The sequence below is a fragment of the Limnohabitans sp. genome, assembly GCF_031539175.1.
In the GTDB taxonomy this organism is placed as follows: Bacteria; Pseudomonadota; Gammaproteobacteria; order Burkholderiales; family Burkholderiaceae_C; genus Limnohabitans.
In genome coordinates this window covers 1-57,671 of record NZ_JAVKLQ010000054.1, presented here as the reverse complement: position 1 = coordinate 57,671, position 57,671 = coordinate 1, and the positions used below count along the sequence as shown (strand labels likewise).

Below are 57,671 nucleotides of genomic sequence, written 5' to 3'. Positions count from 1 at the left end.
GTGGTTGGCAAACGCTGCACGCTGAGCCACGCATCAGCGATGCCGATTTGCGCGCCAGTATGGAGGCCGCAGGCCGTCAAGCGGCACACACGTTGGACAAACATTTGGCGGCGCTGGCCACCATTGCCTCGGCCGCTCCTTTGCTGGGCTTGCTGGGAACGGTGGTGGGCATGATCGATATTTTTGGTTCGCAATCAGCCCAAGGCGCGGCGGCCAACCCTATGCAGCTGGCGCACGGTATTTCGATGGCGCTGTACAACACGGCGTTTGGCTTGATCGTGGCCATCCCCGCTCTGATGTTTTGGCGCTACTTGCGTGCCCGCGTGGATGCCTATGTGCTGGGCCTTGAGTTGGATGCGGATCGTTTTCTGCGCCATTTGTTGATTTTGCGCAGCAAATTGCGTTGAGCGACGGCCATGAAGTTTCACCGTGCACACAGCCCCGAACCTGAGATCAACCTGATCCCGTTCATTGACGTGTTGTTGGTGGTGTTGATCTTTTTGATGCTGTCAACCACCTACAGCAAGTTCACAGAAATTCAAATGAATTTGCCGGTGGCAGACACCGCGCAGCAACAGCAACACCCCCGCGAAGTGCGGGTGTCGATCTCTAGCGACGGGCGCTTTAGCGTGAACCGCCAAGCCTTGAATGGCCGCGACGTGGCCAGTTTGACCCGCGCCATGGTCAGTGCCTCGCAAAGTGTTGAAAACCCCATGGTGGTGATCAGTGCCGATGCGCAAGCCTCGCACCAGTCGGTCATGATGGTGATGGAAGCTGCTCGACGCAGCAACTTGAACCAGCTGACGTTCTCCGCTCAATCGTCTTCGGCCAAAGCTGAATGAACGCTGTGCGCCATGCATTGATGCAGGCGTGGGTGGGCCAGCGAGCGCAAGACCACGTGCTCGCCGCTTGTCTTTGGCCCATCAGCGCTGTGTTTGGCGCGCTGGTGTGGCTCAGACGCACCCTGTACCGACTTGGTGTTTTGAAGCAACGCGTGTTGCCCGTGCCGGTATTGGTCGTGGGCAACGTGCTGGTCGGCGGTGTGGGCAAAACCCCCATCGTGATGGCCTTGGTGCAGCACCTGACCCAACAAGGCTGGCGTGTGGGCGTGTTGTCGCGGGGCTATGGACGCTTGCCCAACTCGGACAAAAAACAACCCGACATTCGCCCCGTGCTGGCAAACAGCACCGCTGAAGACGTGGGCGACGAGCCCTTGCTGATCGCCCGAAGTTGCCATGTGCCGGTTTGGGTGGGTTCAGACCGTGCCAGCGCGGGCTTGGCCTTGTTAAAACAGCACCCAGACGTGCAAGTGTTGGTCTGCGACGACGGCTTACAGCATTGGCCTTTGGCCCGCGACATTGAACTCTGTGTGTTTGACGAGCGCGGGGTGGGCAACGGCCACTTATTGCCCGCAGGGCCTTTGCGCGAGCCTTGGCCACGCAGTGCTTGGCGCCACCCCACCACAGGCAACGAAGTGCCAACATGGGTGGTGCAAACGGCAGGGCAAACCGTGCCCGGGGCCTTTGCCGTACAACGCACCTTGGCGTCATTTGCACGTCAAGCCGACGGCACCCAACGCAACTTGCAAAGTTGGGGCAACACGCCTGTGCAAGCGCTGGCGGGCATTGCCAAACCCGAGGTGTTTTTCGACATGCTGCGCGCCCACGGGGTGCAGCTGGCGCACACCCAAGCCCTGCCCGACCACGCCGATGTGCGCGGCCTCACCCTCAACCCCGCGTGGGGTGATGTGTTGTGTACCGAAAAAGACGCCGTCAAACTCTGGGCCCAGCACCCGCAGGCGTGGGCGGTGCCGCTGTTGACCGAATTGCCTGAGCTGCTGCTGCACGCCATTGACCTCGCACTCAAGGCCGCACAGCGGCCAAAGTTATCATCACCCCATGGACACTAAATTGCTTGAACTCTTGGTCTGCCCTGTCACCAAAGGACCGCTCGAATTTGACCGCGAGCGTCAAGAACTGATCTCACGCAGCGCGCGTTTGGCTTACCCCGTGCGTGACGGCATTCCGGTTTTGTTGGAAAACGAGGCCCGCACACTGACGGATGAAGAATTGGGGCTTTGATGTCGTTTTGTGTCTTGATTCCAGCCCGCATGGCCTCTTCGCGCTTGCCCGACAAGCCCTTGGCCGACTTAGGCGGCGTGCCCATGGTGGTCCGCGTGGCACAACGTGCGCTGCTGTCGAGCGCCTCGCGGGTGGTGGTGGCTGCAGACGACGTGCGCATCGTGCAAGCCTGCCAAGCCCATCACATCGAAGCCGTGTTGACCCGCACCGATCACCCCTCGGGCAGCGACCGTTTGGCCGAAGCCTGCGACTTGCTGGGCCTGAGCGACACCGACGTGGTGGTGAACGTGCAAGGCGATGAGCCCTTGATCGACCCCGCCTCCATCGACGCCGCCGCCCACTTGCTGCAAGAACGTGACGACTGCAGCATGAGCACGCTGGCCCACGCCATCGACAACGTGACCGACTTTGCCAACCCCAACGTGGTGAAAGTGGTGCTCGACGCCCGCAACACCGCACTGTATTTCAGCCGCGCACCGATAGCGTGGTGGCGCGATGGCGGCATCACCGCCCTGCCGGACCCCGCACCGCTGCGTCATGTGGGCTTGTATGGCTACCGCGTCGGTTTTCTGCGTGAGTTCCCCAAATTGGCAATTTCCCCGCTCGAAGTGACCGAATCGCTGGAGCAATTGCGCGCCATGTGGCACGGGCATCGCATTGCGGTGCACATCAGCGCGCACTCGCCAGGTCCCGGTGTTGACACACCCGAAGACTTGGCGCGGGTTCGTGCCCACTTTGGGGCGCACGCGTAAGCATTTCGAAGGGGAGCGCATGCTATCCTCGACTTCAAAATATCAACACTAATTCATCATTAGGACAAAGCATGAGACTGATTCTGTTGGGCGCACCTGGTGCCGGTAAAGGCACACAGGCCACCTTCATTTGCCAAAAATACGGCATTCCCCAGATTTCCACAGGCGACATGCTGCGCGCGGCCGTCAAAGCTGGCACCCCTCTGGGCATCGAAGCCAAAAAAGTGATGGATGCGGGTGGTTTGGTCAGCGATGACCTGATCATCAACTTGGTCAAAGAACGCATCGCCCAAGCCGATTGCGCGCAAGGCTTTTTGTTCGACGGTTTCCCCCGCACCATCCCTCAAGCCGACGCCATGAAAGCGGCTGGCGTGAAGTTGGACTTCGTGCTTGAAATCGATGTGCCTTTTGACGCCATCATCGAACGCATGAGCGGTCGCCGCGCCCACGTGGCCAGCGGTCGCACCTACCACGTCAAATTCAACCCACCGAAAGTCGAAGGCATGGACGACGTGACCGGTGAAGCCTTGGTACAACGCGCCGACGACCAAGAAGAAACCGTCAAAAAGCGCCTGCAGGTCTACAGCGACCAAACCCGCCCCTTGGTAGACTACTACTCCAACTGGGCCAAGGCCGACGCCGCCTCTGCCCCCAAGTACCGCGCTATTCAAGGCACAGGCAGCGTGGAAGACATCACCGCACGTGCGTTTGCCGCACTGGCGAACTGATTTTTTCAGTTCTCTCAACAAAAAAGCCCCGCAGCTGCGGGGCTTTTTTATTGGTGAACCGTCTCTATGAAAGACTTGAGGTCATCAAAGTCAGCATCAAGCTGATCCGCGCCTTGTAAACACTCAGCCCAAGCGGCGCAGTTTGCAGATCAGCGGATTGCCCGACGATTTGCCCTTCACCGCAACGCGTGGTCAGGCGCACAGCCACACCTTGAGCTTGCGCTTGAATCAGTGCCGCCAACAAGCTGTGATGCACGGTGCCGTTGCCCGTGCCGGCCAACACAATGCCTTGCACACCCGCCGCCACCAACGCGTGTACTTGGCGAGGATCGGCATTCGTGTGGCTGTGCAGCACGGCCACCCAAGGCCATTGGGCCACAGGACGGTCGAACGCCTGTTGGGCATTGGCATGCACCATGGGCCAACCGCCGAGATCGGCCCAACGTACGCGCCCTTGCTCAACCCACCCGCGCGGACCCGCGTCGCCAGAGCTGAACGCATCAAGCCGGTAGGGATGCACTTTTTGGACATCGCGCGCGCCGTGAATGCGACCGGCGCACACAGCCAACACACCATGCACCATGGCGTCACGCGCCACAGTGATGGCATCCAATAAGTTTTGCGGTCCGTCAGGCATCAGCGCAGTGGCTGGGCGCATGGCGCAGGTCAGCACCACCGGCTTGGTCGGCCCCAACATCATTTGTAAAAACCACGCGGTTTCTTCTAGCGTGTCAGTGCCGTGGGTGATGACGATGCCACGGACATCCGACTGAGACAACCAGTGCGCGCAGCGCTGGGCCAGCGTTTGCCACGTGGCGTGGTCCATGTCTTTGCTGTCGAGCTGGACGACTTGCTCGCACACCAAAGCATCGCCTTGCAAAGCGTCACTCAGAGCTGGAATGGCGTCGAGCAACTGCTGCACATTGAGCTGACCCGCGGTGTAACCGGTGTGGTCACTGGCATGGGTCGCCGTGCCCGCGATGGTTCCGCCTGTGGCTAAAACAACAACTTTTTGATTTTTTTTTGCATACATGTGTCGTAGAACTCAAAAACTGGTTAAAAATACAGGTGCTGGATGTCTGAACAGTTTAACCAGTTAACCCCCATTGTGCAGGAGCCGCAACGATGATCGAGATGCCAAAACTTACGCCACGTCAGCAGCAGATTCTGGAGCTGATTCAATCGGCCATCGCGAACACAGGCTCGCCCCCGACCCGCGCCGAAATTGCCAATGAGCTGGGCTTCAAATCGGCCAACGCGGCTGAAGAGCATTTGCAAGCCTTGGCTCGCAAAGGCGCGATCGAATTGGTCAGCGGCACCTCACGCGGCATCCGGCTCAAAGGCAACAACCTGCGCGCCATGCAAGACAACATGGCCAACACGATCAGCCAAAGCATCTCCGGATTTTCGCTGCCCTTGGTAGGCCGCGTGGCAGCAGGCTCGCCCATCTTGGCGCAAGAGCATGTGGACCAAACTTATTACGTGGAAAGCAGCCTGTTTCAACGCAAACCTGACTACTTGCTGCGTGTACGCGGCATGTCCATGCGTGACGCCGGCATCATGGACGGCGATTTGCTTGCCGTGCAATCGACCCGCGATGCTAAGAACGGCCAAATTGTGGTGGCCCGTTTGGGCGATGACGTGACCGTCAAACGCTACCGCCGCACTCCTGACCGCATTGAGTTACTGCCCGAAAACCCAGATTTCAAGACCATCGTGGTCGAACCCGGTGAGCCCTTTGAAATCGAAGGCCTCGCTGTGGGCCTGATTCGCAACACCATGTTGATGTAAAGAAAGTACGACCATGAACCTCGCAATTTTTGGCGCTTACCGCCTCTTGAATCCGCTGCAAAACGTTGTCCGTGGCTTTCTGCCCGCCCAAGCGTTGCAAAGCACCGCCGCTCGCCACCTGCCTTTGCGCGTCGCACGCGTGATGGATGCCCAACAAAACCGCCACAGCGCAGGTCGCATGGTGATTTCAGGCCGCATGGCGGATGTGTGCGCCGAGCTCGACCGTTTGGCCGAGTTGGAGAGCCGCCACTGATTCAGTGGCAGCTGGCTGACCTTAAGCGTTGGGGCCGAGCAAAAAGTCACCTTTGCCCACGTCTACGCCGTTGTGACGCAAGATGGCATAGGCCGTGGTGACGTGGAAAAACACATTCGGCATGGCCCAATGTTTGAGGTAATCCTCGCCCAACATGGTGCGCGTTTTGTCTTTGCCCACGGGGAAGGTAATGCTCTTGGCTTCGGTGCCATCCAAAGCCGAAGCGGGCACCGTTTGGAGCCATTCCAAGGTTTTTTGAATTCGGCCCATCAAATCTGCCAAGGTGGTTTCGGTGTCGTCAAACTTTGGCGCTTCTAGGCCAGACAGCCGTGCCACGCACAGTTTGGCAGCATCGCAGGCAATCAGAACTTGGCGTGTGAACGGCAGCATGTCGGGCGCCAAGCGGTATTGCGCCAACACCAATGAATCAAATTTTTTAGCATCCGCATGGGCTTGGCCTTTGGCCAGCAAGTGACTCAAGTTCGTGAGCGCGGTTTGAAAGACGGGCAAGCTTGCCGATGACATCGAGATGGACATAAATTACTCCGGAATTAAAAATCCCAAGATAGGGACAAGGCACAATTGGGGGATGAACATTGTCATCCTAGACGACTACCAAGATGTCGTACGCAAGCTGCCTTGCGCCTCCAAATTAGAAGCTTACCCAGCCAAGGTTTACACCAACACCATCAAAGGTGTGGGCCAATTGTCTGTTCGCCTGAAAGACGCCGAAATTTTGGTGTTGATCCGCGAACGCACGCAGGTCACCCGCCAGCTGATTGAAAAGCTGCCCAAGCTCAAAATGATTTCGCAGACTGGCAAAGTCGGCGGCCACATCGACATGACGGCCTGTACCGAGCGCGGCATTGTGGTGGCCGAAGGCACGGGCTCACCAACGGCACCCGCCGAATTGACGTGGGCGCTGATCATGGCGGCCATGCGCCGCATTCCGCAATACATCACGCATTTGAAACACGGAGCTTGGCAACAAGCGGGCTTGAAAGCGGGCTCCATGCCCACCAACTTTGGCTTGGGCCAAGTGTTGCGCGGCAAGACCTTGGGCATTTGGGGCTACGGCAAGATCGGCCAATTACTGGCAGGGTATGGCAAAGCCTTTGGCATGCGCGTTTTGTTGTGGGGCAGCGAAGCCTCTCGCGAATTGGGCGCCAAAGATGGCTTGAACATTGCCGAGTCGCGCGAAGCCTTCTTTGAAGAAGCCGACATCATCAGCTTGCATTTGCGTCTGAACGACGCCACCCGTGGCATCGTCACCTTGGCCGACTTGAACCGCATGAAACCCACCTCGTTGCTGGTGAACACCTCACGCGCTGAGTTGATTGAGCCTGACGCCTTGTTGGCAGGTCTCAACCGCGGCCGCCCCGGCATGGCCGCGATTGACGTGTTTGAAAGCGAACCCATTTTGCAAGGCCATGCCTTGCTGCGCTTGGAAAACTGCATCTGCACGCCGCACATTGGCTACGTCGAGCAAGACAGCTACGAGTTGTACTTTGGCACCGCGTTTGACAATGTGGTGAACTTCATCAAAGGCACCCCCACCAACATCGTGAACCCTGGCGCGCTTCAGGTTCGTCGATAAGCCCTCTCATGAAAGTCTGTTGATGCACCGTGCTTCACCCGCCGTGTTGTGGTGCTTCCTGTTTGGCAACTTTGTCATCGGCTTCGGCGTGTTGATGGTGCCGGGCTCGCTCAACGACATCAGCCACGATCTTCAGGTGTCGGTGGCGCAAGCGGGCTTTTTGATCACCGCGGGTTCGGTGTTGATGTGCTTGAGCGCTCCCGTGTTTGCCACCGTTTTGGCCAAACACGATCGCCGCAAACTGTTGACATGGGTCATGCTGTGGTACGGCGCCACGCATGCCCTGACCTTGGTCATGCCCGGGTTCAACGAAATTCTTTGGGTTCGCGTTCTGGCGATGGTGGCACCCGCCATCTTCACCCCGCAAGCGGCGGCCTGCATTGGGCAACTGACTGCGCCTGAACGACGCGGACGCGCCATCACTTTTGTCTTTTTAGGCTGGTCCGTGGCCTCCGTGGTGGGCATGCCCATCGCAGCATGGATGGGCGAGGTGTACGGCTGGCGCGTGGTGTTTGGCATGCTGTCGGCGTTGTCGCTGCTAAGCGCCGCTTGGGTGTGGCGCGTGGTGCCCAATGGGTTGCAACCGCCGGTCATGTCGCTGGCCGCTTGGCGACAAACTTTCCTCTCCAAGCCCTTGATGTTCACCGTCTTTGTGACGGTGATCAGCGCCTCAGGCCAATTTGTGCTGACCGCTTACTTTGCTCCCTACTTCAAACAAACGTTGGCCACCTCACCCACTGACTTGAGCCTGTTGTTTGGTTGGTTCGGTGCCTGCGGTTTGCTGGGCAACATGCTGTTGTCGCGCAAAGTAGACCGCGTAGGCGCCGCCAAAGCGGTGAATTTTTGCTTGCTCTTGATGTCCTTCAGCTTGTTGCTGTGGCCACTGGGGAGCAACTTGTGGTTGGCCGCCTTGATCTTGACGCCTTGGGGGTTGGGCATGTTTGCCGCCAATTCCGCACAGCAAGCACGACTGATTCAAATCGCCCCTGCACTGGCCTCCGGCTCAGTGGCGCTGAACACCTCAGCCATTTACCTCGGCCAAGCCATTGGCTCGGCGGGCGGCGCATGGCTCATCACCCACGACGGCATGGCCCAGTTGCATTGGTTTGGCTGGATCGGCGTCTTGCTCGCCTTGTTGATGAGCCTGCTGGCGGCACGCGCCGCACGCAGAGCCCATCGCACGCACTTAGCCGCCTGAAGACAACTTGGCGTAACGCGCTGCCATCAAGGCCGAACCTTCTTTGCGGTCGGCATTGACTTTTTGCACAGACGCCCGTTCGGCCATTTGCTTGCCGTACTCTTTGACGGGCAAGCCTGCCAACAGGTCTTCACCCAACACCAATTTGCTGGCCATGCTGGCCAAAGGCAAATGCACGATGGCCGAGCAATCGGCCAACGTGAAGGTATCGCCCGCCACGTAAGGCGAGAACTTGGCCAACTTGGTAAAGCCTTCCACGCCTTTGGTGAGTTGCTTGCGCACGCGCTCTTGCGTCGCTTCGCTGACCTTGCCGCCAAAGAAAGCCTGTGGGTACAACTCACGCGCCACCAACTCAATGTGCAGCTCTAAATACGTGATCAGCTCGCGCACCTTGGCTGCCGCCATCGGACCGGCAGGCAGCAAAGAGTGTTGGGGGTAAGCCTGCTCAATGTATTCGGCACACACGGCAGACTCGGTGATGCAGCCTTGCGGTGTCTCTAAAAAGGGCACCTTTCCCATGGGAGAACGCAGCAAAGTGGCTGGGTCGATGGGGTTCACCCAAACCAAGTCCTCTTCAAACGCAACGCCCTTCTCCAGCAATTGAATTTTGAGTTTGTTGTAGTAGTTGCTGACCGAAAAGCCGCAGAGTTTGAGAGTCATGAAAGCGCTCCAAAATGAATAAGTTCAAATTATTCTTGCATAGCCACCAAGGGGAAACGCTTAGCCTTAACCCTTGGTGTGTCGCGCAGGCGCAGCTCAAAAACAGCATGGTGCTCAGTCATAATATTTGGATGAATTCCATTTACAAAACCGTAGGGGTTGTGGGTGCTGGCGCCATGGGCCGAGGCATTGCACAAATCGCCGCCCAAGCAGGCAGCACCGTCAAACTGTTCGACACGCAGGCCGCGGCTGTGGCACAAGCCACGCAAGCCATTGGCGCCCAGTGGGACAAACTGGCTGAGAAAAACCGCATCACACCCGAGCAAGCCGCGCAATACAAAGCGCAACTTCAAGGCGCCTCCGCTTTGAGCGATTTGGCCGATTGCGACTTGGTGGTGGAAGCCATCGTCGAGCGCTTGGACATCAAAAAATCGTTCTTTGCCGAACTCGAAGTCTTGGTGCAACCCACCGCGGTGCTGGTGACCAACACCTCTTCGCTGTCCGTCACGGCCATTGCGGCGGCTCTCAAGCGGCCTGAGCAATTTGCGGGCTACCACTTCTTCAACCCCGTGCCACTCATGAAAGTGGTCGAGGTGATTGCAGGCCTCAAAACCAAACCCAGCATTTGCCAAGACTTGGCCGCCTACGCCAAGCAAATGGGCCACACGCCCGTGCAAGCGCAAGACACCCCAGGCTTCATCGTCAACCACGCCGGGCGTGGCTACGGCACCGAAGCGCTGCGCATCGTGTCCGAGGGCATTGCCGACTTCGCCACGATTGACCGCATTTTGAAAGACCAAGTGGGCTTCAAATTAGGCCCCTTCGAGTTGATGGACTTAACCGCGCTGGACGTGTCACACCCCGTGATGGAGTCGATCTACCAACAGTATTACGACGAACCCCGTTACCGCCCCAGCGTGATCACCGCCCAACGTTTGGCGGGCGGTGTTGTGGGCAAAAAAGTCGGCGAAGGCTTTTACAAATACATCGATGGCGTGGCGCAAATCGCGCCCGAGCCTGCAGTGCCTGTGGTGGCAGAGATGCCACCGGTTTGGGTGTCCAGCCGTGCGGTGCGTCGCTCTGAATTGCTGCAGTTGCTCAAAGACTTGGGCGCCAAGATCGAAACCGGCGCCTCGCCTTCCGCGCAAGCCCTGTCCATCGTGGCGCCTTTGGGTTTTGATGTGACCACCGTCGCCATCATTGAGCGCCTCGACCCCGCACGCACCATCGGCATTGACATGCTGATCGATGACAAGCTCACCAAACGCCGCGTGCTCGCCACCAACCCCGCCACACGCAGCGACATGCGCGATGCCGCACACGCCCTCTTCGCACGCGATGGCAAAGCGGTCAGCGTGATTCGCGACAGCGGCGGTTTTGTGACGCAACGCGTGGTGGCCACCATCGTGAACATTGCTTGCGACATTTGCCAACAAGGCATTTGCAGCCCCCAAGACTTAGAGACGGCAGTCACTCTGGGCCTAGGCTACCCCATGGGCCCGTTGATGATGGGCGACAAGTTTGGCCCGACCGAAATCTTGGAAGTGCTGTTCAACGTGCAAACGGTTTACGGTGATCCACGTTATCGCCCCAGCCCATGGCTGCGCCGCCGTGGCGCGATTGGCCTGAGCCTGACCCACGTTGAGAGCTAAATGACCGCCCAACTCAAAAGTACCAGCCAAGGTCAAACCATGATCTTGACGCTGTCCGATCCCGCCATGCGCAACGCACTCGGTCCTGACATGTATGCCGCAGGCATTGAGGCGCTGAATGTGGCGGAGACCAACCCCGAAATTCGCAGCGTCATCATCACCGGTGAAGGCAGCCACTTTTGTGCGGGTGGTAATTTGCAACGCTTGCAAGGCAACCGCGAGAAACCTCGCGAGGCACAAGCCCAAAGCATCGAAGGCTTGCACAGCTGGATGGAAGCCATCCGCACCTGCCCCAAGCCCGTGATTGCAGCGGTCGAAGGTGCGGCTGCAGGCGCAGGTTTTTCGCTGGCTTTGATGTGCGACATGATGGTGGCGGCACGTGACAGTATTTTTGTCATGGCCTACAGCAGCATCGCGCTCTCGCCCGATGGCGGCGGGAGTTGGAGCTTGAGCCACGGGCTACCGCGTCAACTGGCCTCCGAGTTGTTGTTGCTTGGCGAACGCATCGGTGCTGAGCGTTTGCATACGCTGGGTTTGGTCAACCGCATCAGCGAAACTGGCCACGCCTTGACGGACGCCTTGCAATTGGCCGATCGCATCAATGCACGCGCGCCCAATGCCATGAGCAGCATCAAAGAATTGATCAACGATGCAGGCACACACAATCTCACCACGCACTTGGCACAAGAGCGCGATCACTTTGTGAACAACTTGCATCACGACAACGCAGGCATTGGCATTGCTGCATTTCTCAACAAAGAAAAGCCCGTCTACAAATAAACGCAAGCCCCGCCGCACGCGCAACAGCATGCGGGTCACACGGGCGACTAATTTTCACTTTCAGGTCACACAAAAGACAGGCTATGGACGATCCAATTCTTAATATCGAAGAACGCGAAGCCATCAACTCAGGTCGATGGTTTTCATCTCTCTCACCTTCACTACGACACGACATTCTTCGATGCGCTTATGTCAAACGATGCAAAGACGGCGACTTGATCGCGGCGCGTGGCGACGCGCCCGAGGAATGGATGGCGTGCGCCAAGGGCGCGGTGCGTGTGAGCTCGACATCGCTGTCGGGCAAGCAAATCACGTTCACGTATGTGGAGCCTGGCATTTGGTTTGGCGACGTGGCGATCTTGGACGGGGACCGTCGCACACACGATGTGTACGCACACGGCGACACCAGCATCTTGTGCGTGGCCAAAGCAGACTTTCAAAAAATTCTCAGCCAGCATGTGGAGTTCTACGAAGCCATGCTGCGCTTGCAAGCGCGTCGCATTCGCCAGCTCTTTGGTTTGGTGGAAGACCTCAACACCCTGCCCTTGCGTTCACGCTTGGCCAAACAGCTGCTGCATTTGGCACGCAGCTATGGGGTGCAGAGTTTGACGCACGGCGAAGAGATTCGCATTGGTTTGCATTTGGCGCAAGAAGAGTTGGCGCAACTTTTGGGGGCCTCACGCCAACGCGTGAACCAAGAGCTCAAAGCCATGGAGCGCGAGGAAGCTATTCGCATCGAGCCAGGTGGCTTGGTGATTCGCAACCGAGAAGCTTTGCTGCAGATCAGCGAAGCCGATCACTAACAGGAGCCCACGCATGAGCCGGGACGATAACTTTGTTGGAACCCGGCCCGTGAGTGAGGCGCACAGCGTCAACACTGCGGTGCTCGATGACTGGCTGTGCGCGCACATGCCAGGCTTCAAGGGGCCCTTGACGCTTGAGATGTTCAAAGGTGGGCAATCCAACCCCACCTACAAATTGGTGACACCCACCAAGAGCTACGTGATGCGCGCCAAACCTGGCCCCGTCGCCAAATTGCTGCCCTCAGCCCACGCTGTGGAGCGAGAGTTTGCGGTGATGAAAGGCTTGTACGGCACCGACGTTCCTGTGGCACAAATGCATGTGCTGTGCGAAGACGAGTCGGTCATTGGCCGCGCCTTCTACGTGATGGAATTTGTCGAAGGCCGTGTGCTGTGGGAGCAATCGCTGCCCCACATGAACAACGCTGAACGCGGTGCCATTTACGACGAAATGAACCGCGTCATCGCCGCCTTGCACACGGTGCCATTTGCGGAACGTGGCCTCGCCAATTACGGCAAAGCGGGCAATTACTTCGAGCGCCAAATTGGCCGCTGGAGCAAACAATACGTCGCCTCGGTCACCCAGCCCATTCCCGAGATGGACCACCTGATGGCATGGCTACCCGCCAACATGCCCGCCAGCGCTTTGGATGCCAGCAAGGTCAGCATCGTGCATGGCGATTACCGCCTCGACAACTTGATGTTCCATCCCACCGAGCCCCGCGTGTTGGCCGTGCTGGATTGGGAGCTGTCCACGATTGGCCACCCACTGGCAGACTTCAGCTACCACTGCATGGCGTGGCACATTCCGCCAGGCACGTTCCGTGGATTGGGTGGCGTTGACGTGGCGTCTCTGGGCATTCCCACCGAGTCCGACTACATCCATCGCTATTGCGACCGCACGGGACTGGCCACACCCAGCGATCTCAAAACCGACTGGAATTTTTACTTGGCCTACAACATGTTCCGCATCGCGGCCATCTTGCAGGGCATTGCCAAACGCGTCGAGGCCGGAACGGCTTCAAGCGCGCAGGCCAAAGCATCTGGCGCTGGTGCGCGCCCCATGGCCGAATTGGCTTGGAAATTTGCACAACTCGCCTAACCTCTCACAACAATTTCAATAACACCCCAAGGAGCCCTTCATGAATTTCGACTACACCGACAAAGTCAAGGACATGCAAGCACGCCTGCTCGCCTTTATGGACGAGCACATTTACCCCAACGAAAAACGCTTCTTTGCCGAGATCGCAGAGAACCGTGCCAAAGGCAACGCTTGGATTCCGACCAAGATCGTGGAAGAGCTCAAGCCCAAAGCGCGCGCCGCCGGTTTGTGGAATTTGTTTCTGCCGCACAGCCCACGTGCCCCCCAAGGCCTGACCAACTTGGAATACGCACCGCTTTGCGAAATCATGGGACGCGTGCCTTTTGCCGCAGAAATTTTCAACTGCTCGGCACCCGACACCGGCAACATGGAAACCTTTGAGCGCTATGCCAGCGAAGAACTCAAAGACGAATGGTTAGAACCTTTGCTTCGCGGCGAGATCCGCTCTGCATTTTTGATGACCGAACCCGCGGTCGCTTCATCAGACGCCACCAACATCCAATGCCGCATTGAACGTGATGGCGACGAGTACGTCATCAACGGCACCAAGTGGTGGAGTTCTGGCGCGGGCGATCCCCGTTGCGCGGTCTACATCGTGATGGGCAAAACAGACCCCGAGGCGCCTCGCCACTCACAACAAAGCATGATCATCGTGCCTGCCAATTCACCCGGCGTGAAAGTGGTGCGCCCCTTGACCGTGTTTGGTTACGACGATGCACCGCACGGCCACATGGAAGTCACGTTGACCAACGTGCGCGTACCGGCAGGCAACCTGCTGCTGGGCGAAGGCCGTGGCTTCGAGATTGCCCAAGGTCGCTTAGGCCCAGGCCGTATTCACCATTGCATGCGCACCATCGGTGCCGCAGAGCGCGCCCTCGAGTTGATGTGCCGTCGCCTGAACAGCCGCGTGGCGTTTGGCAAACCCGTGTCCGCGCAAGGCGTGTGGCACGAGCGCTTGGCCGATGCCCGCATCATGATTGAGCAAGCCCGCTTGCTCACCCTCAAAGCGGCTTACATGATGGACACCGTGGGCAACAAAGTGGCCCGTGCAGAGATCGCCATGATCAAGGTGATTGCCCCCAACATGGCCACCCAAATCATCGATTGGGCCATCCAAGCACACGGTGCCGGCGGCGTGAGCGACGACTTCCCATTGGCCTACTCGTATGCGCATCAACGCACCCTGCGTTTGGCCGACGGTCCTGATGAAGTGCACCGCAATGCCATCGCCAAGCTCGAGCTGGCGCGCCACATTGCCACCGCACCGCAAGACGTGGAAATGCCCGTCACGCGCGGCTGCTAAGGACACACGATGATCGACGTTTACTCATGGCCTACGCCCAACGGACACAAGGTCCACATCATGCTCGAAGAGTGTGGCTTGAAACTGGGGCGCGACTGGTTGGCACACCCCGTCAACATCGGACAGGGTGACCAATTCAAACCTGAGTTTTTGAAGATCAGTCCCAACAACAAAATCCCTGCGTTGGTCGATCCCAATGGGCCCGATGGCAAACCCATCAGCCTGTTTGAATCGGGGGCGATTTTGTTGTACTTGGCAGCCAAGACGGGCAAGTTTTTGCCCAAGAGCGACCGCGCCAAGTTTGAAGTGATGCAGTGGTTGATGTTCCAAATGGGCGGTGTGGGGCCCATGCTGGGTCAAGCGCATCACTTTCGCATTTATGCGCCCGAGAAAATTGACTACGCCTACAACCGCTACACCAACGAAGCCAAGCGTTTGTATGGCGTGATGAACAAGCAACTTGAGAAGACCAAGTACATCGCAGGCAACACATACAGCATTGCCGACATCGCGATTTTTCCGTGGCTGCGCAGCTGGCAAAACCAAGGCATTGATTGGGCCGATTACCCCGTGTTGAAGCGATGGTTCGACACGATTGCCGCGCGCCCTGCCGTGCAACGCGGCGTGCAAGTACTCGCTGATTTACGCAAGCCTTTGAACGATGACAAAGCGAAAGAAATTCTGTTTGGCAAGGATCAATACAAGAGTCGCTAAGGCATCACCTCACTAGGGTTAGCCCCCTCGGGGAACCGTTGAATTCCGTTGATAGTTCGAGCACTCAACTTAAGGAGACTTCGCAGATGATGACCCCTCAATCCAAAATGCCTTGGCGCACCGTCGCGGTCGCAGCGGCACTCGCAGTGACCTCGTTCAGCGCGATGGCGCAAGAGACGTTCAAAGTCGGTGTGGTGAGTTTCTTATCGGGCCAAGCAGCGGAGAGTTTTGGCATTCCAGCGGTCAACGGTGCCAAGGTGCTGGTTGATGCCTTCAACAAAGGCCAAGCGCCTGCGCCCTACAACAAAAAGGGTTTTGGCGGCCTGACGATCGAACCGATCTACGTCGATGAAAACGGTGGCGCGACCAAACAAGTGCAAGAGCTGCGCAACTTGTATGACCGCGACAAAGTCGATGCGGTGGTGGGCTATGTCGGCTCTGGCGACTGCTTGGCCGTGGCGCCCGTTGCTGAAGAGATGAAGAAGTTTTTGATTTTGTACGACTGCGGCACGCCTCGTATTTTTGAAGACGGCAAATACAACTACGTGTTTCGCACTGCCGCCCACGCGACCATGGACAACGTGGCCTTGGCGCGCTATTTGAAGTCTCGCAACATTCCTGTGAAGACCTTCAACATGATCAACCAAGACTATGCGTGGGGCCAAGACTCTCGCAAAGACTTCATCTTCTCGATGGAGAAGTTGTACCCAGACGCCAAACCCGGTGAAGACTTGCTGCCCAAGTTTGGCGCAGGTCAATACGGCACGGAGATTTCTGCCTTGATGTCCAAGCCTGCCGACTTGGTGCACTCCAGTTTGTGGGGCGGTGATTTGCAAGCGTTCATCATGCAGTCCGCACCGCGTGGCTTGTTCAAGCGCTCTCAGGTGGTCTTGTCTGCGGGTGACCACGTGTTGCCCACCTTGGGCGAAAAAGTACCCGACGGCACCATCTTGGGCGCGCGTGGTGCTTACGGTTTGATGGCCCCCAAATCGGCGCTCAACGACTGGTGGTGGGAGTCCTACCAAAAAGCCAACAACGTCTACCCCGTTCAAGCGCCCTACCGCATGGCGCAAGCCCTGCTGGGTTTGAAGTTGGCCGTTGAAAAAGCCATGGCTGCCAACGGTGGCAAAAAACCAACTGCCGAACAATTGGCTGCTGCACTGAAGAACAGCGAGTGGGACTCGCCAGCCGGCAAAATTCGCATGACCTTGGGTGGTGGCAACCAAGCCGTTCAAGAAACAGCGATTGGCCGTACACGCTGGGATGCTGCGAAGAAGATGGTGATGATCGACGACATCCAGCGCTTCCCTGCTGATTGCGTCAACCCACCAGCCAACATGAAGTCTGATGACTGGCTGAAGGCTGGCTTCCCTGGCGCGAAGTGCAATTGAAGGAGTAGCGCATGGAACTTGCCATCACCATTTTCATTGATGGCTTGACCTATGCGTCGTGGCTGTTCATCGTCGCCTTGGGCTTAACGCTGGTGTTTGGGGTGTTGAAAATTCTCAACATCGCCCACGGCAGTTTTTATGCACTCGGCGCCTATGCAGCCGCCACGTTTGTCGGTTGGGTCGCTACCATGAAGTGGGCACCAGGGTGGACCTTGGTGGCCATATTCATGGCGGCGATCGTCATCGCAGTCTTGGTCGCACCTCTGACCGAAAAAGGTTTGCTCAGATTCTTTTATGGTCACGACGAAGTGTTGTTGGTCTTGGTGACCTATGCGCTGTTCTTGTGCATGGAAGACATCACCAAACTCATTTGGGGCGCCAACCCTTACTACGTGTCTGAGCCTTACGGTTTGTTTGGCAACATCGAAATTGGCAACCAGATTTATGTGGGCTACGACTTCTTGCTGATCGTGATCGCCGTGGTGGTCGGCTCTGTCGTGTGGTTCGGTTTGAACCGCACACGCCAAGGCAAGATCGTGACCGCCGTGATTCACAGCCCTGAAATTGCCAGCAGTATGGGCGTGAAAGTGTCCAAGGTCTACATGATGGCGTTTGGCGTCGGCGTGTTCTTGGCGGCATTGGGTGGCGCGTTCACCGCACCCATGATTTCTGTTCAACCCGGACTGTCTGTCGGCGTGATCATTGTGTCCTTTGCGGTGGTCATCATTGGCGGACTGGGCAGTATTGAAGGCGCTGCCATAGGCGCGTTGATCGTGGGCTTGGCCCGCGCCTTCGCCGTCCATGTGGTGCCTGTGGCAGAGTTGTTTTCCATTTACGTTGTGATGGCTTTGGTTTTGATGGTCAAACCTGAAGGCTTATTCCAACGCATCCAAGCACGAAAAATTTGACCATGCACCTCTCGATTCGGAATTTAACGCTGTGCATGGTGGTCTGCACAGCAGCCCTGCTGGGCATCGGTTTGGTCCTGCCCAAATGGTTGCTGTTCATGTGCACCATGGCCTTTGCCAACGGCTTGGTGTCATTGGGCATCGTGATCTTGATGCGCGGTGGCGTGGTGGCTTTTGGCCAAGGTTTGATGTCGGCCATTGGGGGTTACACGGCTGCCTTGATTTTTCAAAAGCTGGGCTTCACAGATGGCATCGCGCTCACGGTGTTGGGTGGGCTGGCGGCCACGTTGCTGACGGCGCCATTCGCACCGCTGTTGTCGCGCTACCGTGGCATTTTCTTTTCGATGCTGACCTTGGCGTTGTCCATGGTCGGCTACGGTATTTTGGTGAAGACCGAACGCTTGGGCGGCTCTGACGGATTTAACTTGGGCCGCATCACCCTCGCTGGCCATGCACTGAGCGACGATGGTGTGGGCTACGCGCTGTACGCCCTCGCGGTGTGCTTTGCGGTGGTCATGTCGTACCTGTGCCGCATTTACTTTGACTCAACACGCGGCTTGATCACCCAAGCCATTCGCGACAACGAATTGCGCGTGGAGTATTTGGGCGGCTCTGTGCGCCACACCATGGCACTGAACTTTGTGCTGGCAGCGTTCTTAGGGGGCTGTGGCGGTGCATTGGCCGTCATGGCGCTGGGGCACATCGACCCCACGTTCAGTTATTGGACGACCTCGGGCGAATTTGTATTTGTGGCCATTCTGGCGGGGTCACAAAGCGTGGTCGCCGTCATGCTGGCATCTGTGATTTTGGAAGCGGTGCGCTCGTTCTCGAGTTCCTACTTTCCCAACACTTGGCAGCTGGCATTGGGGCTATTTTTGCTGTTTGTGATTCGATTTTTACCGTTTGGCATTGGCTCGCTTTGGAGCAGCAAGCAACACAAGGAGCGCGCATGACCGCCCCCATCTTGCTGAGTGCGCGGCACTTGCAAAAACAATTTGGTGCGGTGGTTGCCGCGCAAGACCTGTGCATCAACATCCCTGTCGGCCAACGTGTGAGCTTGATCGGCAGCAACGGTGCTGGCAAAACCACCTTTGTGAACATGATCACGGGTTACCTCAAACCCGACAAAGGCACCATTCATTTGGGCGACACAGACATCACGCCCATGTCACCGCGGCAAATCACACGCTTGGGCGTTGCGCGTTCATTCCAAATTCCACAGCTGTACCCCAGCTTGAGCGTGATGGACAACATGCTGGTGGCGATGGCCTGTCACGGCAATCGACTGTCGGTGTGGCGCCCTGCCGCGCAAGCTGAGCACATCGAACGCGGCGCGGCCTTGTTGGAGCGCTTTGAATTGATTCAGCACCGACACCGTCGCGTCAGCGAATTGCCGGGCGGTGTTCGCAAATTGCTCGACATCGCTTTGGCGATGACCGGCTCGCCCAAGCTGTTGCTGCTGGATGAACCCACCAGCGGCGTCTCTGCTGAAGAGAAATTTCCGATGATGGAAACCGTCATGCGCGGGCTTGGGGACGAGCCGCTGACGGCCTTGTTTGTGGAGCACGACATGGACATTGTGCGGCGCCATGCAGACCGCATCATTGCCTTTTACAGCGGCCGCGTGATCGCGGATGACACCCCAGAAAAAGCACTTGCCACCGATGATGTGCGTCGCTACGTCACAGGCGAGTTGCGTCAGGAGGTGGCCCATGCTTGAAGTCGAAGGTCTGCATGTGGCCATTGAGTCAGTCCAGGTGTTGCGTGGCATTAGCCTGCAAGTGCCGCTCGGGAAAATGACGGGATTGGTCGGCCGCAATGGGGCCGGCAAAACCAGTTTAATGCGCAGCGTGATGGGGCACTTGCCCGTTCACCAAGGACGCGTCATGTTCAATGGTCAAGACTTGACCGCCTTGCCGCCCGAAGCACGTGCGAGTTTGGGCATTGGCTATATGCCCGAAGATCGTGGCTTGGTGCCCGAATTGACGGTGGAAGAAAACATTTTGATTCCGCTGTGGGTTTCGCCGCATTTGAACGTCGACCAACGCTTGGCCTTTGTCTACGAAGTGCTGCCCGAGCTCAAAGCCATGTCACAACGCAAGGCGCTTTTGCTGTCGGGCGGTCAACAAAAGTTGGTAGCGCTGGCCCGCGCCCTTGGCATTGGCACCCATTTGTTGATGCTGGACGAGCCGTTTGAAGGCGTGGCCCCTGCCCTGTCCATGCGCTTGAGCGAGGTCATTTCGAGCTTGCGCGGCAACGACTTGTCGGTCTTGATCTCGCAATCGGATTTGAACCACTCCAGCAGTTTGATCGACCAAACCGTGGTGATTGAACGCGGCGCTAACCTCATCGCCCCCCACTGATGCATTGGCCCGCGCAGACATTACCGGCTCAACGCGTTGAAGCTTGGGGGCACGATCGCTTGGTGCGCTGTTTTGTGCAACGTCCCACCTCGTTGTTGAACATGTTGGTGCACGCCAAAGACGTGCACGGACACCGCGATGCGGTCATTTTTGGCGCACAGCGTTGGACCTATGAACAGACGTGGCACGAGGTACAAAAGACCGCACAGGCCCTGCATCAGCTAGGTGTTGCTGCGGGTGACCGTGTGGCTTTGTTCGTCGGCAACCGCCCTGAGTTCATCTTCGTGCTGTTTGCGGTTCAGTACTTGGGGGCCATTGCCGTGCCAGTGGGCACGCGTGAGCAACGTCCGGGCTTGGCCTTCATCTTGAACCAATGCGAGGCCAAAGCGGTGGTGTTTGATGGTGTGCTGGCCGAGCGCATTCCCACCAAAACCGAGGTGCCCAGTCTGCAGGCCCGATTGAGCTTGGACGATGTCCAGGCTGCCGACGTCATCCTGTGGCCCTCTCTGGGTCACGCAGTGAACGACACCAAACTCGCCAGCCACACGGCACAAGGTGCTGACGTGGCCGTCATCCTCTACACATCAGGCACAACGGGCAACCCCAAAGGGGCCATGCTGACCCAGCAAAACATCGCACATTCGGTGATGCACTTTGAGCATGGCATGGGTTTGACCTGTGACGACAAATCGGCCTTGGCCGTACCTGCCAGCCATGTGACCGGGCTGATTGCCATCATCGCCACGATGGTGCATGTGAGCGGCGCGGTGGTGGTGTTGCCTGAGTTCAAAGCGGCATCGTTTTTAGACACAGTAGCCCACGAAAAAATCACGCACACCTTGATGGTGCCGGCCATGTACAACCTGTGCTTGATGTCCCCCAACTTTCAAGCAGCCAAGCTACAAAGTTGGCGCATAGGCGGCTATGGTGGCGCGCCCATGCCGGTGCATGTGATTGAGCAATTGGCGCACGAACTGCCGCAGCTTGACCTGCGTAACGCCTACGGCGCCACCGAAACCACCTCCCCGGTCACGCTGATGCCTGCAGGTGCCAACCGGCTACACGCTGACACTGTCGGTGCCGTGTTGCCTTGCGGTGATGTGCGCGTGATGGACGATGAGGGCTGCGAAGTCCCCGCAGGTGAGACCGGTGAGTTATGGATCAGTGGCCCCATGGTGGTGCCCGGGTATTGGAACAACCCACAAGCCACCGAGCAATCATTCACGGCTGGTTATTGGCACTCGGGCGATTTGGGCTCCGTCGATGCGCAAGGTTTTGTGCGCATTTTTGATCGTAAAAAAGACATGCTCAACCGAGGCGGCTTCAAGATTTATTCAGTCGAAGTTGAAAACTGTCTCACCAGCATTGAGGGCATTTTGGAGGCAGCGATCGTGGGCAAACCGTGCCCCGTCTTGGGTGAGCGGGTGCATGCGTTTGTGTATGCACCGAACGATGCGCCACAAGAAGCTAGCGTCATCGCGCATTGCCGCGCATCGCTGGCCGATTACAAAGTGCCCGAATCGGTCACTTGGTTAGACGCGCCCTTGCCTCGCAACGCAAATGGCAAGGTGCTCAAGCGCTTGCTCAGAACCGAAATCGTTTAAGGCGCGATGTCAAAAGCGCAGCGCTGAGAGCCTACGGCGCAGGCGCCGTCAAACGCCACCAAGCGTCCTGCTGCGTTGATTTTGAATTGCGACAAAAAACCATCTGTCGGGGAGTAAGGATTGCTGGGCAAAGCCAACACCCCGTTGTAGCCACCTTGCAAATTGAGGATCGAATTAGCCCCGCTGATCGCACTTGAACTCTCATACTTCAAGACGATCATTTCAGTCGCGCTTGAAGACGTTTCCACCCCCACGTCTTTGGCCAATACATACAAAGCTTGGCTGCTGTCGGCCACCACGTCATAGAACTTCACCGCCACACCGTTGACGAGCTTGGCTTCAAACATGGCTGAAGCGCCCGTCGATGGGCTGACAAAGAAATGGCCCGGGGAAGTTCTATCGTTCTTCAAATAAATCGCATTTGAATTGGCACCCGCGCCTGTGCCTGCAATGACCAAGTCGGGGTTGGCATTGGCTTGCGGAATCAGAAACACCTTGCGATGCAAGGTCGGAAAACTCTGCCCTCCGCCCCCAGTGGGCACACGTCCGGCGAGATCTTTGGCGAAGCTGTTTGCGCCATTTTTAAGGCCATCGTTCATCACAGCCAGCGTCATGTCGTTGTCGGTCACCACCAAATCAATAGCACCATTGGTATCACCATCGATATTGGCCGCGGCTGCACCCCATGACTGCAACCTGAACGTGGTTTCTTGACGCTCATAAGCAATTTGGCCAGCCTTACTCATGAAGAAAACTTGGCGCATAGACCCAGCCGAACCACCACACGCAACGTACACATCAGGTTTGCCGTCGCCATTGAAATCTGCAGAAATGGCTTGGACCACTTTGGTGCAAATGCTGCGATCGGTCAGCACATCCGTGGTTGCATCTGTCCATGTGCCTGCGTCATTCTTTTTTAAGAAATAGGCTTTGGCTAAACCATTCGCTTGGTTCGCGGCAACGAATGCAGAATATTTACCCTCTTGGAAAAAGTCACCAAACGCCAAGGATTCGGGGACTTGGGTCCACAGCGCAGTGTCAGCGGCCATCAATGGAATTTGCGAAGCATCCAAAATCGCATCATTCTTGTTCTTGTAATCGTAAGAACTCGACAGGGCGACCAACGGCGTAGGCGTGACCTTGGCATCTGGCCCCGCGCTGCCGCCGCCACCGCCGCAGCCCGCCAACATGAGCGTCATCCACACCAACAATCCAGGAAACATGTTTTTCATAATGGTCTTCATCGGTTTGAATTCACTTTACTTGACAATTGCGAGGCCGCTCGCAGTTGCTGATAAAGTTATCCCCGTTGCAACCGATGTATTTCAAATCCATGTTTCAGAAGTTTTGTCTCTCTCTTTGCCTGCTGTGTGTGCTCGGCACCAGTGCGTTTGCACAGGGCAAACCTGAGCTGCAATACAAATCAACACCTGTGCTGGCCAGCAAACCAGCAGAAACATTGGCGCCCCGCGCCATTTTGGCGAGACCGCCTCAGTCAGGCAATGAGCCCATGCTGTTATTGGCGCCCAAAAATCGCCCGATGACAGAACCGATTGCACACACGACCAAACTGGATTACTACGACTGCGATGGCATCGTGGCGCCTTGGTTCCGTGAATTGATCGTGGCAGAGATGAACTACTTTGCCGAGTTGTCGGAGCTGCCCTTCGTCAAAGGTGATGCTTGCGTGGTGAGCATTGGCACCACCAAAAGCTTGACGCCTGGGCGCATCAGCATTCATCTGTACACCAACCTGCAACGCTTGTCGGCTTGTATCCGCAGCGAGCAATGCCCCGTGTTTCGCAGCGTCACTTTGATTCCCAAAGACTTGGTGCTTTACCGCTCGTACTTTTTGTCAGACATGTCACGCAAGTTGATCGCCCAATACTGCGTCACCGACAAAGGCAAGCTTTACAGCGACACCACCTGTTACACAGTGCCTTGATTAATTTGGCGGGCACATTAAAGCCCTCGCCCGCGGTGTCGATCTTCTTAGACCCTAGTTTGCGTTTGTCATGAAGCCCACCACCCGTTTATCTTTTCTGCACCTGCTCATCCTGCTGCTCGGCGCATCAGGCGCTTGGTTCATGCCCGCGTGGGCCAATGAGCCCAAAAAGCCCGTGGTGCCTGAAGTCGAAGTGAAAAAATTCAAATACGCCGACGAACAAGGTGAGACGGGTCGTAGCGGCTACGTGTACAAACGCGCACTACGCCCTAGCGAAGAGGAGCCCAAACCCAAGGTTTGGGAGCCAGCCAAAGACCCTAAGACAGCGCAAAAAGAGGAGCACGGCAAAGCCGATGCCCATGGCGCACCTGATGCCCATGGTGAGAAAAAAGTAGAAAAGAAAGACGACGGCCACGGCGAGCCTAAAAAAGAAGAAAAGAAAAAAGACGACAAAAAAGGGGGGGATGCCCATGGCGCACCTGATGCCCACGGTGGTGGTGGCGGACACGGCGATGCGCACGGCAAAGCCAAAGCCCCAGAACCCACGTTCAGTGCGGTGTATGACCCTGCCGTCATCAAACTCGACGGCATGCACCGCCCACTGACCAAGGCCGTACAAAGCAACACCTACGCAGATTACTTTTTGTGCCGCAAGACCATCACTGACAAATACCGCGACACCGTGCTGGATGAAATCAACACGTTCGCAGACCGCATGGGACTGCCGCGTGCACAAGACACGCCCTGTATGGTGAAAGTGGCGAAGGCCAATACCAAATTACCTGGTGCGATCTATATCGAGTTTTATGTCGACGAGTTAGCAGCCAAAGAATGCATCAAGCTTGGCGAATGCGGCTCGACCCGACTCATGATGCTTTATCCCAAAGACAAAACGGGTAAAAAAAGCAAAGAGATCTATCGCTCGTATGTGATCACCGATGAACGCAAATACCGCAGATCTTCGTTTTGTGTCTCTCCCCAAGGTCAATTGTTGGGTGAAAAAAGCTGCTACGTGGCAGTAAACCCAGACTGGTTGTTCAACTGACATGGACAGCCTTCGCATTGACAAATGGCTTTGGGCGGCTCGGTTTTACAAAACACGCAGTCTCGCCAGCGATGAGGTGAGTAAAAACAGGGTTCAAATCAACGGACAAGACGCCAAACCTTCACGCGAAGTCAAGGTGGGCAACACGGTTTGCATACGCCAAGGTCAGGTCGAAAAAACAGTCGTGGTCAAAGGCATCAGTGCCGTTCGCGGACCAGCCCCCGTGGCGCAATTGCTCTATGAAGAGACACCCGAAAGTCTGGCAAAACGTACCCGCGAAGCCGAACAAAACCGTCTGGCACGTGAACCCGCGCACAGCATTGAACATGGCCGCCCCACCAAACGCGATCGACGTCAAATCGAACACGCTTGGAATGATCGCTGGAGTGCGAGCGCAGACTGAGGAAAAGACACAGGCCCGCCAGCGAGCCTGTTGAATCTAGGCTCTTCGTGTGTCGCTGTTCACGCCCTCGGGCAATTAAGCTGAATTTTTGAAGAGCATGCGTGTGTATTACTTGGGGTCAGACATGAGTTTGTCTGCCAGCGCCTGATACGCAGGCAGTGAGGTGGGGTCATTAAAGGCATTGGCTGCCATAGGGAATGAGGCGTAGCGCGCTATCACCATTTCAGCCTTGGGATCAATGTAGATCGTTTGGCCATGAATCCCCCTCGCTGCAAACGCACCATTTGCGTTGTGCAAAACCCACCACATATTGCGGTAGCTGGCACCTGGCAATGTGGCATAGCCTGCCTTTGTAAAGTGCGCCTTGTCAGCACCACGACGAATGTCATCGACCACAGTTTTGGGAATGATCTGTTGGTCGTTAAATCGACCGTCATTGCGCATCATTTCACCAAAGCGTGCCAAGTCTCGAAGACCTGTGTAGAGCCCACCGCCGGCGAACTCGGTGCCTTCCGTATCAATGGCGATGTAGGCATCTTGCTCCATGCCCAACTTGCTCCAGATACGCTCAGATAGGTTTTCACCCACAGATTTGTTCGTCACACGACGAATCAACCAACCCAAAACGTCGCTGTTCACAGTTTTATAGGCAAAGGCCTGCCCATGTTCACCCTCTGGTTGAACACCCTTTAAAAACTCGTAGAAACTCTTTGGTCCCTGGTAACCTGATGGCCTTGGCAGCACATTGCCAGCTCGGACATGGTCCCAGATTTCAGCTTTCGGATCGGCGTAGTTCTCGCTATATTTGATGCCCGTGGTCATGTCTAGCACTTGGCGCACTGTCGCGTCGCCAAAACCACTGCCCTTGAGTTCTGGAATGTAGTGCTCGACTTTCGTATTGGCATCGAGTTTTCCCTCCGAAAGCAAGACAGCGCCAATCGTGCCAAAAAATGATTTGGTGACCGATTGCGCGGCATGTTGCCCGCTGGGACCTAAGGCGCCGGAATAGCGTTCGTAAACGATACGCCCCTTGTGCAAGACGACGATGCCATCGGTGAAATTGGCCGACAGAGACTGTGCCCATGTCATGGGCGCTGTCTTGCCCAGAGGTACAAAGGTCAAAGCATCAAAATCACTTCGCTCCGCTCTTGGAAGCACAGACGCAGCTGTCGAGCCGCGTGCGATGTTGCTGGTCGCCATCAACTCCCGCCCGTGAGAAAAAGTCCAACGGAATTTGGGAAACGTATAAAAAGAACCATCGGCCCAACGAATCACTTTATCTGGTGGCGGGGGCGATCCAATCATCCACCCGAGCTTGATCGGGTCGGTCTGTTCAGCGGTAGGCATCGTCGCAGTGCCGTTTGCTTGCGCCCAAACTGGACCCACGAGGCCAGCCGTGACGAGTATTGCAATGAAATCTTTCCGAGTGAACACTAAATAGTCTCCTAAAGCTTTATTTGAAAATGTAGGTGAACAAGGCTAGTGCCAAGCACAGGGGAAACCCGCTTCAAAAATCTAACGCACGAACGACAAAGCCCGTTCAGGCAGTGCCTGAACGGGCTTTGTCTTTGAAAGCGCTGAATCGCGGTGGATCAGTTCACTTCAGTGATGAACTCAGCGTTTGGGCGACGCACTTTCTTCAAATTCACCAACCAGTCTTTGTCGGCTTCGCGGTAGCCCAAAGGCAAAATCACCACGCTGCGCAAACCGCGAGCACGCAGTCCCAAAATTTCGTCAACAGCGGCTGGCTCAAAGCCTTCCATGGGGGTGCAATCCACGCCCTCAAAAGCGGCTGACATCATGGCAGCAGCCAAACCGATGTAGGCTTGACGGGCAGCGTGTTGGAAGTTCACCTCGGCATCACGCGCGGGGTAATTGGTCAACAGCATGTTGCGGTAGTTTTCCCAACCTTCGTTGGTGCCGCCGCGCTCCGCATTGGTCAAATCAAACATGTGGTTGATGCGCTCGGCGGTGTAGTTGTCCCAAGCCGCAAACACCAAGAGGTGCGAACAATCGGTCACTTGCTGTTGGCCAAATGCTTTGGGCTTGATTTGCTCCAGCACCGCTTTGTTCTTCACCACGACAATCTCGAAGGGTTGCAAACCACTGGATGTGGGGGCCAAACGTGCGGCCTCCAAGATACGCGCCACTTTGTCTTCGGGCACAACTTTGGCAGCATCGAGTTTTTTAGCGGCATAACGCCATTGAAGCTTTTGAATCAGTTCAGACATGGGAACACTTTCTAAAATTAGGCCGAATTAGCCCATTGAACCGTGGCCTGCCCGACAGGAATCGAACCTGTGACCCACAACTTAGAAGGTTGTTGCTCTATCCAACTGAGCTACGAGCAGACATAAAAAAAGGCTCCCAAAGGGAGCCTTTTTACGAAATGGTCGGGGCGATAGGATTCGAACCTACGACCCTCTGGTCCCAAACCAGATGCGCTACCAGACTGCGCTACGCCCCGATGACATGTATTCTAACCTGAATTTAAGTCGGGGAAACCATGATGCAATATATTGCCGAAAGTCTGTAGAGTTGCAATTTAATGCAGGAGACGCAATGCAACCTATCGTAAACATTCCACGGCAATACAACGCCGCCCAAGCCTTGCTAGAGCGCAACACGCAGCGCGCGGACAAAGTGGCGTTCATCGACGCTGTATCAGGCAACACGCTGACCTTTGGTCAACTTCATGCACAAGCGTACCGCTTTGCCAATGTCTTGCGTTCCCAAGGTTTTGAGCCTGAGAGTCGGTTGATGCTGTGCATGCTCGACACACCGCAGTGGCCCGTGGTGTTTTTGGGATGCATGCTTGCAGGCGTTGTCCCTGTCGCCACCAACACGCTTTTAACGACCAAAGACTTTGATTACATGCTGCGCGACTCACGCGCACGCGGCTTGGTGGTCTCGGGCGCCCTGCTGCCCGCTTTCCAAGAATTGATCGGCCAGTTGCCTGACCTGAAAACCGTGATCGTCGCGGGCTCATCGGACGCGCATCCACACATGTCGCTCGACACGCTCTTAGCCGCTGCATCACCTGACATGTCGTGTGTGAGCACATGTGCCGACGACATGTGTTTTTGGCTTTACTCCAGCGGCTCCACCGGCTCGCCCAAAGGCACCGTGCATTTGCACAGCCACATGGTGCAAACGGCCGAGTTGTATGGGCGTGGCGTGCTGGGTATTCAAGACACCGATGTGGTCTATTCCGCCGCCAAGCTGTTCTTTGCTTACGGCTTGGGCAACGCCTTGACTTTTCCACTTTACGCGGGCGCAACCACGGTGCTACTGCCTGCGCGCCCCACGCCCACGGATGTGTTCGCTATTCTTGAAAAACACCAGCCCACCATCTTTTATGGGGTCCCCACGTTGTATGCCTCATTGATGGCAGACCCCAAACGCCCCAAAAAGTCAGACCTCAATCTGCGTGTGTGCACCAGCGCAGGCGAAGCTTTGCCCGCAGAAATTGGTAAAAAATGGAATGCGGAATATGGCTGCGAAATTTTGGATGGCATCGGCTCCACAGAAATGCTGCACATCTTTTTGAGCAACCGCCCCGGCGAAGTGCGCTACGGCACCACCGGCAAAGCGGTGCCCGGGTACCAACTGCGTATCGTCGGCGACGATGGCCGAATCTGCGGCGATGACGAGTTAGGTGAATTACAAATCAGTGGTCCCAGCGCTGCGCTGATGTACTGGAACAACCGCGAGAAAACCAAAACCACATTTGCAGGTGAATGGACCCGCAGCGGCGACAAATACATCCGCGATGCAGACGGCTACTACACCTACGGCGGACGCAGCGACGACATGCTCAAAGTGGGCGGCATTTACGTGTCGCCCTTTGAAGTCGAGGCCTCGCTGATGACGCATCCCAGCATCCTAGAAGCAGCGGTCGTAGGCATCGCAGACACCGATGAGCTCATCAAGCCCAAAGCCTATGTGGTCCTCAAAGTTGGCGAAAACGTCAGCGCCGAGGACTTGAAGCTCCATGTGAAAGCGCAATTGGCGCCCTACAAGTACCCACGTTGGATTGAGTTTGTCACTGAACTGCCCAAAACGGCGACAGGCAAGATTCAGCGCTTCAAACTACGCGCTTGAGCTCAAGCGCTGACACCAATGCAAGCGCGCATCAAACGGCGCTTGCCTCCCACGCGTTTAGAGCAACGCCCGCAATTCCTGCGCGGCGCCTTGCAGCAGCGGTAAAAAGTTTTGCTGAATTTGCGATGCTTTCATTTCAGCAGCAGACAGCACCACATTTAAAGCCGCCACGGTTTTGCCTTGGGCATTGCGCAACGGCACAGACATAGCGCTGACCCCCAATTCATGCTCTTCGCAACTGATGGCGAAATCATCGGTCTGAACTTGGGCAATGCGGGCGCGAAAAACCTTAGCATCCGTCACGGTATGCCCCGTCAAGCGCGGCAACTCGCGCCCTTTGAGCCATGTATTCAAGGCTGTTTTCGTTTGAGCAGCCAACAGCACACGCCCCGTTGATGTGGCATGCGCTGGCAAACGCGCCCCAAGATGCAAGCCGTAAGCCATGACACGCGCCACATCACTGCGCGCCACGATGACCACCTCTTCATCGTCTAGGACCACGGCAGAAAATGAGTGGGACGACTGCACGGCCAATCGGTTCAGGGTGGGCTGCACCACGCGAGGCAAGCGCGAAGACGCCAAGTAGCTGCCAGAAAACCGCATCACCTTAGAAGCCAGCCAAAAATAGCTGCCATCTGTTTCTAAGTACCCCAAGTGACTGAGTGTGAGCAAATGTCGACGCGCCGCAGCACGGGTGATTCCCGCGCGCTGAGCCGCCAAAGTGGCATTGAGGCGCTGGCGCTCGGTGTCAAAACTCTCCAGAACCGCCATGCCTTTGACCATGCCCTCAATTAAATCTGCTTTTGCAATCGCCATTCAGACTCCTACGCTTTGCGCGATCATCGCACAACCATGCCAATGATCGCACAAGGTTCAATGCAAGACGCCTCATTTGACACAGATCAACCCTATGCTTTGGGCATATCAATTGGGAGACACACACATGCGTACACAAGTAGCCATCATTGGCGCGGGACCCTCGGGTCTTTTGCTCGGTGCTTTGCTTAATAAAGCGGGTATCGACACCATCATTGTGGAGCGTCAAAGCGGTGACTATGTGCTGGGGCGCATCCGCGCTGGCGTGCTGGAGCAAGTCACGGTGGACTTGCTGGACGAAGTTGGCGTCAACCAACGCTTGCACAAAGAGGGCTTGGTGCACGGTGGTTTTGATCTGCTGTTTGCCGGCAAGCGTCACCGCATCGACATGAACCAACTCACCGGCGGCAAAAACGTGGTGGTCTATGGCCAAACCGAGGTCACCCGCGATTTGATGGATGACCGTGCCGCCAAAGGCCTCACCACCATTTACGAAGCCGAGAACGTGCAAGTGCACGACTTTGACAGCGCCAACCCTTCGGTCACTTACACCAAAGATGGCCAAAGCCACACGCTGCATTGCGACTTCATCGCGGGCTGTGATGGTTTCCACGGCCTGTGCCGTGCCAGCGTGCCGGAAGGCTCGATCAAAGAGTACGAAAAGGTTTACCCCTTCGGATGGTTGGGCGTGTTGGCCGATGTGCCGCCGGTCTCGCACGAATTGATTTACGCCAACACCGATCGCGGCTTTGCCCTGTGCTCCATGCGCAGCGCCACACGCAGCCGTTACTACGTGCAAGTGCCCTTGACCGACAAAGTGGAAGCTTGGTCAGACGAACGCTTCTGGGCAGACCTCAAAGACCACCTCGACCCAGAGGCCCGTGAATCCTTGGTGACCGGCCCGTCGATTGAGAAAAGCATTGCCCCCCTGCGCAGCTTTGTTGCAGAGCCCATGCGTTTTGGTCGCATGTTCTTGGCTGGCGACGCAGCACACATCGTGCCGCCCACCGGTGCCAAAGGCCTGAACTTGGCCGCAACCGACGTGAAGTATTTGGGCGACGCCATCACCGAGTACTACGCCGAGAAAAGCCAAGCGGGCATCGACAACTATTCACAACGCTGCCTGCGCCGCATTTGGCGCGCCGAGCGCTTTTCGTGGTGGTTCACCTCGCTCATGCACCAGTTTCCAGAAACTGCTGGGTTTGGTCAAAAAATCCAAGAAGCCGAGCTGGATTACTTGATCCACAGCGAATCCGCCTCTCGCGCGTTGGCTGAAAACTATGTGGGGCTGCCCCTGAACTTTGGGGAATGAGCTACGGCGACTCTCTAAACTAGCGTCAGAGACCTAGGAGAGCGTTTGCGTGAAAATTGATTTTGATGGGATTCAAGCCTTTGTGGTGATTGCAGAGCTGGGCGGCTTCAACAAAGCGGCCGACCAACTGCACATCACCCAAACGGCGCTGACACGGCGCGTTCAAAAACTAGAGGCCTATTTAGGCCTGAAATTGATTGACCGAACCACCCGCCAAGTGGCGCTCTCTGCTGTCGGGCGCGACTTTTTGCCACAAGCGCGCAGCATCGTCAACGACATGACGTCGGCCGTCGAACGCCTCAAAGACATGTCACAGCACGCCAAAGGCAACTTCACCTTGGCCTGCGTACCCAGCATGGCCGCCCACATGCTGCCAGACCTGATCAAGCGCTACGCCGACGTGTGCCCAGACAACCGCATTCGCTTGCTCGATGCCGCGTCGTACGAAGTCCGCGAAGCGGTGTTGCATGGACAAGCAGAAATTGGCATCGCCATCAGCGGCGAAGATCACCCCGAGTTGATCGAAACGCCGCTCTTTGACGACCCGCTGATGTTCATTTGCCGAGACACACATCCGCTGCACAGCCAATCGTCCGTGACGTGGGCCGACATGCGCGATGCCGACTTGATCGTGGTGAGCAACTTCATGGCCACACGCGTGTTCATGAACTACCAACTCGCCAAACACGGCATTCGCTTGAATGGCAACTACGAAGTGCAACACCACGCGACTGCCATCAATTTGGTCGCGGCTGGCGTGGGCTGCGCGATTCTGCCGTCGTCCACCCTGAACGAAGGGGACCGCCCGCATGTGCGAAAAATCCCGCTGACAGGGCCTGTGGTGAAACGCAAGATCGCTTTGTTACGCCGCAAAAACACCAGCCTGTCACCCGCTGCACAGGCCTTTTACGCCCTGATCAACAAAGAGCACCTCAGTTCGCCCAAGTCATTGTTGCGAAAATCAAAATAAAGTTGCCCTATATTGCACTTCTCAGGTGTGCGCTTCAAAGAGAGAATCGCACGCAAAACCTAAAGGAAGAGCAATGCACCCTGATGTGCTGGTAATTGGCGGCGGTAACGCTGCGTTGTGCGCGGCACTGATGGCGGCAGAAGCAGGCGCTCGTGTCTTGATGCTGGAGTCTGCCCCGCGTGAATGGCGCGGTGGTAACTCGGGCCACACCCGTAATTTGCGCTGTATGCACGATGCGCCCCAAGACGTGCTGATCGACGCCTACCCCGAAGAAGAATATTGGCAAGACTTGCTCAAAGTCACGGGCGGTTTGACCAATGAAAAGCTGGCTCGCTTGACCATTCGGGCATCGTCAACCTGCCGCGACTGGATGCGCAGCCACGGTGTGCACTTTCAACCCCCGCTTTCTGGCGCGCTGCATGTGGCACGCACCAACGCTTTTTTCATGGGCGGCGGCAAAGCCTTGGTCAACGCCTACTACCGCAGTGCTGAAAAGCTCGGTGTAGAAATTCGTTACAACGCGACCGTGAATCGTTTAGACATTGAAGACGGGCGCTTTGTCGCAGCCTACATCGGCAATGAACGCATCACGGCTAAGACCTGTGTCTTGGCCGCAGGCGGCTTCGAGTCCAACCGCGAATGGTTGCGTGAGGCTTGGGGACAAAACGAACAAGGCGAATGGCCAGCCGACAACTTCCTCATCCGAGGCACACAATACAACCAAGGCGTGTTGCTAAAACACATGCTGGACCACGGCGCCGACCGCATTGGCGACCCCACCCAAGCCCACATGGTGGCGATTGATGCGCGTGCACCGCTGTATGACGGTGGCATTTGTACCCGCATCGATTGCGTGTCGCTGGGCGTTGTCGTCAACCGCAATGGCGAACGTTTTTACGACGAAGGCGAAGACTTCTGGCCCAAACGCTATGCCATTTGGGGCCGACTGGTAGCCCAGCAACCAGGCCAAATTGGCTACTCCATCATCGATGCCAAGGCGATTGGGCGTTTCATGCCCCCTGTTTTCCCAGGCATCCAAGCGGACACCTTGCCTGAGTTGGCGGCCAAGCTCAACTTGCCCGTCGACACCTTCATGCACACCCTGACTGACTACAACCAAGCCTGCCGTCCGGGTACGTTTGACCACACCACCTTGGACGATTGCCACACCGAAGGTGTGACACCCGCCAAAACACATTGGGCGCGCACCATCGACACAGGGCCGTTCTACGGCTACGCGGTGCGCCCTGGCATCACCTTCACTTACCTAGGCCTCAAAACCGATGGAACCACAGCCGTTCGCTTCAACGATGTGCCCAGCGACAACTTGTTTGTGGCGGGCGAAATGATGTCTGGCAATGTCTTGGGCAAGGGCTACACCGCGGGCGTTGGCATGTCGATTGGCACCGCATTTGGGCGCATCGCTGGCACACAAGCGGCACAAGCCGCCGCTCGCCTGTCGGCACAAGGAGGCGCACATGCAAACGCTTGAAGCCCTGACCCGCGACGCACGCGCCTTGGCCAATGGCGAGGTGGTGCTGTCAACCGCTGAAACAGAAGTGGCACGACAACTGCAAATTTGCAACGCCTGCCGCTACTGCGAAGGTTTTTGCGCCATGTTTCCCGCCATGACGCGGCGGCTCGCCTTTGACAAAGCAGACATCCATTACCTCGCCAATTTGTGCCACAACTGCGGCGCGTGTTTGCACGCGTGCCAATATGCACCCCCTCATGAATTTGCGGTGAATGTGCCGAAATCGATGGCGCAAGTGCGTGGCCAAACCTACGCCGATTACGCGTGGCCCGCCTCGTTGGGCGGTCTGTACAAACGCAATGGCTTGTTTGTCGCGCTGGCGCTGGCTGCAGCGCTGTCGGCGTTTTTGCTGCTGGCCCTGCAGTTCAACGGCACCTTGTTTGCCGCACAGGTCGGCGCCAATTTTTACAGCGTATTTCCGCACAACCTGCTGGTGAGCTTGTTTGCACCCGTCTTTTTGTTTGCAGCATTGGCGCTGGGCATGGGCGTGAGACGTTTTTGGCGTGACATCACCCCTGCCACCAGCGGTGCGCCACTCACCTACCCCGCTGGCGAAGAGGCCACGCAAGCCGTGCTCACCCTGAAGTATTTGGACGGTGGCCACGGCGAAGGTTGCAACAACGAAGACGACGCCTTCAGCCTGTCACGCCAACGTGCCCATCACCTCACCTTCTACGGCTTCATGCTGTGCTTTGCCGCCACCAGTTTGGCCACGGTGTACCACTACGCCTTCGGCTGGCAAGCACCTTATGACTTGCCCAGCTTGCCCAAAATTTTGGGCGCCGTGGGCGGCGTGAGTTTGCTGCTGGGGACCTTGGGTTTGTTAAAACTCAAACTGCAACGCCACCCGTTGCACGGCGATGCCGCACAAAAACCGATGGACTTGGGCTTCATCGCCTTGTTATGCCTGACCAGTGTCACGGGCTTGGCCCTCTGGTTGGCAAGAGGTCACAACGCCATGCCTGCCCTCTTGGCGCTGCACTTGGGCGTCGTGATGGCGTTGTTTGCCACCCTGCCCTATGGCAAATTTGCCCACGGTATTTTCAGAACAGCCGCCTTGCTGCGGTTCGCCGTTGAGAAACGACAACCCAACCGAATCGGTTTGGGTGCCGAGTAATTCAAAAGGACATCCGATCATGAACACACGTCATTTCATTCGCAGCTGCGCTGCATTGGCATTGAGCCTCACTGCCGTTTGCGGCCATGCCCAAGAATTTCCCCCGAAGAAAACCATCACCATGGTGGTCGGTTTTGCGGCGGGCGGTGCGGCAGACACCGCGGCTCGGATCATCGCTAAAAAACTGGGTGAGAACATTGGCGCCTCGGTGGTCATTGACAACCGAGGTGGCGCTGGTGGCAACATCGCACATCAGTTTGCAGCCAACGGCCCAACCGATGGCAGCACCATCCTATTTGGCTCTGTGGGCCCGCTCACCATTGCGCCGCATTTGATGAAGCTGCCTTATGACCCAGTGAAAGACCTCTCCCCCATCACCATGGGCGTGAACTTTCCGAACGTGCTCGTGGTGCATGCAGGCATGGGCATCAAAACGTTTGCCGATTTCATCGCTTACGCCAAAAAGAACCCCGGCAAATTGGACTTTGCCTCCACAGGCCCCGGCTCCGCATCGCACTTGGCTGGCGAATTGATGAACGACATGGCGGGCATCGACACGGTGCACATTCCCTACAAAGGCGGTGCGCCTGCGTTGCAGGATTTACTGGGCGGGCGTGTCGCGTCTTACTACTCCACACTGTCGACCTCGCAGGCCTACATTGAGAATGGCAAACTCATTCCCTTGGCCAGCACGGGGCTACAACGCCTGAAGTCGCTGTCCAAAATTCCAACCATCGCCGAGTCGGGCTACCCTGGGTTCAGTGCAACCAACTGGTATGCCTTCGTCGCCTCCTCCAAAGTACCTACGGCCATCTTGGACCGCTGGAACCAAGAGTTGGTCAAAGTGCTGAAGTCCCCCGATGTGGTGGACCAACTCAACAGCCACGGGCTCACACCGCAGCCCGGTACGCGCGACGAATTGGCCAAATACATCGCCAAAGAAACAGCCACTTGGGGCCGCGTGATTCGTGAACGCAAAATCACCGGCGAATGAAGTTTAAAAATCACCACGACGAGAGACAACACATGACCTTCCTCCAACACATCACCCGACGTGCCACACTACTTGGCATTGGCGTATTTTTACTGGCGTCACAAATCGCCAGTGCCGCAGAAATTCGCGTCATCACCTCTGGCGCTTTCACCGAAGCCTACAAACAACTGATCCCCATTTATGAGCAAGCATCCGGCCACAAAGTGATCAGCGCATTTGGTGCGTCCATTGGCAACGCCCCTGACTCGATACCCAGTCGTTTTGCGCGTGGCGAGAAGTTCGATCTGGTGATCTTGTCCGAAGGCGGCTTGGAGGCCTTGGCCAAAGACGGTAAATTGGTCAAGGGCAGTCGCGTCGATTTGGCACGTTCTCAAATTGGGGCAGCCGTTCGCAAAGGCACGCCTAAGCCCGACATCAGCACCGTAGAGGCATTGAAGAAAACCTTGCTCAACGCCAAATCGATTGCTTACTCAGCCAGTGCAAGTGGCACCTATTTGTCGACCGAGCTGTTTCCTAAATTGGGGGTGGCCGAACAGCTGAAAGACACGGCCAAGAAAATCATGAGCGAGCGCGTGGGTGCCGTGGTTGCAAGAGGCGATGCCGAATTGGGCTTTCAGCAAGTGAGTGAATTGATTTACTTCAAAGAGCTCGACTTCATCGGTACCTTGCCTGAATCGGTGCAACAAACCATCTATTTCTCCTCGGCCTTGGTGGAAGGCTCACAAGAGCAAGAAGCGGCCAAACACTTGGTCCGATTTTTCACCTCGCCGGCGGTGGCCAACATCGTGCGGGCGACAGGATTAGATCCAGCAACGGTGCGTTGACATCGATAATGGCAGCATGACTGCTGCCACACCACTTCTCCAAGCCACCCCACTCAAAGGGGTGCGCGTCTTAACCCTTGCCCTGAATTTGCCAGGTCCCGCGGCGGTCATGCGACTGCAAGCCATGGGCGCCAAATGCACCAAGCTTGAGCCCTTACCCCCTGCTGGCGGTACCACCTCTGACCCGATGGGGCTCTACAAACCCGAAGCCTATGCGGTGATGCACCAAGGGGTGAAGGTGGTTCAGGCTGATTTGAAGACGGAGCGCGGCCAAGCCGCATTGCGCAAACAGCTGGCGCAAACCGATGTACTGATCACCTCGTTTCGCCCTTCGGCTCTGAACAAACTGGGGATGAATTGGGCGGAGTTGCACCGTGCTTACCCGGCCTTGTGCATGGTCAGCATCGTTGGCTCACCCGGCGAACGCGCGGAAGAACCCGGCCATGATTTGACGTATTTGGCCGAGAACCATTTGGTCACAGGTCTCGATTTACCGGCCACTTTGTATGCCGACATGGGCGGCTCGTTGCTCACCACCGAAGCCGTGCTGCAAGCCTTGCTGTTACGACAACGGCCTGGACGTGGTCATGGCAAAGGCGTGTTTCAAGAGATCGCACTCAGCGAGGCGGCGGCCTATTTGGCGCTGCCACGCACGTGGGGCTTAACCACGCCACAAGGCGATGTGGGCGGTGCACACGCCGGCTACAAGGTCTACCCTTGCAAAAACGGGCGTGTGGCCGTGGCGGCGCTAGAGCCGCACTTTGCCGCACGCTTGTGCGAAGCGGCGGGCTTGGGCGCATCTGCTGCAAAACAGATGCACAAAAAATCCACGCATGAAGCACTGGCCGTGTTCTTCATGTCTCAAACACGCCAACAACTCGACCGCTTGGCCACCAGCCAAGACATTCCGCTGCATTCGCTGGCGCGTTAAACCAAGGCAGGGCCGTGCGCGCCAACACAGCGCGCTTTGCCCCCAGAAGGTTTAGCTCAAGTGGCGCAAGGGATGCGCGCTGGTAGGCCAAGGACTTTCAAAAAATGGCAGCACCATGTCGGGTGTGATTTCTTCGATACGGCTCGGTTGCCATTTGGGCTGACGGTCTTTGTCAACGGCTAAAGCGCGAATGCCTTCCACGGTTTCACTGCTCACGCCACGACGCTGCAAATGATCGGTGTTGAAACAATGGCGCACCAAGTCGCGCTCCATGCGCAAGTCGTCGGCCAAGCTCAAGCTTCGGCCACGACGCACCAGTTCTAAAGTGACGTGCAGCATCAAGGGTGAGCGATGACGCAAGGCATCCAAAGTCTGACTCGCCCAATTGCCATCGTTTGCTTGCGTTTGCAGCGCTTGCACCATGTCTGTGATCGTCGGCAAAGAGAACACCGCATCGATGGCGGGGTCTTGCCAAGCGGGCTGTTGAGCAGAGGCTGCTTGCGAGGTGGTCTGCGTTTGCTCACGCAACCACGCCAACATGGCGGCAGCATCGGACCAATTCTTGTCGGACAAGCCTTGCCACAAAGACGGCAGGTCAGCCGACGCGGCGCAGGCATCGGCCAAGCCCACGGTCAAAGCTTCGCCACCGCGCAGCACTTGTCCTGTCAAGGCCAAATACTCGCCCATTGCACCGGCACAACGGCTCAAAAAGTAGCCACCGCCCACATCGGGAAACAAACCAATATGCGTTTCGGGCATGGCCATTTGCGTGCGTTCCGTCACGATGCGCAACGCCGCACCTTGACTCACGCCCATGCCACCGCCCATGACGATGCCATCCATGAAAGCGATGTAGGGTTTGGGGTAGTTGTGAATCAAATGGTTGAGGTTGTATTCCTCAGTGAAAAAGTCTTCCAAACTCGCATCGCCAGACAAGGCGGCTTGGTGAAAGTAACGAATATCGCCGCCTGCACAAAAAGCGCCGAAAGGCCCCTCTTTGTTGCTGCCACGGATGGCGACAGCCCAAACTTGCGGGTCGTTTTGCCACGTTTGCAACGCATGGGTCAACTCACGCACCATGTCCAACGACAAGGCATTCAAAGCCTTGGGACGGTTCAAAGTGATCAGTCCTACGTGGCCGACACAGTGGTGTTGCACGTCTTCGGTATAGAGGTTCATGTCTTTTTATCTCCAGTCGTTAATCGTTGTGTCCACCCAGCGTTGAACAGCAAAGCCAGCAACACCAAGGCGCCACCACTGAGCACTTGCGAACTCGGGACTTCATTCGCACCCAACCAAGCCAAAGCGATGCCAAACAGCACTTCAAGCAAAGCCAGCAAAGAAATTTCGGGGGCTGGCAACACGCGTGCACAGATCACCACCAACACACAGGGCACGGCCAACTGCACCAAACCCAACAAGGCCAACCATGCCACGTCAGACACACTGGCTTGCAGTGGCAATGCCAAAGGCAAGGTGCACAAAGCGGACAGCGCAGCGCCTACCAACACGGCAGGCACCATGTCCATCGATTCACCGCGTGTTTGGGCGTGTTGGACCACACTCCAATTTACCGCCGCCGCCGTGGGCACCAACAAAGCCACCCACGTTCCCCACGGCGATGCATAGGCGCCGGCCCCCGTGGACGGCAGCGCGAACATCCACGCCATGCCAACGCCCGCCAAGACGATGCACCCCCATGTGTGGGGCGCAATGCGTTGCGCGAAGAAAATACGAGCCACCAAGGCCGACAGCAGCGGCCCCACCGCCATGGTGATCAACACCTCGGCCACAGGTGCCAACGTGAGCGCCACCATAAAGGCGGTGAACATCACCGCCCAGCACACCCCACTCAACCACAACACACGCGGGGCGTAAAAAAGCCGAGAGAAAAACTCTCGGCCTTGATAGAGGGGCAAGATCACCAGCAGTGACACTACGGTGAACAAGCTCCGCCAGAACGTGACCTCAAAACTGTGGGCACTTTCTAGCTGGCGTGTGACGATGCCCGCGATGGACCAGAGGGCGGTGACGCCCACCATGGTCCACATTGCACGGGCATGCGTCCAACGCATCAGCTTGGCTGCTTACTTGTTGCGCTTGCGTTCGCTTTCGGTCAAGAAACGCTTACGCAGACGCACGCTCTTCGGTGTGATTTCGACCAACTCGTCGTCCTCGATGAATTCCACACCGTATTCGAGCGTCAAATCAATTGGAGGCGTGATCTTGATCGCATCTTCTTTGCCGGACACGCGGAAGTTGGTCAGCTGCTTGGTACGTGTGGCGTTAACCACCAAGTCGTTGTCACGGCTGTGGATACCCACAATCATGCCTTCGTACACAGGGTCGTTCGCTTTCACGAACATACGGCCGCGGTCGTCCAATTTACCCAAGGCGTAAGTGAAGATTTCACCGTCATCCATGGAGATCAACACACCGTTCTTACGACCACCGATGTCACCCTTGTGTGGCTCGTAGCTGTCGAAAATGTTGGAGATCAAACCGGAACCACGGGTCAAGTTCAAGAACTCGTTGGTGAAACCAATCAGACCACGCGCAGGAATGCGGTATTCCAAGCGAACGCGACCACGGCCATCTGGCTCCATGTTCACGAGTTCACCTTTGCGCTCACCCAAAGCCTGCATGACGCCGCCTTGATGGGTTTCTTCGATGTCAGCCGTCACCATTTCGATAGGCTCATGGCGCACACCGTCGATGTCACGGAACACCACGCGTGGCTTAGACACAGCCAATTCGTAGCCTTCACGGCGCATGTTTTCCAACAAAATGGTCAAGTGCAGTTCGCCGCGACCCATGACTTCGAAGATACCTTCTTCGTCGGTTTCTTTGACGCGCAGAGCCACGTTGTGTTGCAGTTCTTTTTGCAGGCGGTCCCAGATTTGGCGGCTGGTGACGAACTTGCCTTCACGACCGGCCAAGGGGCTGGTGTTCACGCAGAAGTTCATGGTCAATGTTGGCTCGTCCACCTTCAACATGGCCAAAGGTGCTGGATTGGCAACATCGGTCACGGTCACACCGATGTTCAAGTCAGCAATACCGTTGATCAACACGATGTCGCCAGGACCGGCTTCGGTCACTTGCACACGGTCCAAACCTTGGAACTTGAGCACTTGGTTGACACGGCCTTTGATGGCTTTGCCATCTGGGCCTTCCATGACGACCACATCCATTTGGGGCTTGATCGTGCCTTGGCTGATACGGCCCACACCGATACGACCCACGAAAGTCGAAAAGTCGAGCGCAGAAATTTGCAATTGCAAAGGTGCGGCAGGGTCACCCTTTTGGGCAGGCACGTGCTTCAACACGGTGTTGAACAGGGCCGACATGTCGGGACCCCACTGTTCGCCGGGTGTGCCTTCTTCCAAAGACGTCCAGCCGTTGATACCTGAAGCGTAGACCACAGGGAAATCGAGTTGTTCGTCGGTCGCACCGAGTTTGTCAAACAAGTCAAACGCGGCGTTGACCACGAAGTCAGGACGCGCACCAGGCTTGTCCACTTTGTTCACCACCAAAATTGGGCGCAGACCCAAGGCCAAAGCCTTCTTGGTCACGAAACGCGTTTGAGGCATGGGGCCTTCTTGCGCATCAATCAACAACACCACACCGTCCACCATGGACAAAGCACGTTCGACTTCACCACCGAAGTCCGCGTGACCTGGGGTGTCAACGATGTTGATGTGGGTACCTTCCCAGCTCACGGCACAGTTCTTGGCCAAGATGGTGATGCCGCGCTCGCGTTCGATGGCGTTGTTGTCCATCACGGTGTCGACCACTTTTTCGTGATCGGCGAAGGTGCCGGATTGACGCAGCAACTGGTCAACCATGGTGGTTTTGCCATGGTCAACGTGGGCGATGATGGCGATGTTACGGATTTGTTTACTCATGCTTGACACTCCAATATTGATTGAATTTCGATCGGGCTCAACAAGCGCCCGGGAATCAGTTCACCAGCCGTGACGTGCGCAGTACCCAACAGGGTATGCGGCGTCTGGCCGTACACAGCCATGTGCGCACTGTCGGGCCAAGAGCCACGGCGGCGCACACCGCTTAAGAATCTGCCCGCATCTTCTGGGGGCAAGGTGACGGGGGTATGACCGTCGAGCAACGCATCGACGGGCAACAGGCGCGCTTCACGCGCTTGTTCGGTAAGGGCTTCTAATTCAGCCACAGTGATGCACTGACTGGCCACAAAAGGACCGGTGACAGTACGGCGCAAGGCGCTCAAATGCGCACAGGTGCGCAAGGCAATGGCGATGTCTTCGCCCAAAGTACGGATGTAGGTGCCTTTGCTGCAAGTGACCTCGATCTTCAAACGGCGACGGCCATTCTCAGGTTCAATCTCTTCGAGCTTCAGCGCTTGAATCGTGACCTGACGCGCATCGCGTTCAACCTCAATGCCTGCGCGTGCGTAGTCATATAAGGCTTTGCCATCTTTTTTCAAGGCACTGTACATCGGTGGTACTTGGCTGATTGGCCCTGTGAATTGAGCTTGCACAGCGCGCAATTGCTCGGGCGTGAAATCCACAGGCTTTTCAAGAACAACGTCACCTTCGAGGTCGCCGGTGCTGGTTTGAATCCCCAGCACAGCAATGGCTTCGTAGGACTTGTCCGCATCCAAATGTAACTGACTGAATTTGGTCGCTGCGCCAAAGCACAAGGGCAAGACGCCTGTAGCCAAAGGATCCAAGGTGCCTGTATGACCCGCTTTTTCGGCGCGCAACAACCACTTCGCCTTTTGCAAGGCGTCGTTGCTGGAGAGTCCGTAGGGTTTATCAAGCAACAACACCCCGTGTACAGGGCGACGCTGCACCCTGGTGCGGGGCGCATTCATGCTCAATCGTCCTTTGCTTTGGAGGCGACCGCCTTGGCAATCAAGGCGTTCATGTCCGAGGCTCGCTCAGGCGTGCGGTCGTACACGAAATGCAAGGTGGGTACCGTGTGAATGTGCAAGCGCTTGAACAAACCATTGCGCAAGAAACCTGCAGCTTGGTTCAAGCCCTCGCCTGTTTTCACGGGATCACCGGTCAGGACGCTGAAATGCACTTTGGCATGGGCGTAATCGGGCGTGACTTCCACGCCTTGCAACGTGACCATGCCCACGCGCGGGTCTTTCAACTCGCGCGCGATCAACTCGGCCAGATCGCGTTGGATCTGGTCGGCCACTTGGTAGCTGCGGTTGGGGGTGCTGCTCGGTTTACGTGCCATACAAATCGCGCTTTACAGCGTACGTGCAACCTCTTTGATTTCGAAGAATTCCAACACGTCGCCTTCGACGATGTCGTTGTAGTTCTTGACGGTCAAACCGCACTCGAAGTTCTCTTTGACTTCTTTGGCGTCGTCTTTGAAACGCTTCAAGCTGTCGAGTTCGCCAGTGAAGATCACCACGTTGTTGCGCAACAAACGCAGCTTGGCCGAACGACGCACCACGCCCGAAGTGACCATACAGCCCGCGATCGCACCAATCTTGCTGACGCGCAGCACTTGGCGAATCTCGGCAGTACCGATGACTTCTTCTTTCTTGTCGGGTGTGAGCATGCCGGACATGGCCGCTTTGAGTTCGTCCACAGCGTCATAAATGATGTTGTAGTAACGAATGTCAACGCCATTGCTCTCGGCCAACTTGCGCGCGCCGGCATCGGCACGGGTGTTGAAACCAATGATCACGGCCTTGGACGCAATCGACAAGTTCACATCGCTCTCGCTGATGCCACCGACTGCGGCGTACACCAACTGAACTTTGACTTCGGCCGTCGACAACTTGAGCAGCGATGCTGCCAAAGCTTCTTGCGAACCTTGCACGTCGGCTTTGACGATGATGGGCAGCAATTTGACTTCGCCAGACGTCATGTCAGAGAACATGTTCTCCAACTTCGACGCTTGTTGCTTGGCCAGCTTGGTGTTACGCACCTTACCCGCACGGTAGGTGGCGATTTCACGGGCACGACGTTCGTCAGACATGACCATGAATTCATCACCGGCTTGTGGCACCTCGGTGAGACCTTGAATCTCCACAGGAATTGAAGGACCTGCAGATTTGATGGCCTTGCCGTTTTCATCCAACATGGCACGCACGCGACCATAGGTTTGACCACCCAAGACCACGTCGCCCACATTGAGCGTACCGGACTGAACCAGCACCGTGGCCACAGGACCGCGACCTTTGTCCAAACGTGCTTCGATCACCAAGCCTTTGGCCATGGCGTCGACAGGCGCTTTGAGTTCAAGCACTTCGGCCTGCAAGAGCACTTGCTCGAGCAACTCATCGATGCCAGCACCGGTTTTGGCCGAGACCAAAACGAAAGGTGAATCGCCACCGAACTCTTCGGGCACGACTTCTTCAGACACCAACTCGCCTTTGACGCGCTCTGGGTTCGCACCTGGTTTGTCAATCTTGTTCACCGCCACCACGATCGGCACACCGGCTGCTTTCGCATGCTTGATGGCTTCCTTGGTTTGAGGCATCACGCCGTCGTCCGCTGCCACCACCAAAATCACGATGTCGGTGGCTTTGGCACCGCGTGCACGCATGGCCGTGAAGGCCTCGTGACCGGGGGTGTCCAAGAACGAAATCATGCCGCGAGGCGTTTCGACGTGGTAAGCACCGATGTGCTGTGTGATGCCGCCGGCTTCGCCCGACGCAACTTTGGCGCGACGGATGTAGTCCAACAACGAGGTTTTACCGTGGTCCACGTGGCCCATGACCGTCACCACGGGGGCGCGTGTCAAGGATTCAGCGTGATGTGCGGATGCTTCTTCTTCCGTGAAGGCTTCAGGATCGTCCAACGCTGCAACCACCGCTTTGTGGCCCAACTCCTCCACCAAAATCATGGCGGTGTCTTGGTCCAAAGGCTGGTTGATCGTGGCCATTTGACCCAGCTTCATCAGCTGTTTGATCACTTCAGAGGCTTTGATCGCCATCTTGTGCGCCAACTCACCCACGGTGATGGTTTCTGGCACGTGAACTTCCAGCACACGTGCTTCTGTTTGCACGGATGCGCTGTGGTCGTCATCGCGACCACCGCGTTCACGACGGCCACGTGGGCCGCCACGCCAGCTGTTACGCCCAACGCCGCCACTGCTGTCACCACGTGTTTTGATGGCTTTCTTCTTGGCTTGGTCGTCAGCCCAGCTGGACGACAACTTCGCGCTCTTCACTTCTTTGTTGCCAGGCGTCGTCGTGGCTGCAGCGGGTGCAGTACCAGGACGTGGCGCAGCACCAGGCGTGCCAGCAGGCTTATGCAAGGTACCTTTGATTGCCGCTTTAGGGTCCACCACAGGCTCGTGCTTTTTAGCAACCAACACCTTTTGAGGGGTGCTCATCATCAAGCGAATGGCTTCGGCTTCGGCCAAGGCTTTGCGACGACGTGAGTCCAAATCTTTGGCGCGTGCGGCATCTTCATCGGCACGTGCTTGGGAAGCGGCAGCGGCTTCTAGGCGTGCCGTTTCAGCGGCCGCAGCTTTGGCTTCCACCAAGGCTTGCGCATCGATTTGGGCTTGCGAAGGTGCAGCGGGTGCGACAGGCGCAGCAGGCTTGGTTTCAGCGTAGACACGGGCGCCCACAACAGGGGGGTTCTCTTTGGCTGCAGCTTTGGCAGCAGCGGCTGCTTTTTCAGCTTGCGCAGCGTCTGCAGCAGCCTTAGCCTCTTCGGCTTTGGCGCGTTCAGCAGCTTCTTGTGCTTCGCGAACACGGCGTTTCTCAGCCAACTCTTCTTCTTGACGACGAATCAGCTCGGCTTGACGACGGGCTTCTTCTTCACGACGTGCCAACTCGGCATGGTCGATCGAAGGGGCCGCAGCTTCTTCAAACACTTCAGGCGCTGAAGGCGTTTCGCTCACGTCATCATCGCGCTTGACGAAGGTGCGTTTCTTGCGCACTTCCACTTGGATGGTGCGGGCTTTGCCTGTGGCATCCGCTTGCTTGATCTCGCTGGTCGATTTTTTGACCAAGGTAATCTTCTTGCGTTCGGCAGACACCGTGCCATGGCTGGCTTGCAAATGGCTCAAGAGCATTTGTTTGTCACCATCGGTCAGCGCATCGCTGGCCGATGATTTCGACACGCCCGCAGCTTTGAGCTGCTCGAGCAAGGTATCGGTAGGTTTTTTAAGTTCGCTGGCAAATTCAGCGACGGTCGTACTTGACATATGTGGTGTTCCTCTCCATGACCGTTACTCTTGACCCGTGAACCAATGTTCACGTGCCTTCAAGATCATGGCCTTGGCCTCTTCTTCGCTCTGACCAGTGATGGCGGTGAGCTCGTCTACGGCCAAATCGGCCAAATCGTCACGGGTATGGACGCCGCCCTCAGCCAACTTGGCAATGAGCTCAACATTCAGGCCCTCAAGGTCGCGCAAATCTTGCGAAACTTCTTCGACACTCTCTTCGCGTGCAATTTCCAGCGTAAGCAGCGCATCCTTGGCACGTGTGCGCAGCTCGTTCACGGTGTCTTCATCGAAACTCTCGATTTCGAGCATCTCTTGCAATGGCACATAGGCCACTTCTTCGAGGTTGGTGAAACCTTCTTCGATCAAGATGTCAGCCACCTCTTGGTCCACGTCCAACTTGGCCATGAACAAAGCACGGATGGTGTGGGTTTCGTCGGCTTGTTTTTGAGCCGATTCAGCCGCATCCATGATGTTGATGCGCCAACCCGTCAATTCAGAAGCCAAACGCACGTTTTGGCCACCACGACCGATGGCGATGGCGAGGTTTTCCTCATCCACTACCACGTCCATGGCGTGCTTTTCTTCGTCCACCACGATGGAGCTGACGTTGGCCGGTGCCAGAGCACCAATCACGAACTGAGCGGGATCTTCACTCCACAACACGATGTCCACACGCTCGCCAGCGAGTTCGGTGGTCACGGCATTCACGCGGGTGCCACGCACGCCAACGCAGGTACCGATGGGGTCCACACGTTTGTCATGAGACACCACGGCGATCTTGGCGCGCGAACCCGCATCACGGGCGCACGATTTGATTTCCAACATGCCTTGCTCAATCTCAGGCACCTCGTGGCGGAACAACTCCACCATGAACTCAGGTGCTGAACGCGACAAGATAATGGGCGCGCCGCGCAAGGTCAAGTCCACTTCCATGATCATGGCGCGCACACGGTCGCCACTGCGGAGGTTCTCTTTGGGGATCATTTCGCTGCGACGCAGACGGCCTTCGATGCGCCCCGACTCGACAATGATGTCGCCCTTGTCCATGCGCTTAACAGTGCCCACGAAAATCTTGTCGCCACGCGACATGAAGTCGTTGAGCAACATCTCGCGCTCTGCATCACGGATTTTTTGCAAAATGACTTGCTTGGCAGCCATCGCGCCAATACGGCCAATTGGCAACGACTCAATGGATTCTTCGATGTACTCGCCTTCTTCGGCTTCAGGCACGCGCTCACGCGCGTCCATCAACATCTCTTCGGCTTCTGGGTTTTGCAAACCCGCCTCATCGGGCACCACCAACCAGCGGCGGAAAGTTTCGTAGTCACCGGTATCGCGATCCATGGCCACGCGAATGTCCACTTCACCTTCGTACAACTTCTTGGTGGCTTGTGCCAAGGCAGACTCAACTGCACCAAACACCACATCGCGCTCGACGTTTTTCTCGCGCGAGATGGCTTCAACCAACATCAACATTTCGCGGTTCATGACGACTACTCCTTCTCAAGACCAAAATTCAACGGGGCTGTCTGCCCTTGAAATCCACAATCGGGGCCAGACGTGCTTCGCGCAACTCATCCAGCGTGAAACCCAGTGCATGCAGCGGGGTTTCGGCTCTTTTTTTACTGATTTTTTGACCTGGCTTGGCATTCACAGCATCACGCCATGTAATTTGCCAACCTTGGCCGTCTTCGGTGCGCTCAAGGACACCTCGGAATTTTTTACGATTGGCAGACACCTGCCCTGCAGCGGCCACACCCATTGGCACTTTGAGCGTGACATCAATCTCTTCACCCACGAAACGCTCGAAGTCGGCCAAATGGCGCAAAGGACGGTCAATACCGGGCGAGGACACCTCGAGCCGCTTGTAATCAGCGCCATCCACTTCAAGTGCGAATTGCAGCTGGCGTGTCACGCGCTCACAATCTTCCACGTTGATCATCTGCGCGGGCGCATCTGGCTGCCACGGCCAGTCGATGGTGATGCGCAAAAGCCCACCGGCTGAGCGTTCAATCTCAACCAGGTCGTAACCTAAGCCGGTCACGGTTTGTTCTACTGTTTGCTGCAAGCTCACGTCGACAAAAAGCCTTCAAAAGGTGGGGGTCAAAAAACGATCGACCAAAAAAAACGGGCGGTAATTACCCGCCCGTTTGGTCGTGAAGCTGCGATTGTAGCGTCTAAATGCTTGATTCTCAAGGGTTTAGCTGATTTTCTCTTTCACGCGCTCACCAAAAGTTGGGTATACGACTCCCGAGGGGCTTGCAAGATTTGATCCACGGGGCCCGCCTCGACCACATGGCCGGATTGCATGACCATCACCTGGTGCGCCATGGCTCGAATCACGGCGACATCGTGGGTAATCAAAAAGTAACTCAACCCTCGTTGTTTTTGCAGTTGCTGCAACAGTTGCAGCACTTGCTTTTGGGTGGTGACATCCAAGGCACTGGTGGGCTCATCGAGCACCAGAATTTGCGGCTGAACCACCAAGGCGCGTGCAATGGCCAAACGTTGACGCTGACCGCCTGAAAACTCGTGGGGATAACGCTGCAACAAGCCGCTAAATTCAGATTTGGTCAATCCAACATCCGACAGCGCAAATAAGACGCGACGCAAACGGCCCAAAGCATCCAGCTCAGGAAAATGCAGCGCCAAGCCTTCAGACACCAATTCCTGAACCGTCATGCGCGGCGACAGTGACGAAAATGGATCTTGGAACACCACCTGCACCCGACGCCTCAGATTCAAATCAGCGACCGAGCGTCCAGACCAGGACTGCCCATTTAGGCTCAAATGCCCTTGGCTTGGGATGAGCCCCAAAACCGCCAGTGCCAAGCTGGACTTGCCCGACCCTGACTCGCCCATCACCCCCAAGGTCTGACCGGCGGACAAGGCAAAGTCAGCCCCTTGCACCGCCACAAACTCCCCACGCCCGAACCAGCCACGCCACCCCGCACGAGGAACGGGGTAGCTCACACGCAAGCCCTGTGCTTGCATCACCACAGGCGCGTCGCTGAGTTGGGCAGGCACATCACGCATGGGCTGGCTGTTCAATAGTTTTTGGGTGTAAGGATGCTCAGGCTTATCGAGAACGGCCGCTGTCGCCCCCTCTTCCACCACCAAGCCACGCTCCATCACCAAGACACGGTCGGCAAAACGGCGAACAGCCGTCAAATCGTGCGAAATCAGCAGCACCGCCATGCCGTAGCGCTGTTGCAAACTGTCCAACAAATCCAAAATTTGCCCACGCAAGGTCACATCCAGTGCCGTGGTCGGCTCATCAGCGACCAACAAACGGGGTCGGCATGCCAGCGCCATGGCAATCAGCACACGCTGACGCTGACCACCGGAGAGCTGGTGCGGATAGGCCAACGCACGCCGCGCAGGTTCGGGAATTCCTGTTTGATCCAACAAAACCAACACCTCTTGCCAAGCCTGCGCACGTCGCATGCCACGCTTGACTTGCAAAACCTCGGCAATTTGGTCCCCCACCGTGAACAGGGGGTTGAGAGCGGTCATCGGCTCTTGAAACACATACGCGATGTCTTGCCCGCGGATGGGCACCAGTTCACGCTCGGAGAGTTTGACCAAGTCGAGAATTTGAGGGGCAAAGCGCTCTGGCGCTGGATGGTCTGAAGCGTGGACAGAGGCGCTGTCGGAAACGTTTTCGGAACTGATGGGCAATGCGTCAAAGGCATCTTGTTCTGTCCACAAACAGCGTCCCGAGAGTTGGGCACCTTCCACGAGTTTGACCAAACTCAAAGCCATGACACTTTTGCCCGACCCCGACTCGCCCACCAGTGCCAATTTCTCGCCCAACTTGAGGCTGAAACTGACGCCTCGCACCACATCGTTCGCACCGAAACGCACATGCAGGTCACGCACTTGAAGCAATGGCAAATTCATGCGTTGGCCTTTCGAGGATCAAGCGCATCGCGCAAAGCATCGCCCATGAAGGTCAGCAACATCAGGGTGACGACCAAGACCGCAAACGTGGACAAGGAAATCCACCACGCATCGATGTTGTTTTTACCTTGCGCCAACAACTCGCCCAAGCTGGGCGTGCCCGGCGGTACGCCCAAGCCTAAAAAGTCGAGCGACGTCAACGCCAAAATCGCACCGCTCATGCGAAACGGCAAAAAGGTCACGACAGGCGTCAGACTGTTGGGCAACACATGACGCCAAATAATTTGCGTGTTTGACAAACCCAAGGCACGCGCGGCGCGCACGTAGTCCAGTTGGCGATTGCGTAAGAACTCGGCGCGGACATAGTCGGACAAGCCCATCCAGCCGAACAATCCCAACAAAACCAACAACAAGGTCACGCTCGGGTCGAACACGGCGCTGAAGATGATGAGCAAATACAACTCAGGCATGGCGCTCCAGACCTCGATGAAACGCTGCATCGCCAAATCGGTTTTGCCACCAAAAAAGCCTTGTAAAGCCCCCGTCAACACCCCAATCACGGTGCCAAACACGGTCAACGCCAAGGCAAACAGCACCGACAAGCGAAAGCCATACAGCAAGCGGGCGACCACATCGCGACCCCTGTCGTCCGTGCCTAACCAGTTGTCCGACGACGGCGGCGCAGGATTGGGCTGCTTGGCAAAGTAATTCAGCGTGCTGTGGTGGTAAGGGTTCGGCGGGTACAAGGCCCAATTGCCAGGTTGCTCAAACTGGGCTTGAATGAAGGGGTCTAAAAAGTCAGTGGGGCTGTCAAAATCGCCACCAAACGTGGTTTCGGGCAAGTTTTGAACAATGGGCGCGTACCAGTGCCCTTGATAGCGGGCCACCAAAGGCTTGTCGTTGGACAGCACTTCCGCCAACAGGCTCAAGGCGAACAACGCAACAAACAGCACCAAGCTGCAAAACCCTAGACGGTTGGCGCGAAAGCGTTGCCACGCGCGCCTGCCGGGCGATACAGAGTGTTCAGTCGAATTTGACACGCGGGTCCACCCAGACATAACAAAGATCGCTGATGAGTTTGGTGACCAAGCCAATCAGCGTGAACAAATACAAGGTTCCTAAGACGACCGGATAGTCGCGTCGCATCACGCTCTCGAAGCTCAAGAGCCCCAGACCATCCAAGGAAAACAAAGTTTCAATCAGCAGCGAGCCGGTGAAAAACGCACCGATGAAGGCACTGGGAAACCCAGTCACCAAAGGGATCAGTGCGTTGCGAAACACATGACGCCACAACACGCGGCGCTGAGACAGGCCTTTGGCCCGTGCCGTCAACACATACTGCTTGCGAATTTCTTCCAACATCGCATTTTTAGTGAGCATGGTGGTGACTGCAAAAGCCCCCATGACGCTGGCGGTGATGGGCAACACGATGTGCCACAGGTAATCGACGATGCGAGCGCCCCAACTCAGCTGAGACCAGTTGGCCGACGTCAAACCGCGCAAAGGAAACCACTGCAACTGACCGCCAAAGACCACCAACAACGCCACACCGAGCACAAAACCAGGAATGGCATAGCCCGTCAACACCACCAAACTTGTCAAGGTGTCAAACCGTGAGCCTGAGCGCACCGCTTTGGCCACGCCCAAGGGCACAGAAATGAGGTAACTCAAAAAGAAGGTCCACAACCCCAAGCTGATGGAGACCGGTAACTTCTCCTGCACCAAGGTCCACACGTCTTTGGGGTAGTAAAAGCTCTTGCCCAAATCGAAACGGGCAAATTGTTGAAGCATTTGCCAAAAGCGCTCGGGCGCTGGTTTGTCAAAGCCATAAAGCTGCTTAATTTCTTCAATGCGTGCGGCATCGACACCTTGGCGACCTCGATAACCCGCACCACCCGCCGCAGCCCCTTCGCCGCCACTGTCGCGTCCTTGCAATTGAGACACCATTTGTTCAACGGGCCCACCAGGCACAAACTGAATGACGGCAAAGGTCAGCGACAGCACCCCCAACAAGGTCGGCACCATCAGCAGCAAGCGCTTGAAAATATAGGCCATCATCTCAATGCTCCGCCCGTCGAGCATCGGCTAACGCGGCGCGATTTTCCAAAGTGGCCGACCACGTGGACGTGACCCAACTCTCGGGTTGGTAAAAGCGCGGTGTGATGGCCGGTTGTTCAAACTTGCCTCTGCGCCAAGACACGCGGTGCACACCGCCATACCAATGTGGCACTGTGTAATGTGCGTGGCGCAGAACGCGATCCAGCGCACGGGCTGCAGAAATAAGCTGTGGACGCGTTCTCGCCGCGGTGACATGGCCCAACAAATCGTCCACCGCCGGATCGCGCACGCCGATGAAGTTACCCGAGCCCTCGGTCGCAGCCGCTTGTGAACCAAAACGCTCCAACAATTCGGTGCCCGGTGACTCACTGCCCACATTGCGGTTGCTGATGATCTCGAAATCAAACACATCAAGTCGCTTTTGAAGCACCGCAAAGTCGATCACTTTGTAATTCACCACAAAGCCCAGTTTTTCGAGGTTTTTGGCAAACGGCGTCACTACGCGGCCCATGGCACCTGAGTTGTCTAAGAACTCCAAATTGAATGCCTCGCCTGCCGCATTGCGCAAAGCACCGTCACGGTAAGTCCACCCCGCATCGGCCAACAAGGCCTTGGCTTGACGCAAGTGGTCACGCAGCGTTTCGCCAGACTTGGGATCTAGCTTGGTGTACGGAGGCAGAGGCACAGGCTGGCTGAAGACTTGAGGCGACAGCTTGCTGCGCAACGGCTCTAGCAGCGCCAACTCTGCCGCGTCGGGCAAGCCCTTGGCTTCAAAGTCGCTGGCGACAAAATAGCCGCGCACGCGCTGGTAGGCGTTGTAGAACAGCTGTCGGTTCATCCACTCGAAGTCCATAGCCAAGCCGATGGCTTGACGCACGCGCACATCTTGAAATTTGGGCAATCGGGTGTTGAACAAAAACCCTTGAAAATCCCCAGCGTTGCCATGCTTGAGCTCCCGTTTGATCAATTGGCCGTTATCAAAAGATTTGCCCGCGTAGCCGCGCGCCCATTCGCGTGCAATAAACGACTGAATGAAGTCAAACTCGCCAGCTTTGAAACCTTCGAGTTGCGCCGTGTTGTCTTTGTAGAGCCGGTAGGTGATGCGGTCAAAGTTGAACATGCCTTGACGCACGTTCAGGTCTTTGGCCCAGTAATGTGGGTCGCGCTCGTAACTGATGTCTCGGCCAAACGCCACATGGCCAATTTTGTAAGGCCCGCTGCCAATGGGTGCCTCTGTCACGATTTGATCGAAGGGTTGACGCACCCCGTCCTTGACACCCCACGCGCGGCTGAAGACGGGCATGCCGCCCACAATCAGTGGCAGCTCAGGGTTGGCACTTTTGAAGTCGAAGCGAACCGTGCGCGCGTTGACCACGACCACCCCTGTCACATCGGCATAGAGGGTCCGAAATTGTGGGGCGGCCTGTTTGCTGGTGAGTGTTTCAAAGCTGTGTTTCACATCGTCAGCCGCGACCACATCGCCATTGCTGAAACGCGCTTGGGGGCGCAAGCGAAATTGCACCGAACGCCGATCAGCCGCCACACTCACATCTTCAGCCAGCAAACCATAGGCTGTCGCGGGCTCATCCATGGTGCCGGTCAGCAGCGACTCCAACAGCAGACTGCCCAAACCTGGGGCGGCATTGCCTTTGAGGGTAAATGGGTTGTATTTGTCAAAACTCGACAAGCGCGACGGAGGCACCAGCACCAACTCGCCCCCTTTTGCGGCCAAAGGATTGACGTAATCAAAGTTTTTGAACTGAGGCGGATATTTGATGTCCCCAAATTGGGCGTACGCATGGGCTGCCCACGAGGGAGACACGCAAAAGATCGCCAACAAAAACGCCAAGAATCGCATGCGACAATTCTGCAAGATTTTTTTGGAGCGATTCATCCATGAGTACAAAAACAGGTTTTCTTTCTGGCAAAAAATTGTTGATCACTGGCGTGCTGTCTAACCGCTCGATCGCTTACGGTATCGCCAAAGCGTGCCACGATCAAGGCGCCGAATTGGCATTCAGCTACGTGGGTGAGCGTTTCAAAGATCGCATCACCGAATTTGCGGCTGACTTCGACTCTAAGCTGATTTTTGACTGCGATGTGGGCAACGACGCACAAATCGAACAACTGTTCAAAGATTTGTCGGCCCATTGGCCCACGTTTGATGGCTTCGTGCACAGCATTGGCTACGCGCCCCGCGAAGCCATTGCCGGTGACTTCTTGGATGGTCTGTCGCGCGAAGCGTTCCAGATCGCACACGACATCAGCGCCTACAGCTTTCCAGCCATGGCCAAAGCCGCCCTGCCTTACTTGAACTACAACGCAGCCGTGCTGACCCTGTCGTACTTGGGCGCCATCCGTACCGTGCCCAACTACAACACCATGGGTTTGGCCAAAGCATCGCTGGAAGCGTCGGTGCGTTACTTGGCCGAGTCACTGGGTGCGCGCGGTCGCAACTTGCGCGCCAACGGCATCAGCGCGGGTCCGATCAAAACCTTGGCGGCCAGCGGCATCAAAGGCTTTGGCAAGATTTTGAGCGTGGTGGCAGAGGCATCGCCCATTCGCCGCAACGTGACCATCACCGATGTGGGCAACGTGGCTGCGTTCTTGATGAGCGACTTGGCCGCCGGTGTGACCGCTGAAATTACCTATGTTGACGGCGGATTTAGCCAAGTTGTAGGTGGCATTGCCGAACCGGCTGGCGAGTAAGCTGGCGCAAAAGCCACACGGGTGTGGCTTTGTGATCGACTCGCGCATGCGTTCATGCGCGCCAAGGAGAAGCCAGCATGCAACGCCGCCCTTTGCTTTCCCTCTTCTCCTTGGCTTTTCTCTGGCGCTCTTGCGCCTATGCCGCAACGCCGCCCGCCTTATGGCTGGCAAACACCTACCAAGCCAACGCCGACTTACGCAATTTTTGGGTAAGCGAGAAATTCGATGGCGTGCGCGGCTACTGGGATGGGCAGCAATTGCTCACCCGAGGCGGCACTGTGTTACAACCGCCCGCATGGTTCACCCAAGGCTGGCCTAACACACCGTTTGAGGGTGAGTTATGGGCGGGGCGCGGCCAATTCACCACCGCTGTCTCTGTGATTCAACACATCCATGCGGTGGACGCTGATTGGCAAAAACTGCGCTTCATGGTGTTTGATTTACCCACACACACAGGCACATTCACCGCACGCATACAAGCCTACACAAGCTTGGTGACATCACTGGGCTTGGCGTGGGTCGAAGCGGTTGCTCAAACACAAGTGGCCTCGCCCACCGCGCTCAAACAACTCCTGAATGACAAAGTCAGCGCGGGGGCCGAAGGTTTGATGCTGCACCGCGCCAATGCCACCTACAAATCAGGTCGAAGCAGCGATCAACTCAAATTCAAAATCCATGACGATGCAGAAGCCCGCGTGATCGCACACTTGGCAGGAACGGGGCAATATGCAGGACAAACGGGCGCCTTGCTGGTCGAGACAGCACAAGGCAAACGGTTAAAGTTAGGCACGGGGTTGCGTGCCCAAGACCGTCAAGCCCCCCCCGCCATTGGGGAATGGGTCACGTACCGGTATCGGGGACTCACCGACAAAGGCCTGCCACGCTTTGCAAGCTTTCTGCGAATTCAACCAGACCTAGAAAAACGGCCTTGAAAATTCAAGGCCGCTAGGGTCATACGAGAAACAAGACTGAAGGAGAACCTCAGCCTTTGACGCAATCGGCAAAGTAAGACTTCTTGCCGTCCATGCCTACCACTTCCACCAAACCGTGGATGTCGGTTTCAAACCCAGGGCACTGCAAGTTGAATTCGCGGGCGAACTTCAAATAGTCCACGATTTTCTTGTTGAAGACTTCGCCGGGAATCAACAATGGAATACCGGGTGGGTATGGCGTGACCAAGCTCGTGGTGATGCGGCCTTCCAAGTCGTCAATCGCCACACGCTCTGTGTTGCGATGCGCAATTTGTGCATACGCATCGCTGGGCTTCATCGAGGGTGTGAGGTCACTCAAGTACATCTCGGTGGTCAAGCGTGCAATGTCGTACTTGGCGTACAGCGTGTGAACGTGTTGGCACAAGTCGCGCAAGCCCATGCGCTCGTAAGCGCGGTGCTTTTGACAGAACTCGGGCAAGATGCGCCACATCGGTTGGTTGCGGTCGTAATCGTCTTTGAATTGCTGCAAAGCCGTCAACAACGAGTTCCAACGGCCCTTGGTGATGCCGATGGTGAACATGATGAAGAAGCTGTAAAGCCCCGTTTTCTCGACAATCACGCCATGCTCCGCCAAAAACTTGGTCACGATGCTGGCAGGGATACCCGACTTGTCGAACTTACCGTCCAAGTCCATACCTGGCGTCACGATGGTCGCCTTGATCGGGTCGAGCATGTTGAAGCCATCGGCCAAGTTACCAAAGCCGTGCCACTTGGATGACTCGCCTTGGCCTTTGATGATCCAGCTTTCGGCGCGACCGATGCCGTCGTCGACCAACTCATCGGGGCCCCACACTTTGAACCACCAGTCTTGGCCGTACTCGTCATCCACTTTGCGCATGGCACGACGAAAATCGAGGGCTTCGGCGATGCTTTCTTCCACCAAGGCGGTGCCGCCTGGCGGCTCCATCATGGCGGCGGCCACGTCACAGCTGGCAATGATGCTGTATTGGGGGCTGGTGCTGGTGTGCATCAAATACGCTTCGTTGAACAGATGGCGGTCCAACTTGGTTTGTTGCGAGTCTTGCACCAAAACGTGACTGGCTTGGCTGATGCCGGCCAACAACTTGTGAATCGACTGCGTGGCGTAAACGACCGAATGCATCGGACGCTCACGCTTTTTACCCATGGCGTGGTAAGTGCCATAAAACGGGTTGAAGGCCGCATGGGGCAACCAAGCTTCATCAAAGTGCAGGTTGGCAACGTAGCCATCCAACATCTTTTTGATCGTTTCAGTGTTGTACAAAACGCCGTCGTAGGTGGATTGTGTCAACGTCAGAACACGGGGCTTGACGGTCTTGGCGTCCACGCCTTTGAGCAAAGGGTTGGCTGCGATCTTGGCCTGAATTGCCTCAGGTTCAAATTCACTTTGCGGGATCGGACCGATGATGCCGTAGTGGTTGCGCGTCGGCTTCAAAAACACAGGCACCGCACCCGTCATGATGATGGCGTGCAACACCGACTTGTGACAGTTGCGGTCCACGACCACCACATCATCAGGGGCCACCGTGTGGTGCCACACAATTTTGTTTGAGGTGCTCGTGCCATTGGTGACAAAGAAGCAATGGTCGGCATTGAAAATACGCGCGGCGTTGCGCTCGCTCTCGCCAATCGCGCCGTTGTGATCCAACAACTGACCTAACTCTTCCACCGCGTTACACACGTCTGCACGCAACATGTTTTCGCCGTAAAACTGGTGGTACATCTGACCCACAGGGCTTTTCAAAAACGCCACGCCACCCGAGTGGCCGGGGCAATGCCACGAGTACGAACCGTCTTCAGCGTAATCGAGCAAGGCTTTGAAAAACGGTGGTTGCACGCTTTCCAAATAGCTCTTGGCTTCACGGATGATGTGACGCGCCACAAACTCAGGCGTATCCTCAAACATATGGATGAAACCATGCAACTCGCGCAAGATGTCGTTAGGCAAATGGCGCGATGTTTTGGTTTCGCCGTACACATAAATCGGCACGTCCGCGTTCTTACGGCGCACTTCTTCGATGAAGTTACGCAGGTTCAAAACGGCAGGGTCAAGATCAGGGCCTGGTGTGAACTCTTCATCGTCAATCGACAAGATGAATGCACTGGCTCGAGACTGCTGTTGTGCAAACTGGCTCAAGTCGCCATAGCTCGTCGCGCCCATGACCTCGTAGCCT

55 protein-coding genes and 2 tRNA genes (1 of these 57 running past the window's edge) are annotated in these 57,671 nt (G+C 56.5%); 35 read left to right on the top strand and 22 right to left on the bottom strand.

Annotated elements, in window-relative coordinates; translation table 11 throughout:
- From RMS95_RS09765 to adk, 6 genes are all read left to right on the top strand, one after another.
- Positions 1-407 carry the 3' portion of a MotA/TolQ/ExbB proton channel family protein gene (locus RMS95_RS09765; protein ID WP_310645708.1) on the top strand. It extends 226 nt beyond the left edge of the window, so the window shows 407 of its 633 coding nt (coding positions 227-633); the start codon falls outside the window, past its left edge; the stop codon is at positions 405-407.
- 9 nt (positions 408-416) lie between these two features.
- Complete coding sequence (locus tag RMS95_RS09760; protein WP_310645706.1) at positions 417-842, top strand: biopolymer transporter ExbD; 426 nt, start codon at positions 417-419, stop codon at positions 840-842.
- Positions 839-1,909 carry a tetraacyldisaccharide 4'-kinase gene (lpxK, locus tag RMS95_RS09755; RefSeq protein ID WP_310645705.1) on the top strand — a complete coding sequence of 357 codons (1,071 nt, stop codon included), beginning with the start codon at positions 839-841 and terminating at the stop codon, positions 1,907-1,909. Before RMS95_RS09760 ends, lpxK begins: the two co-directional genes overlap by 4 nt.
- Positions 1,899-2,081: a Trm112 family protein gene (locus RMS95_RS09750; protein ID WP_100133173.1), complete on the top strand. Its 183-nt coding sequence runs from the start codon at positions 1,899-1,901 to the stop codon at positions 2,079-2,081. Before lpxK ends, RMS95_RS09750 begins: the two co-directional genes overlap by 11 nt.
- On the top strand, positions 2,081-2,833 hold the full coding sequence (gene kdsB / locus RMS95_RS09745; RefSeq protein WP_310645703.1) for a 3-deoxy-manno-octulosonate cytidylyltransferase: 753 nt from the start codon (positions 2,081-2,083) through the stop codon (positions 2,831-2,833). The genes RMS95_RS09750 and kdsB overlap by 1 nt, the downstream gene beginning before the upstream one ends.
- 71 nt (positions 2,834-2,904) lie before the next feature.
- A complete protein-coding gene (gene adk / locus RMS95_RS09740; protein WP_310645701.1) occupies positions 2,905-3,561 on the top strand; it encodes an adenylate kinase in 657 nt (218 codons plus the stop codon).
- Positions 3,562-3,625: 64 nt separating this feature from the next.
- Here the strand turns inward: adk and RMS95_RS09735 are convergent, their stop codons facing one another.
- Positions 3,626-4,594, bottom strand: a complete 969-nt coding sequence (locus tag RMS95_RS09735; protein ID WP_310645700.1) for an asparaginase — start codon at positions 4,592-4,594, stop codon at positions 3,626-3,628.
- A 92-nt stretch (positions 4,595-4,686) separates the two neighbouring features.
- Between RMS95_RS09735 and lexA the strand changes: the two genes are divergently transcribed.
- Positions 4,687-5,352, top strand: coding sequence for a transcriptional repressor LexA (gene lexA / locus RMS95_RS09730; RefSeq protein ID WP_310645699.1), 666 nt, complete (start codon positions 4,687-4,689; stop codon positions 5,350-5,352).
- Between the two features lie 13 nt (positions 5,353-5,365).
- Positions 5,366-5,605, top strand: a complete 240-nt coding sequence (locus RMS95_RS09725) for a hypothetical protein (RefSeq protein WP_310645733.1) — start codon at positions 5,366-5,368, stop codon at positions 5,603-5,605.
- Between the two features lie 21 nt (positions 5,606-5,626).
- Here the strand turns inward: RMS95_RS09725 and RMS95_RS09720 are convergent, their stop codons facing one another.
- On the bottom strand, positions 5,627-6,142 hold the full coding sequence (locus tag RMS95_RS09720) for a DUF1993 domain-containing protein (protein ID WP_310645697.1): 516 nt from the start codon (positions 6,140-6,142) through the stop codon (positions 5,627-5,629).
- Positions 6,143-6,194: 52 nt separating this feature from the next.
- Between RMS95_RS09720 and RMS95_RS09715 the strand changes: the two genes are divergently transcribed.
- The gene (locus RMS95_RS09715) at positions 6,195-7,202 is read left to right on the top strand and encodes a D-2-hydroxyacid dehydrogenase family protein (protein WP_310645695.1); all 1,008 of its coding nucleotides are present in this window, start codon (positions 6,195-6,197) and stop codon (positions 7,200-7,202) included.
- A gap of 22 nt (positions 7,203-7,224) precedes the next feature.
- A complete protein-coding gene (locus RMS95_RS09710; protein ID WP_310645693.1) occupies positions 7,225-8,400 on the top strand; it encodes an MFS transporter in 1,176 nt (391 codons plus the stop codon).
- On the opposite strand, the gene RMS95_RS09705 is transcribed toward RMS95_RS09710, so the two are convergent.
- A complete protein-coding gene (locus RMS95_RS09705) occupies positions 8,389-9,060 on the bottom strand; it encodes a glutathione S-transferase (protein ID WP_310645691.1) in 672 nt (223 codons plus the stop codon). The genes RMS95_RS09710 and RMS95_RS09705 overlap by 12 nt on opposite strands.
- A gap of 131 nt (positions 9,061-9,191) precedes the next feature.
- On the opposite strand from RMS95_RS09705, the gene RMS95_RS09700 reads away from it, so the two are divergent.
- From RMS95_RS09700 to RMS95_RS09645, 12 genes are all read left to right on the top strand, one after another.
- A complete protein-coding gene (locus RMS95_RS09700; RefSeq protein WP_310645689.1) occupies positions 9,192-10,712 on the top strand; it encodes a 3-hydroxyacyl-CoA dehydrogenase in 1,521 nt (506 codons plus the stop codon).
- Positions 10,713-11,492, top strand: coding sequence for an oxepin-CoA hydrolase, alternative type (locus RMS95_RS09695; RefSeq protein WP_310645686.1), 780 nt, complete (start codon positions 10,713-10,715; stop codon positions 11,490-11,492). It abuts the gene before it with no gap.
- Positions 11,493-11,575: 83 nt separating this feature from the next.
- The gene (locus RMS95_RS09690; protein ID WP_310645683.1) at positions 11,576-12,295 is read left to right on the top strand and encodes a Crp/Fnr family transcriptional regulator; all 720 of its coding nucleotides are present in this window, start codon (positions 11,576-11,578) and stop codon (positions 12,293-12,295) included.
- Positions 12,296-12,308: 13 nt separating this feature from the next.
- Entirely contained in the window at positions 12,309-13,394 is a 1,086-nt protein-coding gene (locus tag RMS95_RS09685) for a phosphotransferase (RefSeq protein WP_310645681.1), read from the top strand.
- 40 nt (positions 13,395-13,434) lie between these two features.
- Positions 13,435-14,697: an acyl-CoA dehydrogenase family protein gene (locus RMS95_RS09680; protein ID WP_310645680.1), complete on the top strand. Its 1,263-nt coding sequence runs from the start codon at positions 13,435-13,437 to the stop codon at positions 14,695-14,697.
- A 9-nt stretch (positions 14,698-14,706) separates the two neighbouring features.
- On the top strand, positions 14,707-15,411 hold the full coding sequence (locus tag RMS95_RS09675; protein WP_310645678.1) for a glutathione binding-like protein: 705 nt from the start codon (positions 14,707-14,709) through the stop codon (positions 15,409-15,411).
- Positions 15,412-15,497: 86 nt separating this feature from the next.
- Complete coding sequence (locus RMS95_RS09670) at positions 15,498-16,802, top strand: ABC transporter substrate-binding protein (RefSeq protein ID WP_310645677.1); 1,305 nt, start codon at positions 15,498-15,500, stop codon at positions 16,800-16,802.
- A gap of 11 nt (positions 16,803-16,813) precedes the next feature.
- Positions 16,814-17,710 carry a branched-chain amino acid ABC transporter permease gene (locus tag RMS95_RS09665; protein ID WP_310645675.1) on the top strand — a complete coding sequence of 299 codons (897 nt, stop codon included), beginning with the start codon at positions 16,814-16,816 and terminating at the stop codon, positions 17,708-17,710.
- 2 nt (positions 17,711-17,712) lie between these two features.
- A complete protein-coding gene (locus RMS95_RS09660) occupies positions 17,713-18,663 on the top strand; it encodes a branched-chain amino acid ABC transporter permease (protein WP_310645674.1) in 951 nt (316 codons plus the stop codon).
- A complete protein-coding gene (locus RMS95_RS09655) occupies positions 18,660-19,430 on the top strand; it encodes an ABC transporter ATP-binding protein (RefSeq protein ID WP_310645672.1) in 771 nt (256 codons plus the stop codon). Before RMS95_RS09660 ends, RMS95_RS09655 begins: the two co-directional genes overlap by 4 nt.
- A complete protein-coding gene (locus tag RMS95_RS09650) occupies positions 19,423-20,073 on the top strand; it encodes an ATP-binding cassette domain-containing protein (RefSeq protein ID WP_310645670.1) in 651 nt (216 codons plus the stop codon). The genes RMS95_RS09655 and RMS95_RS09650 overlap by 8 nt, the downstream gene beginning before the upstream one ends.
- Complete coding sequence (locus tag RMS95_RS09645; protein WP_310645668.1) at positions 20,073-21,677, top strand: class I adenylate-forming enzyme family protein; 1,605 nt, start codon at positions 20,073-20,075, stop codon at positions 21,675-21,677. Before RMS95_RS09650 ends, RMS95_RS09645 begins: the two co-directional genes overlap by 1 nt.
- Here RMS95_RS09645 and RMS95_RS09640 read toward each other — a convergent pair.
- Positions 21,674-22,909 carry a VCBS repeat-containing protein gene (locus RMS95_RS09640; protein ID WP_310645666.1) on the bottom strand — a complete coding sequence of 412 codons (1,236 nt, stop codon included), beginning with the start codon at positions 22,907-22,909 and terminating at the stop codon, positions 21,674-21,676. The two genes, RMS95_RS09645 and RMS95_RS09640, sit on opposite strands and share 4 nt — an antisense overlap.
- A 140-nt stretch (positions 22,910-23,049) precedes the next feature.
- On the opposite strand from RMS95_RS09640, the gene RMS95_RS09635 reads away from it, so the two are divergent.
- The 3 genes from RMS95_RS09635 (at position 23,050) to RMS95_RS09625 (ending at position 25,070) form a co-directional block, all read left to right on the top strand.
- Positions 23,050-23,622, top strand: a complete 573-nt coding sequence (locus RMS95_RS09635; RefSeq protein ID WP_310645664.1) for a hypothetical protein — start codon at positions 23,050-23,052, stop codon at positions 23,620-23,622.
- Positions 23,623-23,692: 70 nt separating this feature from the next.
- Positions 23,693-24,667, top strand: coding sequence for a hypothetical protein (locus RMS95_RS09630; RefSeq protein ID WP_310645663.1), 975 nt, complete (start codon positions 23,693-23,695; stop codon positions 24,665-24,667).
- Between the two features lies 1 nt (position 24,668).
- Entirely contained in the window at positions 24,669-25,070 is a 402-nt protein-coding gene (locus RMS95_RS09625; RefSeq protein ID WP_310645662.1) for an RNA-binding S4 domain-containing protein, read from the top strand.
- A 108-nt stretch (positions 25,071-25,178) separates the two neighbouring features.
- On the opposite strand, the gene RMS95_RS09620 is transcribed toward RMS95_RS09625, so the two are convergent.
- The 4 genes from RMS95_RS09620 to RMS95_RS09605 all read right to left on the bottom strand — a co-directional run bounded on the left by RMS95_RS09620 (position 25,179) and on the right by RMS95_RS09605 (position 27,537).
- A complete protein-coding gene (locus RMS95_RS09620) occupies positions 25,179-26,417 on the bottom strand; it encodes a serine hydrolase (protein WP_310645660.1) in 1,239 nt (412 codons plus the stop codon).
- A gap of 245 nt (positions 26,418-26,662) precedes the next feature.
- Positions 26,663-27,301, bottom strand: a complete 639-nt coding sequence (locus RMS95_RS09615; protein WP_310645658.1) for an NAD(P)H-dependent oxidoreductase — start codon at positions 27,299-27,301, stop codon at positions 26,663-26,665.
- Between the two features lie 43 nt (positions 27,302-27,344).
- Positions 27,345-27,421, bottom strand: a tRNA-Arg gene (locus tag RMS95_RS09610).
- A gap of 39 nt (positions 27,422-27,460) precedes the next feature.
- Positions 27,461-27,537: transfer RNA gene (locus RMS95_RS09605), tRNA-Pro, on the bottom strand.
- 95 nt (positions 27,538-27,632) lie between these two features.
- Here RMS95_RS09605 and RMS95_RS09600 point away from each other — a divergent pair.
- On the top strand, positions 27,633-29,174 hold the full coding sequence (locus tag RMS95_RS09600; protein WP_310645656.1) for a benzoate-CoA ligase family protein: 1,542 nt from the start codon (positions 27,633-27,635) through the stop codon (positions 29,172-29,174).
- 57 nt (positions 29,175-29,231) lie between these two features.
- On the opposite strand, the gene RMS95_RS09595 is transcribed toward RMS95_RS09600, so the two are convergent.
- Positions 29,232-29,990 (bottom strand): IclR family transcriptional regulator C-terminal domain-containing protein, encoded by a 759-nt coding sequence (locus tag RMS95_RS09595; protein WP_310645654.1) that lies wholly within the window; start codon positions 29,988-29,990, stop codon positions 29,232-29,234.
- A 127-nt stretch (positions 29,991-30,117) separates the two neighbouring features.
- On the opposite strand from RMS95_RS09595, the gene pobA reads away from it, so the two are divergent.
- The 7 genes from pobA (at position 30,118) to RMS95_RS09560 (ending at position 37,672) form a co-directional block, all read left to right on the top strand.
- Entirely contained in the window at positions 30,118-31,302 is a 1,185-nt protein-coding gene (gene pobA / locus RMS95_RS09590) for a 4-hydroxybenzoate 3-monooxygenase (RefSeq protein ID WP_310645652.1), read from the top strand.
- A 49-nt stretch (positions 31,303-31,351) separates the two neighbouring features.
- Complete coding sequence (locus tag RMS95_RS09585; RefSeq protein WP_310645650.1) at positions 31,352-32,272, top strand: LysR family transcriptional regulator; 921 nt, start codon at positions 31,352-31,354, stop codon at positions 32,270-32,272.
- Positions 32,273-32,345: 73 nt separating this feature from the next.
- A complete protein-coding gene (tcuA, locus tag RMS95_RS09580) occupies positions 32,346-33,764 on the top strand; it encodes an FAD-dependent tricarballylate dehydrogenase TcuA (RefSeq protein WP_310645648.1) in 1,419 nt (472 codons plus the stop codon).
- Positions 33,751-34,923 (top strand): tricarballylate utilization 4Fe-4S protein TcuB, encoded by a 1,173-nt coding sequence (tcuB, locus tag RMS95_RS09575; RefSeq protein WP_310645646.1) that lies wholly within the window; start codon positions 33,751-33,753, stop codon positions 34,921-34,923. Before tcuA ends, tcuB begins: the two co-directional genes overlap by 14 nt.
- A gap of 19 nt (positions 34,924-34,942) precedes the next feature.
- Entirely contained in the window at positions 34,943-35,917 is a 975-nt protein-coding gene (locus RMS95_RS09570) for a Bug family tripartite tricarboxylate transporter substrate binding protein (protein ID WP_405023381.1), read from the top strand.
- A 32-nt stretch (positions 35,918-35,949) separates the two neighbouring features.
- On the top strand, positions 35,950-36,741 hold the full coding sequence (locus RMS95_RS09565; RefSeq protein ID WP_310645644.1) for a substrate-binding domain-containing protein: 792 nt from the start codon (positions 35,950-35,952) through the stop codon (positions 36,739-36,741).
- 16 nt (positions 36,742-36,757) lie between these two features.
- Positions 36,758-37,672 carry a CoA transferase gene (locus RMS95_RS09560; protein ID WP_310645643.1) on the top strand — a complete coding sequence of 305 codons (915 nt, stop codon included), beginning with the start codon at positions 36,758-36,760 and terminating at the stop codon, positions 37,670-37,672.
- Positions 37,673-37,723: 51 nt separating this feature from the next.
- Here the strand turns inward: RMS95_RS09560 and RMS95_RS09555 are convergent, their stop codons facing one another.
- The 12 genes from RMS95_RS09555 to RMS95_RS09500 form a co-directional block, all read right to left on the bottom strand.
- Positions 37,724-38,851, bottom strand: a complete 1,128-nt coding sequence (locus RMS95_RS09555) for an enoyl-CoA hydratase/isomerase family protein (protein WP_310645641.1) — start codon at positions 38,849-38,851, stop codon at positions 37,724-37,726.
- Positions 38,848-39,747: a DMT family transporter gene (locus RMS95_RS09550; RefSeq protein WP_310645639.1), complete on the bottom strand. Its 900-nt coding sequence runs from the start codon at positions 39,745-39,747 to the stop codon at positions 38,848-38,850. The genes RMS95_RS09555 and RMS95_RS09550 overlap by 4 nt, the downstream gene beginning before the upstream one ends.
- Before the next feature lie 12 nt (positions 39,748-39,759).
- Entirely contained in the window at positions 39,760-41,577 is a 1,818-nt protein-coding gene (gene typA, locus RMS95_RS09545) for a translational GTPase TypA (protein ID WP_104800085.1), read from the bottom strand.
- A complete protein-coding gene (gene truB, locus RMS95_RS09540) occupies positions 41,574-42,524 on the bottom strand; it encodes a tRNA pseudouridine(55) synthase TruB (RefSeq protein WP_310645637.1) in 951 nt (316 codons plus the stop codon). The genes typA and truB overlap by 4 nt, the downstream gene beginning before the upstream one ends.
- A 2-nt stretch (positions 42,525-42,526) precedes the next feature.
- The gene (rbfA, locus tag RMS95_RS09535; RefSeq protein ID WP_310645635.1) at positions 42,527-42,898 is read right to left on the bottom strand and encodes a 30S ribosome-binding factor RbfA; all 372 of its coding nucleotides are present in this window, start codon (positions 42,896-42,898) and stop codon (positions 42,527-42,529) included.
- Positions 42,899-42,910: 12 nt separating this feature from the next.
- Positions 42,911-45,835 carry a translation initiation factor IF-2 gene (gene infB, locus RMS95_RS09530; protein WP_310645633.1) on the bottom strand — a complete coding sequence of 975 codons (2,925 nt, stop codon included), beginning with the start codon at positions 45,833-45,835 and terminating at the stop codon, positions 42,911-42,913.
- A gap of 24 nt (positions 45,836-45,859) precedes the next feature.
- Positions 45,860-47,344 (bottom strand): transcription termination factor NusA, encoded by a 1,485-nt coding sequence (nusA, locus tag RMS95_RS09525; RefSeq protein ID WP_310645631.1) that lies wholly within the window; start codon positions 47,342-47,344, stop codon positions 45,860-45,862.
- A 28-nt stretch (positions 47,345-47,372) separates the two neighbouring features.
- Positions 47,373-47,930, bottom strand: a complete 558-nt coding sequence (gene rimP / locus RMS95_RS09520; protein WP_310645629.1) for a ribosome maturation factor RimP — start codon at positions 47,928-47,930, stop codon at positions 47,373-47,375.
- Between the two features lie 143 nt (positions 47,931-48,073).
- Positions 48,074-49,759, bottom strand: a complete 1,686-nt coding sequence (locus RMS95_RS09515) for a dipeptide ABC transporter ATP-binding protein (RefSeq protein ID WP_310645627.1) — start codon at positions 49,757-49,759, stop codon at positions 48,074-48,076.
- On the bottom strand, positions 49,756-50,817 hold the full coding sequence (locus RMS95_RS09510) for an ABC transporter permease (RefSeq protein WP_405023380.1): 1,062 nt from the start codon (positions 50,815-50,817) through the stop codon (positions 49,756-49,758). The genes RMS95_RS09515 and RMS95_RS09510 overlap by 4 nt, the downstream gene beginning before the upstream one ends.
- The gene (locus tag RMS95_RS09505) at positions 50,783-51,817 is read right to left on the bottom strand and encodes an ABC transporter permease subunit (RefSeq protein WP_310645623.1); all 1,035 of its coding nucleotides are present in this window, start codon (positions 51,815-51,817) and stop codon (positions 50,783-50,785) included. The genes RMS95_RS09510 and RMS95_RS09505 overlap by 35 nt, the downstream gene beginning before the upstream one ends.
- A gap of 1 nt (position 51,818) precedes the next feature.
- Positions 51,819-53,675: an extracellular solute-binding protein gene (locus tag RMS95_RS09500; RefSeq protein WP_310645621.1), complete on the bottom strand. Its 1,857-nt coding sequence runs from the start codon at positions 53,673-53,675 to the stop codon at positions 51,819-51,821.
- A 38-nt stretch (positions 53,676-53,713) separates the two neighbouring features.
- On the opposite strand from RMS95_RS09500, the gene fabI reads away from it, so the two are divergent.
- Both fabI and RMS95_RS09490 read left to right on the top strand, forming a co-directional pair.
- A complete protein-coding gene (fabI, locus tag RMS95_RS09495; protein ID WP_310645620.1) occupies positions 53,714-54,526 on the top strand; it encodes an enoyl-ACP reductase FabI in 813 nt (270 codons plus the stop codon).
- A 77-nt stretch (positions 54,527-54,603) separates the two neighbouring features.
- On the top strand, positions 54,604-55,458 hold the full coding sequence (locus RMS95_RS09490) for a DNA ligase (protein WP_310645618.1): 855 nt from the start codon (positions 54,604-54,606) through the stop codon (positions 55,456-55,458).
- Positions 55,459-55,507: 49 nt separating this feature from the next.
- Here RMS95_RS09490 and RMS95_RS09485 read toward each other — a convergent pair.
- Positions 55,508-57,671, bottom strand: a 2,164-nt coding sequence (locus RMS95_RS09485; protein ID WP_310645616.1) for an arginine/lysine/ornithine decarboxylase, incomplete at its 5' end; no start/stop codon positions are given.

Coding starts and splice junctions, on each gene's coding strand:
- RMS95_RS09760 (WP_310645706.1), top strand. CDS start 417: ATGAAGTTTCACCGTGCACACAGCCCCGAACCTGAGATCAACCTGATC.
- lpxK (WP_310645705.1), top strand. CDS start 839: ATGAACGCTGTGCGCCATGCATTGATGCAGGCGTGGGTGGGCCAGCGA.
- RMS95_RS09750 (WP_100133173.1), top strand. CDS start 1,899: ATGGACACTAAATTGCTTGAACTCTTGGTCTGCCCTGTCACCAAAGGA.
- kdsB (WP_310645703.1), top strand. CDS start 2,081: ATGTCGTTTTGTGTCTTGATTCCAGCCCGCATGGCCTCTTCGCGCTTG.
- adk (WP_310645701.1), top strand. CDS start 2,905: ATGAGACTGATTCTGTTGGGCGCACCTGGTGCCGGTAAAGGCACACAG.
- RMS95_RS09735 (WP_310645700.1), bottom strand. CDS start 4,594: ATGTATGCAAAAAAAAATCAAAAAGTTGTTGTTTTAGCCACAGGCGGA.
- lexA (WP_310645699.1), top strand. CDS start 4,687: ATGATCGAGATGCCAAAACTTACGCCACGTCAGCAGCAGATTCTGGAG.
- RMS95_RS09725 (WP_310645733.1), top strand. CDS start 5,366: ATGAACCTCGCAATTTTTGGCGCTTACCGCCTCTTGAATCCGCTGCAA.
- RMS95_RS09720 (WP_310645697.1), bottom strand. CDS start 6,142: ATGTCCATCTCGATGTCATCGGCAAGCTTGCCCGTCTTTCAAACCGCG.
- RMS95_RS09715 (WP_310645695.1), top strand. CDS start 6,195: ATGAACATTGTCATCCTAGACGACTACCAAGATGTCGTACGCAAGCTG.
- RMS95_RS09710 (WP_310645693.1), top strand. CDS start 7,225: ATGCACCGTGCTTCACCCGCCGTGTTGTGGTGCTTCCTGTTTGGCAAC.
- RMS95_RS09705 (WP_310645691.1), bottom strand. CDS start 9,060: ATGACTCTCAAACTCTGCGGCTTTTCGGTCAGCAACTACTACAACAAA.
- RMS95_RS09700 (WP_310645689.1), top strand. CDS start 9,192: ATGAATTCCATTTACAAAACCGTAGGGGTTGTGGGTGCTGGCGCCATG.
- RMS95_RS09695 (WP_310645686.1), top strand. CDS start 10,713: ATGACCGCCCAACTCAAAAGTACCAGCCAAGGTCAAACCATGATCTTG.
- RMS95_RS09690 (WP_310645683.1), top strand. CDS start 11,576: ATGGACGATCCAATTCTTAATATCGAAGAACGCGAAGCCATCAACTCA.
- RMS95_RS09685 (WP_310645681.1), top strand. CDS start 12,309: ATGAGCCGGGACGATAACTTTGTTGGAACCCGGCCCGTGAGTGAGGCG.
- RMS95_RS09680 (WP_310645680.1), top strand. CDS start 13,435: ATGAATTTCGACTACACCGACAAAGTCAAGGACATGCAAGCACGCCTG.
- RMS95_RS09675 (WP_310645678.1), top strand. CDS start 14,707: ATGATCGACGTTTACTCATGGCCTACGCCCAACGGACACAAGGTCCAC.
- RMS95_RS09670 (WP_310645677.1), top strand. CDS start 15,498: ATGATGACCCCTCAATCCAAAATGCCTTGGCGCACCGTCGCGGTCGCA.
- RMS95_RS09665 (WP_310645675.1), top strand. CDS start 16,814: ATGGAACTTGCCATCACCATTTTCATTGATGGCTTGACCTATGCGTCG.
- RMS95_RS09660 (WP_310645674.1), top strand. CDS start 17,713: ATGCACCTCTCGATTCGGAATTTAACGCTGTGCATGGTGGTCTGCACA.
- RMS95_RS09655 (WP_310645672.1), top strand. CDS start 18,660: ATGACCGCCCCCATCTTGCTGAGTGCGCGGCACTTGCAAAAACAATTT.
- RMS95_RS09650 (WP_310645670.1), top strand. CDS start 19,423: ATGCTTGAAGTCGAAGGTCTGCATGTGGCCATTGAGTCAGTCCAGGTG.
- RMS95_RS09645 (WP_310645668.1), top strand. CDS start 20,073: ATGCATTGGCCCGCGCAGACATTACCGGCTCAACGCGTTGAAGCTTGG.
- RMS95_RS09640 (WP_310645666.1), bottom strand. CDS start 22,909: ATGAAAAACATGTTTCCTGGATTGTTGGTGTGGATGACGCTCATGTTG.
- RMS95_RS09630 (WP_310645663.1), top strand. CDS start 23,693: ATGAAGCCCACCACCCGTTTATCTTTTCTGCACCTGCTCATCCTGCTG.
- RMS95_RS09625 (WP_310645662.1), top strand. CDS start 24,669: ATGGACAGCCTTCGCATTGACAAATGGCTTTGGGCGGCTCGGTTTTAC.
- RMS95_RS09620 (WP_310645660.1), bottom strand. CDS start 26,417: ATGCCTACCGCTGAACAGACCGACCCGATCAAGCTCGGGTGGATGATT.
- RMS95_RS09615 (WP_310645658.1), bottom strand. CDS start 27,301: ATGTCTGAACTGATTCAAAAGCTTCAATGGCGTTATGCCGCTAAAAAA.
- RMS95_RS09600 (WP_310645656.1), top strand. CDS start 27,633: ATGCAACCTATCGTAAACATTCCACGGCAATACAACGCCGCCCAAGCC.
- RMS95_RS09595 (WP_310645654.1), bottom strand. CDS start 29,990: ATGGCGATTGCAAAAGCAGATTTAATTGAGGGCATGGTCAAAGGCATG.
- pobA (WP_310645652.1), top strand. CDS start 30,118: ATGCGTACACAAGTAGCCATCATTGGCGCGGGACCCTCGGGTCTTTTG.
- tcuA (WP_310645648.1), top strand. CDS start 32,346: ATGCACCCTGATGTGCTGGTAATTGGCGGCGGTAACGCTGCGTTGTGC.
- tcuB (WP_310645646.1), top strand. CDS start 33,751: ATGCAAACGCTTGAAGCCCTGACCCGCGACGCACGCGCCTTGGCCAAT.
- RMS95_RS09570 (WP_405023381.1), top strand. CDS start 34,943: ATGAACACACGTCATTTCATTCGCAGCTGCGCTGCATTGGCATTGAGC.
- RMS95_RS09565 (WP_310645644.1), top strand. CDS start 35,950: ATGACCTTCCTCCAACACATCACCCGACGTGCCACACTACTTGGCATT.
- RMS95_RS09560 (WP_310645643.1), top strand. CDS start 36,758: ATGACTGCTGCCACACCACTTCTCCAAGCCACCCCACTCAAAGGGGTG.
- RMS95_RS09555 (WP_310645641.1), bottom strand. CDS start 38,851: ATGAACCTCTATACCGAAGACGTGCAACACCACTGTGTCGGCCACGTA.
- RMS95_RS09550 (WP_310645639.1), bottom strand. CDS start 39,747: ATGCGTTGGACGCATGCCCGTGCAATGTGGACCATGGTGGGCGTCACC.
- typA (WP_104800085.1), bottom strand. CDS start 41,577: ATGAGTAAACAAATCCGTAACATCGCCATCATCGCCCACGTTGACCAT.
- truB (WP_310645637.1), bottom strand. CDS start 42,524: ATGAATGCGCCCCGCACCAGGGTGCAGCGTCGCCCTGTACACGGGGTG.
- rbfA (WP_310645635.1), bottom strand. CDS start 42,898: ATGGCACGTAAACCGAGCAGCACCCCCAACCGCAGCTACCAAGTGGCC.
- infB (WP_310645633.1), bottom strand. CDS start 45,835: ATGTCAAGTACGACCGTCGCTGAATTTGCCAGCGAACTTAAAAAACCT.
- nusA (WP_310645631.1), bottom strand. CDS start 47,344: ATGAACCGCGAAATGTTGATGTTGGTTGAAGCCATCTCGCGCGAGAAA.
- RMS95_RS09515 (WP_310645627.1), bottom strand. CDS start 49,759: ATGAATTTGCCATTGCTTCAAGTGCGTGACCTGCATGTGCGTTTCGGT.
- RMS95_RS09510 (WP_405023380.1), bottom strand. CDS start 50,817: ATGTCTGGGTGGACCCGCGTGTCAAATTCGACTGAACACTCTGTATCG.
- RMS95_RS09505 (WP_310645623.1), bottom strand. CDS start 51,817: ATGATGGCCTATATTTTCAAGCGCTTGCTGCTGATGGTGCCGACCTTG.
- RMS95_RS09500 (WP_310645621.1), bottom strand. CDS start 53,675: ATGCGATTCTTGGCGTTTTTGTTGGCGATCTTTTGCGTGTCTCCCTCG.
- fabI (WP_310645620.1), top strand. CDS start 53,714: ATGAGTACAAAAACAGGTTTTCTTTCTGGCAAAAAATTGTTGATCACT.
- RMS95_RS09490 (WP_310645618.1), top strand. CDS start 54,604: ATGCAACGCCGCCCTTTGCTTTCCCTCTTCTCCTTGGCTTTTCTCTGG.